The sequence below is a fragment of the Paenibacillus rhizoplanae genome (assembly GCF_042684125.1).
Classification (GTDB): domain Bacteria; phylum Bacillota; class Bacilli; order Paenibacillales; family Paenibacillaceae; genus Paenibacillus_AQ; species Paenibacillus_AQ rhizoplanae.
In genome coordinates this window covers 1-57,671 of sequence record NZ_JBHUKY010000003.1, presented here as the reverse complement: position 1 = coordinate 57,671, position 57,671 = coordinate 1, and the positions used below count along the sequence as shown (strand labels likewise).

The 57,671-nt window shown below is 45.2% G+C and carries 33 protein-coding genes, 2 pseudogenes and 1 riboswitch (1 of these 36 running past the window's edge); of the genes and pseudogenes, 3 read left to right on the top strand and 32 right to left on the bottom strand.

Going from position 1 to position 57,671, the window contains the following annotated elements; translation table 11 throughout:
* From ACFSX3_RS00530 to ACFSX3_RS00460, 15 genes are all read right to left on the bottom strand, one after another.
* On the bottom strand, positions 1–302 hold the 5' end (the start) of the coding sequence (locus ACFSX3_RS00530; RefSeq protein ID WP_209992469.1) for a thiamine pyrophosphate-dependent dehydrogenase E1 component subunit alpha. The gene continues 652 nt to the left of window position 1, outside the view; 302 of the gene's 954 nt are visible here — the first part of the coding sequence; its start codon is at positions 300–302; its stop codon lies beyond the left edge, outside the window.
* Positions 286–528 carry an acyl carrier protein gene (locus tag ACFSX3_RS00525; RefSeq protein WP_076073529.1) on the bottom strand — a complete coding sequence of 81 codons (243 nt, stop codon included), beginning with the start codon at positions 526–528 and terminating at the stop codon, positions 286–288. Before ACFSX3_RS00525 ends, ACFSX3_RS00530 begins: the two co-directional genes overlap by 17 nt.
* A gap of 22 nt (positions 529–550) precedes the next feature.
* Positions 551–2,581 (bottom strand): condensation domain-containing protein, encoded by a 2,031-nt coding sequence (locus tag ACFSX3_RS00520; RefSeq protein WP_209992470.1) that lies wholly within the window; start codon positions 2,579–2,581, stop codon positions 551–553.
* Positions 2,582–2,596: 15 nt separating this feature from the next.
* Positions 2,597–12,796, bottom strand: coding sequence for a non-ribosomal peptide synthetase (locus tag ACFSX3_RS00515; protein WP_209992471.1), 10,200 nt, complete (start codon positions 12,794–12,796; stop codon positions 2,597–2,599).
* Between the two features lie 31 nt (positions 12,797–12,827).
* Positions 12,828–17,462, bottom strand: a complete 4,635-nt coding sequence (locus tag ACFSX3_RS00510; RefSeq protein ID WP_379312493.1) for an amino acid adenylation domain-containing protein — start codon at positions 17,460–17,462, stop codon at positions 12,828–12,830.
* A 26-nt stretch (positions 17,463–17,488) separates the two neighbouring features.
* The gene (locus tag ACFSX3_RS00505) at positions 17,489–20,524 is read right to left on the bottom strand and encodes a type I polyketide synthase (protein WP_209992473.1); all 3,036 of its coding nucleotides are present in this window, start codon (positions 20,522–20,524) and stop codon (positions 17,489–17,491) included.
* Between the two features lie 24 nt (positions 20,525–20,548).
* Entirely contained in the window at positions 20,549–26,023 is a 5,475-nt protein-coding gene (locus ACFSX3_RS00500; protein WP_209992474.1) for a type I polyketide synthase, read from the bottom strand.
* 352 nt (positions 26,024–26,375) lie between these two features.
* Positions 26,376–28,097 carry a thiol reductant ABC exporter subunit CydC gene (cydC, locus tag ACFSX3_RS00495; RefSeq protein WP_209992475.1) on the bottom strand — a complete coding sequence of 574 codons (1,722 nt, stop codon included), beginning with the start codon at positions 28,095–28,097 and terminating at the stop codon, positions 26,376–26,378.
* On the bottom strand, positions 28,094–29,848 hold the full coding sequence (gene cydD, locus ACFSX3_RS00490; protein ID WP_209992476.1) for a thiol reductant ABC exporter subunit CydD: 1,755 nt from the start codon (positions 29,846–29,848) through the stop codon (positions 28,094–28,096). The genes cydC and cydD overlap by 4 nt, the downstream gene beginning before the upstream one ends.
* Complete coding sequence (locus tag ACFSX3_RS00485; RefSeq protein ID WP_076073513.1) at positions 29,849–30,862, bottom strand: cytochrome d ubiquinol oxidase subunit II; 1,014 nt, start codon at positions 30,860–30,862, stop codon at positions 29,849–29,851.
* The gene (locus tag ACFSX3_RS00480) at positions 30,859–32,226 is read right to left on the bottom strand and encodes a cytochrome ubiquinol oxidase subunit I (RefSeq protein WP_209992477.1); all 1,368 of its coding nucleotides are present in this window, start codon (positions 32,224–32,226) and stop codon (positions 30,859–30,861) included. The genes ACFSX3_RS00485 and ACFSX3_RS00480 overlap by 4 nt, the downstream gene beginning before the upstream one ends.
* 318 nt (positions 32,227–32,544) lie before the next feature.
* A complete protein-coding gene (locus ACFSX3_RS00475) occupies positions 32,545–34,092 on the bottom strand; it encodes an ABC transporter ATP-binding protein (protein ID WP_209992478.1) in 1,548 nt (515 codons plus the stop codon).
* 211 nt (positions 34,093–34,303) lie between these two features.
* Positions 34,304–36,103 (bottom strand): ABC transporter ATP-binding protein, encoded by a 1,800-nt coding sequence (locus tag ACFSX3_RS00470; RefSeq protein WP_209992479.1) that lies wholly within the window; start codon positions 36,101–36,103, stop codon positions 34,304–34,306.
* Between the two features lie 129 nt (positions 36,104–36,232).
* Positions 36,233–36,994: an ATP-binding cassette domain-containing protein gene (locus tag ACFSX3_RS00465; RefSeq protein ID WP_209992480.1), complete on the bottom strand. Its 762-nt coding sequence runs from the start codon at positions 36,992–36,994 to the stop codon at positions 36,233–36,235.
* Between the two features lie 2 nt (positions 36,995–36,996).
* Entirely contained in the window at positions 36,997–37,125 is a 129-nt protein-coding gene (locus ACFSX3_RS00460) for a hypothetical protein (RefSeq protein ID WP_379256806.1), read from the bottom strand.
* 273 nt (positions 37,126–37,398) lie between these two features.
* On the opposite strand from ACFSX3_RS00460, the pseudogene ACFSX3_RS00455 reads away from it, so the two are divergent.
* Positions 37,399–37,644, top strand: a pseudogene (locus tag ACFSX3_RS00455) (helix-turn-helix domain-containing protein); the annotation flags it as partial.
* A gap of 121 nt (positions 37,645–37,765) precedes the next feature.
* On the opposite strand, the gene ACFSX3_RS00450 reads toward ACFSX3_RS00455, so the two are convergent.
* The 9 genes from ACFSX3_RS00450 to ACFSX3_RS00410 all read right to left on the bottom strand — a co-directional run bounded on the left by ACFSX3_RS00450 (position 37,766) and on the right by ACFSX3_RS00410 (position 46,561).
* Positions 37,766–39,124 carry a TrkH family potassium uptake protein gene (locus tag ACFSX3_RS00450; protein WP_209992481.1) on the bottom strand — a complete coding sequence of 453 codons (1,359 nt, stop codon included), beginning with the start codon at positions 39,122–39,124 and terminating at the stop codon, positions 37,766–37,768.
* A gap of 26 nt (positions 39,125–39,150) precedes the next feature.
* The gene (locus ACFSX3_RS00445) at positions 39,151–39,966 is read right to left on the bottom strand and encodes an alpha/beta fold hydrolase (protein WP_209992482.1); all 816 of its coding nucleotides are present in this window, start codon (positions 39,964–39,966) and stop codon (positions 39,151–39,153) included.
* Positions 39,967–39,973: 7 nt separating this feature from the next.
* Positions 39,974–40,107, bottom strand: a riboswitch (cyclic di-AMP (ydaO/yuaA leader).
* Positions 40,106–40,465: a monovalent cation/H(+) antiporter subunit G gene (mnhG, locus tag ACFSX3_RS00440; RefSeq protein ID WP_209992483.1), complete on the bottom strand. Its 360-nt coding sequence runs from the start codon at positions 40,463–40,465 to the stop codon at positions 40,106–40,108. (Overlaps the previous riboswitch by 2 nt.)
* Positions 40,455–40,748, bottom strand: a complete 294-nt coding sequence (locus ACFSX3_RS00435) for a Na(+)/H(+) antiporter subunit F1 (RefSeq protein ID WP_209992484.1) — start codon at positions 40,746–40,748, stop codon at positions 40,455–40,457. The genes mnhG and ACFSX3_RS00435 overlap by 11 nt, the downstream gene beginning before the upstream one ends.
* Complete coding sequence (locus ACFSX3_RS00430; RefSeq protein ID WP_209992485.1) at positions 40,748–41,230, bottom strand: Na+/H+ antiporter subunit E; 483 nt, start codon at positions 41,228–41,230, stop codon at positions 40,748–40,750. The genes ACFSX3_RS00435 and ACFSX3_RS00430 overlap by 1 nt, the downstream gene beginning before the upstream one ends.
* 5 nt (positions 41,231–41,235) lie before the next feature.
* Positions 41,236–42,711, bottom strand: coding sequence for a Na+/H+ antiporter subunit D (locus ACFSX3_RS00425; protein ID WP_209992486.1), 1,476 nt, complete (start codon positions 42,709–42,711; stop codon positions 41,236–41,238).
* Positions 42,708–43,040, bottom strand: coding sequence for a Na(+)/H(+) antiporter subunit C (locus tag ACFSX3_RS00420; protein WP_173128094.1), 333 nt, complete (start codon positions 43,038–43,040; stop codon positions 42,708–42,710). The genes ACFSX3_RS00425 and ACFSX3_RS00420 overlap by 4 nt, the downstream gene beginning before the upstream one ends.
* The gene (locus ACFSX3_RS00415) at positions 43,028–45,883 is read right to left on the bottom strand and encodes a Na+/H+ antiporter subunit A (RefSeq protein WP_209992509.1); all 2,856 of its coding nucleotides are present in this window, start codon (positions 45,881–45,883) and stop codon (positions 43,028–43,030) included. Before ACFSX3_RS00415 ends, ACFSX3_RS00420 begins: the two co-directional genes overlap by 13 nt.
* 45 nt (positions 45,884–45,928) lie before the next feature.
* The gene (locus tag ACFSX3_RS00410) at positions 45,929–46,561 is read right to left on the bottom strand and encodes a universal stress protein (RefSeq protein WP_209992487.1); all 633 of its coding nucleotides are present in this window, start codon (positions 46,559–46,561) and stop codon (positions 45,929–45,931) included.
* 909 nt (positions 46,562–47,470) lie between these two features.
* Here ACFSX3_RS00410 and ACFSX3_RS00405 point away from each other — a divergent pair.
* Positions 47,471–48,674, top strand: a pseudogene (locus tag ACFSX3_RS00405) (IS701 family transposase).
* A 37-nt stretch (positions 48,675–48,711) separates the two neighbouring features.
* On the opposite strand, the gene ACFSX3_RS00400 reads toward ACFSX3_RS00405, so the two are convergent.
* The 5 genes from ACFSX3_RS00400 to ACFSX3_RS00380 form a co-directional block, all read right to left on the bottom strand.
* A complete protein-coding gene (locus tag ACFSX3_RS00400) occupies positions 48,712–49,281 on the bottom strand; it encodes a hypothetical protein (RefSeq protein ID WP_379256810.1) in 570 nt (189 codons plus the stop codon).
* Between the two features lie 216 nt (positions 49,282–49,497).
* Entirely contained in the window at positions 49,498–50,310 is an 813-nt protein-coding gene (locus tag ACFSX3_RS00395) for a hypothetical protein (protein ID WP_209992489.1), read from the bottom strand.
* A 24-nt stretch (positions 50,311–50,334) separates the two neighbouring features.
* Positions 50,335–51,492, bottom strand: a complete 1,158-nt coding sequence (locus tag ACFSX3_RS00390) for a hypothetical protein (protein ID WP_209992490.1) — start codon at positions 51,490–51,492, stop codon at positions 50,335–50,337.
* A 43-nt stretch (positions 51,493–51,535) separates the two neighbouring features.
* A complete protein-coding gene (locus ACFSX3_RS00385) occupies positions 51,536–52,639 on the bottom strand; it encodes a hypothetical protein (protein WP_209992491.1) in 1,104 nt (367 codons plus the stop codon).
* Between the two features lie 74 nt (positions 52,640–52,713).
* The gene (locus tag ACFSX3_RS00380; protein WP_209992492.1) at positions 52,714–53,646 is read right to left on the bottom strand and encodes an AlbA family DNA-binding domain-containing protein; all 933 of its coding nucleotides are present in this window, start codon (positions 53,644–53,646) and stop codon (positions 52,714–52,716) included.
* Between the two features lie 527 nt (positions 53,647–54,173).
* Between ACFSX3_RS00380 and ACFSX3_RS00375 the strand changes: the two genes are divergently transcribed.
* Entirely contained in the window at positions 54,174–54,602 is a 429-nt protein-coding gene (locus ACFSX3_RS00375; RefSeq protein WP_209992493.1) for a hypothetical protein, read from the top strand.
* Between the two features lie 434 nt (positions 54,603–55,036).
* On the opposite strand, the gene ACFSX3_RS00370 is transcribed toward ACFSX3_RS00375, so the two are convergent.
* The 3 genes from ACFSX3_RS00370 to ACFSX3_RS00360 form a co-directional block, all read right to left on the bottom strand.
* Positions 55,037–55,813, bottom strand: coding sequence for a DUF3800 domain-containing protein (locus tag ACFSX3_RS00370; RefSeq protein WP_209992494.1), 777 nt, complete (start codon positions 55,811–55,813; stop codon positions 55,037–55,039).
* A 257-nt stretch (positions 55,814–56,070) separates the two neighbouring features.
* Positions 56,071–56,487, bottom strand: a complete 417-nt coding sequence (locus tag ACFSX3_RS00365; RefSeq protein ID WP_209992495.1) for a hypothetical protein — start codon at positions 56,485–56,487, stop codon at positions 56,071–56,073.
* 284 nt (positions 56,488–56,771) lie between these two features.
* The gene (locus ACFSX3_RS00360) at positions 56,772–57,311 is read right to left on the bottom strand and encodes a hypothetical protein (RefSeq protein WP_209992496.1); all 540 of its coding nucleotides are present in this window, start codon (positions 57,309–57,311) and stop codon (positions 56,772–56,774) included.
* Positions 57,312–57,671 lie beyond the last annotated feature (360 nt).

Below are 57,671 nucleotides of genomic sequence, written 5' to 3'. Positions count from 1 at the left end.
CCTTGTTTGCCCATGACCTCTGCCAGCAAGCCCTCAGCATCCCCATATCTGGCAATATAATGCCCATGCCCCCGGTGATTGCTGATCACAAAGTCTTCTTCTTCAATGAACGGATTCAAGGCTACCGGGATATATTCTTGTCCCATGCAGGTATGAGTGGTCCCTGTGACATGTCCGCTTGAAAAAAGCCCGAGGATCGATAGCTCATATTGACGGATCAACAGCATTCTTTCCAGATCATGATCACTAGTGCTTCCCGCCAGAACCGTCTGCCCGGCAATGGCATTATTCAAAGATTTCATTGCTTACTCCTTTGCTCTTTAAGACCGTTATAAAGGCGGCAAGATTTTTCAAGCTTTTCACTTCCTTGAAGGTGAACTTGACCTTATAGGTATCTTCAATGGTTGTAATTAACTTGATATGCTTCAGGCTTGTCCATTCCGGAGCATTCTGCGGTGACAAGTCTTCGTGAATCGTTTCTTGGTCCGGGATGGCCAGAATATCCGCAACAATCTCTTTTAATGTCATAACTTCAGCATCCTCTCATCATTCAGCCCGTTGACTGCATTGCTGTATTGTAAATACTCATGACCAGTTCTGTGCCCATCGCCGTGTAATACTCTCTTAAATAAGGAACATGCCCTTCTTCATCACCAAGACCGTCGTTAAACTCACTAAGCTTATATTTCACAGCGATTTCGTCTCCATGAAGTACAGAAATATTCCCGTTTTTCGCACATTCCGCAGCTATTTTTTGCTCCGACTGTTGAATAAGCCGCTTGGCTTCAGTCATCTGATTGACTTTATCCGATGCCGGACACAGGTACAGGATGACCTTGGACTGATGCTTGTTCACAAAGCTGGAGGCACATTGGATGAACCGGTTCGCATTGTCCGTCAGCACGGCTGCAAGCCTGGCATCCTTAGCATCCATGCCTTGAATCCAGTCTTCCAAACGGAGTAACAGGATTCCTATGCCCTGACTGCTTCTGCATAACAGTCCCGTATCATCAATCAATTGCTGGAACATCTGGCTATACGGTGCGAATTGCAGCTTATAGTCGATCCGGAGCTTGTCCAGCCAGAATTCCATCGGCTCTCCTACAGGCCCGGATTCGAAGGAGGAGACTACCGTCATCACTACTTTCTTACGCGATAGAGAGGAGACGAATTCCCCGATGGTCCGGTCAGGATTCTCAGTAATCAACTGGATTAATAGCTTGAAATCCTCAATCATCTGCAGAATGGTATCCTGGGCGAACAGATCCGTATTGTACTCGAACCCTGCAGATATTCCATTCTTCAGAATGGTTGCGTACAAGGACAAATCAAATTGTGCCGTTTCTACCGATACCGGGAGTACTTCAACCTCAATTCCCGGAATACTAACACTCAGCATCGACTCCTCGGTCTGAACATACAGCACCTGGAACACTGGTGAATGCTGCATCTGACGTTCAATATCAAGACCTGTGACCACTTGTTCAAACGGAATCTCCGCATGATTAAAGGCTTCCATGCAATGGTCTCTAACCTGGGTGAATAACTCTGCAAAGGTCATGCTGCCGGCTATTTCACTTTGGATAACTACCGTATTAATGAACAGGCCGATTAATTTCTCCAATTCAAGCTGGTTTCTGTTGGCAACCGGTGTTCCAATACAGAGCTTATTATCCAGACTGTAGCCATGCATCAGAAGGGTTAGCGCGGACATCATCATATGGTACATCGAGCCATTCATTTGCATACATCTGTCGCTCATTGCCTTCACTGCTTCTTTTTCAATGAGAAAGTACTCCGTCCTTCCCCGGTAAGTCTGTGTGCTGCCTCTTTTATAATCGTAGGGTAAATGAATGGCCTTTGGTGCATCTTTAAGCTTGCCAATCCAATACTCCAGCTGATCATCCAGCTGGCCGCCTTCAATTCTTTTACGATGCCATTCCGAATAATCGACATATTGTACCTGGAGCAGTGAACGGGCAACTTGTCCATGAAGCCTGTCCCGGTAGCCCCCGGCAATTTCATTCATAATTACACCGAAAGACCAGCCATCACAGATAATATGATGAAGGGAGAGGGTTAAGACGATTTCTTCTGCAGACAATCTCAACACATAGAACCGCCACAAAGGGCCTACAGTCAAATCAAAGGGCCGTCTTGCAATTTCACTGTTAACCTCCCGGATCTTTGCATCCCTCATCGCACCGTCGTATTCTTCCAAATGAATAATATCCAGCCGGAATCTTTCATACGGTTTGATAATCTGTGACGGTATATAATCTATGGTGTTGAACACTGTCCTAAGACTTTCATGCTTCTCAACGACTGCATTCAATACATCTTCCAGAATATCAAGCTTTATATCGCCTTTGAGCAGATAGGACTGCGGGACATTAAATACGCCTCCGTTCATGAACTGCTCCATAAACCATTGTCTTTGCTGTGAAAAGGACTGGCTGAACGCATTCGAGGTTCTGGCAACCCTCTCAATATCCCTTTTTTTGCTGTCCTTGGACTTCGTAATCAGTCCTGCGAGCTGTTCCCTTGATAAGGATTTGAGTTTATCCTTCTTAGTCTCCATATAAGTACTCCTTACTTATCTTTTCAAAAGCTCCTTAAGGCGCTTCCTCTTTACCTTCATGGCTTCCTTCTCTGTCTCCATCACTTCACTTGCAGAAGCGACTTCGGCAAAGCTGTTCGTTGTCTCCTCCAGATATTCACAAAGACTGCGGATGGTTGGGTATTTGAACATATCCACCACCGTAATATTTGTATCAAAGCTCTCCTTGATCTTGTAATAGACCTGAACCACAAGCAGCGAATGGCCGCCAATATCAAAGAAATTATCATTGACGCCAATGTTCCGGGCATTCAGGACGGCTTCCCATATTCGCTTGACCTTGGCTTCGTTGTCATTGGCTGCTTCTACAAATTCATTCCTTACGCTTCTTCTTATACTTCCAGGCTCCGGAAGCATCTTCTTATTCAGCTTGCCATTTGGCAATAACGGCATCTCCGGCAAGACAATAAAGAACGATGGAATCATATAATCCTGCAACTGACTTCTGATATGTTCTCTGATGACAGGAATATACTTGTGGTTATCTTTCCACTCCAAAGGATTGGTGAAGTATACACTTTGGTCCTCATTGTAGCGGATGAAATTCGGCACTTCATAATCATAGGCACAGGTGTCCGCTCCATATTTATTCTTATGGAACAAGATCAGTTGATAATCTCCGCTCTCGCCATGACCATTCCACAAAGCGCGAAGCCGGTAATTCCCGACATCCTGCAAGAGCAAATCATATAAGCGTGGAGCATACAGTTGAAGCTCCCTAACGTCTTCTCTCAGCTCACGGACAGTTGCAGCTTGCACCGCCTGGTCGTTCAGCAGCGACTCAAGCTTGTTCTCATGAACCAGCTTATCCATCAGGACATCTTGGATTACAATAACCTCATCCTGCCGCCCGGTGAGTATATCCTGGAGCCCCTGCTCTGATTGTATATTCCGCCAGCTGAACTGAACGATATTCTCCAGTTGCTCCGCTGCTTTCGTCCGGATCACTACCTGATAACGGAATTTACTCATCTCATTCTCGAACTTTGTTACTTTAGGCAGAATGGAGACATTTTGAACCTGCTCCAGGGAATCCTTAAGACTCAAGAAATATTTGGAGTCTACCAGCAGCTCATTCTCCACAGTAATGGAATTCTTAATTCGGTCGTTTAATTCTTGCACGGTAGTTTCCGCAGGAGCCTTATACCATTCCACCGAAGTATGATAGCTTTTTAGCAGCGGCAGGGACCGTACATCACCGATAAAGAGGGTTCCCTCTTTGTTCAGCATGCCTAAAAGAGTAGTAATCACCTCATTCAGATACGCTCCGCTCGGGAAGTACTGAATGACAGAGTTGATAATAATGGTGTCGAACGTCTCATTCTGCAGCTCGCCAAGCTCATCAGCTGATTTCTGATATAGTCTGACATTCATGGAGCTGTCCAAATTCCGTTCGATATAATCGAGGCCTATCCTTGATAGATCAATACCCACGTACTCTTCGCATAACGGGGCGATTTTGAACAGAATCATACCTGTACCGCAACCGACCTCCAGTACTCTCCGCGGCTTAAAGCTCTTAATCAGATCTACGGAATCGGTAAGCCACTCTTCCATTTCCGGGATACCAAGCTTCTCCCCGGTGTAGCTGCTGTTCCAGCTGATTGTATTTAAACTGAAATCTTGAATCGTTTCTTCTTTGTTGTAGGCATTATCGAATATCGACTCCCACTGGGTGACCTGTTCCTTGCTCTCCTCCATGACATCCTGTTCCCTATAATTCACATCACGGACAATATAGGACACGATTCTTACATCATTTCCATCCTCTAGGTTAATGACTACGTTATCCTTAACGGAAGGGTGTGACTGAATCACCTTTTCGATTTCCCCTAATTCAATGCGCAGTCCTCTTACTTTGACCTGATTGTCAGCGCGTCCTATGAAGTTGATGTTGCCGTCCGGCAGCAATTTGACAATGTCACCGGTCCGGTACATCCGTGCAGCCACATATTTACTGAACGGATTCGGAATGAATTTCTCGGCTGTCAGGTCATCACGTTTGTAGTATCCTCTGGCCAAGTTCACACCGGCAATGAATAGCTCTCCGCTCACATTGTAAGGAACGGGATTCATGTACTCGTCCAGTACATACAACTGTACATTGGAAATAGGCTTGCCGATCGGCACAATCTCTTTATCCAGCTGCTCGCTGCAATCGTAGTAAGATACTTCAACGGAGGCTTCGGTAGGGCCATACAAGTTGTATAGACCTGCATCGAAGGTCTGGAAGAACTGTTCCTTTAACCGGTACGGCAATGCCTCCCCGCTGCAGAACACTTGTCTCAGGCTGCTTCCTGCCTGCTTAGCTCCGGGATGCTCCAGAAACAGCTTCAGGATCGAAGGAACAAAATGAGAGATGGTAATCTGTTCATCCCTGATCAGCTGAGCGAGATACTCCACGTCTTTATGCCCTTCCGGCTTCGCTATAACCAGACAGGCGCCTACCGTTAGTGCCCAAAAAATCTCGCTGCAGGATACATCGAAGCTGAAGGGCGTCTTCTGCACCTGTCTATCTCCCGGCTGCATCCCAAAATCTTTTTGACCCCATACAATACGGTTTCGGATGCCGCTGTGAATATTAATCGTTCCCTTAGGCTTTCCTGTCGAACCTGAGGTATAAATCATGTACGCCGCGTGGGCACCTTTAACCTTTACTCCCGGATTATCCGTACTCATCGGCAGGAACAGTTCCTTGTCCCGCAAATCCACCTTCCGGATTCCCGCAAGCGCATCGGTCTCGTCCATGCAGTGCAGCACCAGCTTAACCTCAGAATCCTGAAGCATATAATCTACCCGGTCCCGGGGATATGTTGGATCAATAGGGATATAGGCCGCGCCTGCTTTTAGAATCCCATAGACGGCTACCATCATTTCAATGGACCGGTCTGCGTACACACCAATGAAATCCTCGGTCCCTATTTCCTGCGCAATCAGATAATGGGCGACTTGATTCACCCGCATATTAAATTCCTGATAAGTAAGCGTGTCTCCCTGGAATTTCAGCGCCGGTGCATCCGGTCTTAAGAGCGCCTGTTCTTCAAATAATTCATGGATAAATAATTCTTTCTCAAAGGTATAATCCGTTTTATTGTGCTCATAGAGGATTTCATTGATTTCTTCTTTATCCATGAAATTGAACTGCTTGATTTTTTGATAAGGATCTTCGCACAGGCTGTTGATGATGTTCTCCAGATGCCGCATCATCTTCCGTATGGTGCCTGTTTTATAGATATCCGTATTGTATTCACATAAGGTGTGTACTCCGTCTTCCAGCTCTCGCATAGAAATCCAGAAATCGAACATTGCTGATTTATTGTCTGTTTCCACTCTTGTAATCGCAAGATTCGGCAGCTTGAAATCTGGCAGTGCTTCATTTTGAAGGGAGAACATCACTTGGAACAACGGGTTTCTGCTTAAATCGCGTTCCAGCTCCAATTCGTCCACCAGCATCTCGAACGGCATATCCTGCGCATCATAGGACTCCAGCGCACTTGTCTTTACCCGTTCAATCAATTCCATGAAGGAAATATCGCCTGACAAATCATTGCGGAGCACCAAGGTGTTCACAAAGAATCCGATCGTATTCTCTGTTTCCATCCGCGTACGGTTGGCAATCGGAGTTCCAATGGCGATATCCTCCTGTCCGGTATATCTTGCGAACAAGACATCGACCGCCGCCAGATAAATCATAAAGGGTGTAGCGCCCGTAGTTTCTGCCAGTTCATTCACCCGGTCCATCATCCTCTTGTTATATACAAAGAAGTCCTTTTTCCCATTAAATGTTTGTACTTTGGGTCTGTCGTAATCCGACGGGATATCCAGGGTAGCAACATCCTTGAGCTTGTTCTTCCAATATACGAACTGGTCTTCTTTAACCTTTCCGGTGAACCAGTCTCTCTGCCACTGGGTATAATCCGCATACTGCCATTCAATTGCGGGTAATTCGGCCGGCTTTTGATTCACTAAGGCATCATATAGCAGGGCGAATTCATGTACAAAGACGCCCATAGACCAGCCGTCGGAAATAATATGATGCATGGTGAGGAAAATAACATGCTCATCTGAGGCAAATTTAAGCAGCTTACATCTGATTAACGGTCCGTTTTTGAAATCAAATTCCTGATGGACTTCTTCATCTGCCAGTTTGGTAATTACCTGCTCTCTTGCCTCTTCTTCCACATGCATTAGATTCTGCAGAGGGACCTCGAAGGCATCCACATCATGCAGAACCTGCATAATTTGCCCTTCAATGTTGTCGAAGGTCGTTCTGAGTCCTTCATGGCGCTTGACGATTTCTGTAACAGCCTGCTGCAGACAAGAGACATTTAACTCGCCTTTAAGCCTGATAGACTCCAGGATATTGTAAAACGCGCTTTCTTCATCATATTGCTTTAAGAACCATAGTCTTTGCTGGGCATACGAAACCGGTATGCCCTGTTTCTTCTCTTCATCAGATAATTTTGGAAGGTGACCTTCTCCCTTGGAATCCGTAGCCGGGCGAACTCTCTCTTCCACAAGCTTAGCCAGCGCTCCAACGGTCGGATGATAGAATAAGTCATTGATGGCAAATTCGATCCCGTATTCTTTTTTAATTCTGGAGACGACCTGGGTTGCCTTTAAGGAATGTCCTCCAAGCTCAAAGAAGTTATCATTCATCCCTATCTTCCCGGCGCCTAATACTTCGGACCAAATGTTGCTTATGATTCTCTCAGCATCTGTAGACGCTTCTACATATTGCTCTGCTTCTTCCTCTTCGATCACTTCGCCATCCCTATTGACCGTGAGCATCTTCAGTGTGCTTACCGCGCCATAATCATCTAGGACCTTGGCGTTCTCAGGCTGGAGAAGAGCCTCTTGATCTTCCTGCCTGCAGACAGCAAGATATTCTTTGGCATACACTTTCTCATCGATTCTGTGGCTGATATGCACATTATTCTCGTCAATTCCTACATAGACCATGTCGTCACCAAGGTTCAGCAGGGCTTCAAAGAATAACAGGCCATCCTGCTCACTGATAACGTGCTGCCCAATGGATTCACTGAGACTGTTAATGGATTGCAGGCTTCCCGCAGTCATTCCGATCTTATCCCACATCGTCCAAGAGATACATTTCACTGCATACCCTAATTGGCCGGCTGCATATTGGCAGAACATTTCCAGGAAGCTATTTCCTGCCGCATAGGCACTGAAGGTCGCACTTCCGAGCAGCGAGGTCACTGAAGAGAAAGTGATCAACAGCGCATCTTTTCTGCTTTTCAAGAGTTCAAACAGATTTAGCACGCCATAGACCTTGGCACTGAATTCTTCGGCAAAAGTCTGTTGTCCGATTTCCGTAATCAGGTATGAATCCCGGTTGTCAAAATGCCGTTGGTAGCTTGAATTCCCGGCAAGATGTATAATTCCGTCTATCTGAATTCCCTTCGACTGCTCATAATCCTCAACTGCCTGAATGATGGAATCCAGATCACACACATCCGCCTGCCGGTAAGTAATGGAAGGTTCAAGTGCAGTCCTGATATCACTTCTTCCCAGGATCAGAAGATTAGCTTGATAGTTTTCAATGAGCTGACTGCAGATTTTTGTGCCGATGCCCCCAAGGCCTCCGGTTACCACATAATGTCCGCCTTGTTTGATCTTTGTCTTGGGCTCTGCTTTCCGTAAAGGCACATTCCGGAGCTTCCAGGTTAATCTCCTGCCGTCACGGTAACTGATTTCCTTCACAGCAGTCTCTCCGTGCATAATCTCAGCGCGTAAAAAGCGGGCATCCTGCTTGATATCCCTTCCTTCCAAATCGATCAGCAGCGATCGTAAACCCGTATTCTCCGTATCCAGAGTAGCCATGAAGCCGATTAATGCGGCATTATCATAACGGGTTTCCAGACCGCCTGCATCCTGGAACACATTGCTGCTACCCACATACAGGCTTGTAGAAGCGCATAGGTCATTGTTCGCCAATGCCTGCAGTAAGTGGATTAGACTAAAGACACCGAGTTGGTTACTGCTTGTGATATCTGTATCTCCGCTAGCGTTTATTTGATAAGTGGGAAGATAGATAATATGATCGGCCTTCCACCCGATTTGCTTAAAATAGTCAAACAGCTCTTTGCAGCCCTCATAACGGGTATAATCACAGCCATAATGATTCCGGTCATATACCTGGAAGCGGTCCTCTTGCTTGACCGATATGACCCTGGTTTCGTCCAGGCCCATACCTTCTATGAATTCACCCGCCAATCCGTGGCGGTCCTCAAACACCAGGATATTGACGCAGGGGATGGTGCCCTCTTCAACCTTAAAGCTCAGCGGCTTCCATACTTTCTTGAATATCCATGGCTTTACGGTGTTCTTATTTCTGACGATTTCCAGCTTTTTCAGGACAGCATCGTATTTGCCGGCAAGCAGGGAATCTCTTAACAGAATCCGTTGAATTTTACCAATACCTGTCTTTGGAATCTCTTTTTTAGCCAGAGGAATGATGTATTCAATAACAATCCCGATTTTTGAAGTGATTACCTTTTGCATCTCTTTGATGATCCCTTTGAGCCTCACGGCATCCATAGATACCGGATGGAAGAATATCGCTAATTCTTCCTCTTGTGAACCGCTTGCTTTGACTGATACCGCAGCTGTATAAGATACTTCAACCCCGTCAATCTCCTCAAGGATGGCCTCAATTTCCGAATTATTATAATTGACACCATTGATGATAATGATGTCTTTGGCCCTGCCTGTAATGGTAAGTCCCCGGTCGGTTATAATCCCCAGATCCCCCGTATCGAACCAGCCGTCTGACGTAAATGCTTCGGCGTTTGCTTTGGGGTTATTGTAATATCCCGGTGTGATACACACCCCGGTCATCTGAAAGCGTCCCTCTGTATAGAGAGGCACTAATTCATTCTGAGCATCGACAACACGGATGCTGTTCCCTGGAAGAGGTCTGCCTACACTTACACTGCTATCCTCCTGCTTCACTACATCTTGACCGAAATCCGTGGAATATATGGAACCCGCACAAGTCTCGGACATCCCGAAGCACGGCATCATTGCCGACTTATCCAGATGATATGGCTTAAGGATTTCAATAAACTTCAGTGCGGTCCGCGCCACCACCACTTCTCCGCCGTTGGTTATAAATCGCAGGGCAGACAGGTCAATATTCAGTGCTTTGATTCCACTCTCAAGGCTGTTAATCAAATTAAAGGCGAAGTTGGGTGCCCAGGTATTCGTAGCTCTAAAATCACTCATCAGCGTAAGCCACCGGAGCGGAGCTTCCAGAATATAATTAACAGGTGCCAGAATCTCCTGGCAATGCAGGTAAATGTCTCTTACATTACACATTACAATTCCGCCCACATGGTCCATAGGCATCCAGTTAAAGGTTACTTCTTCTGGACCAAACCCGTTATTTTGGCAGGCAGCAATCGTGCGTCTCAGAATATTTCTGTGGGTCTGCATAACTCCTTTCGGCATTCCTGTGCTTCCTGAGGTAAGCAGCAGCAGCGCTACATCATCTGGCTTCACCTCGTAGGTGATTTCTAGTTCCCGGCTGTTCATCAATTGTTCAGCGGAATAGACGGTGAACTCTTCTTCGCCGCCAAGAACTCCGGGAACACTGCGAATACTCTCAGCCAGAGCTTCATCCGTCACAATCACAGGCTGTTCAAGCATTTTCCAAGCATTCAACAGTTTGCGGATCACTGCATTATCTTCTTTATAAGAAGCAGCTACCGTGGCCGGAATCCCGATAAAGCCGCCTAACATACAAGCCCAGAACGTATTTACATAATTCCGGTTGTTATCCATCTGATAGATGACCTTGTCCCCAGGCTGCAATCCTCTTTCGATAAGACCGCAGCAGATAGCCTTGGCTTCACTGTAGACCTGTTTATAGTTAGCAAACTCAATGCTGCCATCATAATTAACAAACCGGATTCCATAATCATCAGGAGCTTGATCGGCAGCCCGTTTGATGTAATAACCCAGATCAAAGACGGTATTCTCAGGAATGATCACTTCTTCTCCAACAATGAGTGATAGCTGTGTGTCAGCGCTGCTCTCTTCCTTGCGGGTTTCAACCACTTCAACGTTATCCGTTTTGCCGGAGCTCTTCTTCTTAATAAAAGAATAATCATCGGCCAAATCGGAGATATGCACGTTATCCCGGCTGATTCTTACAGGTTTGCGTACGAACTTCACAGGAGATTCATTCAGAGCGCTCTGCTCTTCCGGGATAACTAAGTTACTCCAGCGCTGAATGAGGTTGTCATTAATAATTTCCAGTTCGAGCAGATCATTGATTTTGACAACGCCATCTCTGTAATAAGGAATGTTTGACACAGGAACGAACTCTGCTGCCGCCAGACAATTCTTCTTATTTAAGTCAAGCAAGATGCACAATCTGTCGATGATTGCACTTCTTATGGCTCCGTTTCTCTCCTCCTCGGATGCGGCTTGTTCCACGACAACATCCGTTACCGGTTCCACATAATAGACAACAAGCCTGGATTCACCCTTCCTGTTATAACGGTGAAGCATCTTCACGTCTTCTACTAATGAGTCAGCCTTTAGGGCACGCTCCAGCGCAGGCAAATCACGTTTGATTCCGCCAATTACCATGCTGGTGCTTAAAGACTCATTAATCATTAACGTTCCATCTGCATAATAACGGCCCATATACCCGGAAGCGGTCTGATCCGGTATACATACACTGCCCTCGAATCCATCCGGAAGCGGGTGCCCATAGGGATCAACGATCAGAACGCGCGGTATATCGGAAGTTGAGATCTGAGGGATAGGCTGGTTATGTAAGTTCACAACGGCGGATACTGCCTTCCCTGCTTTGAAATCTGTATTCCGCTCAGATGGAAGCAGTTGAATAGTGCAGATAGCTTCATTTATTTTAAGGACCATTTCATCCAAAATCGTTATGAAGCTCCTTTGAAATTCTTCAATGATCCTGTCGCTGAAATAAGCGGAATTATAAATCGTCTCCACAAGGATTCCGTGATCCGGCTTAACCACCCAGGCCAGCGGATAATTGATTTCTTCTCTTAATTGCAGCTCTGTTATGGAGAACTCCGTGATATCCTTATAAGCCTGCGCGTTGGCATAATTCTCATATACAAAAATACTCTGGAATAATTGAGGCAGATTATGGGCGCTGCTGATCTCAGCCAAAGACATATATTCATGGGGACTGCGGCTGATTTGATCCTGTGTGAGGTTCTCCAGGCACTCCAGTAAGGTAAGGTTACCGTCTAACTGAACACGAACCGGAATGGTATTGATAAAGATGCCTACGGTTTGATCGATACCTTTTAATTCCGCAGGTCTTCCCGATACAGTCGTCCCATAGACGACATCTTCTTTTCCACTGTATTTACTCAACAGGATGGCAAAGGCAAGATTATACAGTTGATAGGCGCTGAACCCGTTACTTTTAGTGATCTGCTCAATAGAATTATGTATATCCTCTGGAAGCCGTAAGGAGAGTTTACGGGTCTCACCCTTCTGCTCTTCCACTGAAGCTTCAGTATACAGAGGCAAAGCTTCCTCAAAGCCCTTCAGCTTTTCTTTCCAGTACTGTCTGGAGACCCCGGCATCCTGTTTATGCAACCAATGGATATAGTCCTTAAATGATGCGGATTTGTTCTTCGCCGGTGCTTCCCCTGTCTTGAACGCTTTATAATTCCCGAACATTTCCTCCAGCACCAGAGGCAGTGACCAGCCATCCATTATGATGTGATGAAAGCTCCAGACAAAATAATAGCTGTCTTCTGTAATTTGAATTAGAGCAAACCTCATCAGCGGTGCCTTGTCCAGTTCAAAACCCATCATTCGATCATTCTCAAGAAACGTGCTATAATCATGCTCGATTTCTTCCTGCGGCAGATTGCTCCAGTCATACTGAATGTAGCTGCAATCGCATTGCTTCAGAACTACCTGAACAGGTTTTTTCACACCTTCCCAGACAAAGGCGGTTCTTAGAGCGGAATGATCGTTAATGACCTTTTGCCAGGAATCCCAGAAATATTCGAAATTAATCTGCCCGTGTAATTTGCACGAGAATTGCTCCAAATACATGCTGCCGCTGCCACTTTTCAAGCTGTGGAACAGCATGCCTTCCTGCATGGTGGATAATCCATAGATATCTGCAACGTTCCTCTTGTTCATGTATTCTCCTCTTTCTTGTCCCTGAGTGACCTTAATTGAACTTTGCCAGTATGAAATCTAAATCTTCCATATCCACATCGTCAAAATCTGCAGCGGAAACTCCATCATCCTCAGATTCAATACAGTAGCTGATCATCCCCTTAAGCGTATCCATGAAAGCATTTGCCTGCTGCACGATGTTCTCCCCGGAATGGATATTCGGGTTATATCCCCATTCGAATGTTAAGCGGTCTTGCTGGATATACCCGTTGACTTCAAGCAGACTGACTCTTGTATTCTTCAATCCCCGGGTATACAGCGGTTCTCCGGTAATCAGCCGGAAGTGTTCATGCTCGGAGGTCTTGTTATCCAAATGCCCCATGTAATTAAAAACAATATCCATAGCTTCACGGGGGCAATCACTAAGCATGAACTCGAACTTACGCTTCTGCACGGCAGCTAATCTGTCTTTCACTTTTTTCAACGTAGCTCCAGTATTTGAAATATCATCTGCGGAGAAGTACAAAGGGTACAGGTTGGTAAACCAGCCTACCGTTCTTGAGAGATCCACCTGATCGGCAAGCATATCTCTTCCGTGACTTTCCAGATATATGCTGTGGTCTGCTCCATCCCTTTCATGCAGCATCGTTTCCAGGGCAGCAATCATGACCTCAATAGGCTGAATGCTGTAATTCTTAGACACTTCAGTCATTAGCTTGGCGGTATCTTCTTCCGATAAGGAGAACAGGCATTGCTCTGCATCTCCTTCAAGATTGTCTGCGCTGGACCGGCCTTTTTTGGTATTTCTTGAATGAGCCGCAATTTCTTTTGTCCACTCGTTTTTTTTGCTAACTGCTTCATGGCGTCCGGCATAGGCTTCTACTGCGTTGCTCCATCTTATAAAGGATGAGGTTTTCTGCGGAAGTCTAATTTCCCGCTTGTCAATTAAGGCCTGATAGCTGTTCAATAAGTCCTGAGCGATGAACCTGAAAGACACTGCGTCGCATACCAGATGATGTGCCGTCAATACCAGTCTGCTGCTTGACCACGTATCGGACACAATAAGCAGCCCTTTAAATACTTCTCCAGATTGCAAATTGAGAGATTGCTGAAAAGCCGTCAATTCCTGCTGCATCCTTTGTTCGTAGTCATCATGAGCTGGGATCTCTACTGTCTTCAAGCGTTCGGTATAGGCAAACGGCAGAATATCCGCATATCTTGGAGCCTTTCCGGGAAGTACACGGGTTCTTAACAAATCATGCTGCCGGCACACTTCATTGAGTGCTTCATTCAATCGCCCAGCATCTACAGTCTGCTTCAATTCAAAGCTTATAGACTGATTCCAATGGTTATTTTCCGGGAAATTATTGGTGAAGAACCATTGCTGGATAGGTGTCAACAGGTACGAACCTGTAACCTCTCCCTGATCACAATGGATATGTTCAACTGCCGTAGCCTTTAATGCCATTTGTTCAATACATTTATCATCGTAAAAAGACTTTAATTCGAGCTTAATTCCTGCCTCTGCCGCCTTAGCAATAACCTGCATGCTGATAATCGAGTCTCCGCCAATTTCGAAGAAATGATCGCGGATACTAATCCGCTCAGCCCCTAAGAGCTCACACCAGATTCGTTCCAGCGTTCTTTCAATCTCTGTGGACGGTTCGGCGAATTCGTTCTCCGCTTCCATAGGCTGACCTAAGGACGCCAATCTGCTGTTGTCCGGCTTGCCGTTCGTATTGAGCGGAATGGCCTCAAGTGTATAAAATGCTGCTGGAATCATATACGAAGGTAATCTATCGTTCAAAAAGCTTCTGATTTCTGTCAAAGTTACTACTGCATCCACAACTAAATAAGCTGCCAGATAAAGATTGCTCTTGTGGTCAATCTCCGGGACAACAACCGCCTCATTCACTCTGTTATGAGAAGAGAGCTTATCCTCAATCTCTCCGATCTCGATGCGGTGTCCCCTGATCTTGACCTGATTATCTATTCTTCCGGTAAAAGCAATATTTCCGTCGTCCAGCCAGCTTGCGTAATCCCCCGTCCGGTACAATTTACCGGGACCATAGGGATTATCTATGAATTTCTCCGCTGTCAGCTCCGGCTTATTCAGATACCCCCGGGCAATGCCTGCACCTGCTATACATAACTCTCCAATAATCCCTTTTCCACATAAGGAAGTATAATTCATAATATAGATTTGCATATTGGAAATCGGCTTGCCAACCGGAATTCTATTCGGGATTTGAACAGTCCTTTCGTATTGCCAGTCCGACGCACAAACCGTAGTCTCGGTAGGTCCATACGCATTGAAATATTCAATCGGCTCAGCCAAATTCTCCACCAGATTGACGCTTGATGCTGATCCCGCTGTGATCAACAACCGGATTCCGATAGGCCTATCCGATATCACATTCCAGTACGGCGGAGGCAAGGTGGCAACAGTTACGTTATGCCTTTTTAGCTCCTGTTCCAGCAGATTCACATCCAGTGCAGTTTCTTTGGTAATGATGCATAGTTTTGCGCCGGTGAGAATTCCCATAATCATTTCCCAGACAGAGGCATCAAAAACCAGATTGGCAAATTGCAGGATCGTATCATCCGCGGTCACTTTGTATTTATTCCAAAAATAATCTCTCAAGTTAACCATGCCGCTGTGTTCCACCATAACGCCTTTGGGCTGACCTGTAGTTCCCGAGGTATAGATTACATAAGCAAGATTATCCGGATTACTGTGGTCCGTAAGATTGTCCGTAGACTCGGTCTCTATGTGCTTATCATCTATTGAAATCTGCTCAATGCCTGCATAATCCAGCTGGATGCCGGAAGTTATCATATACCGGACTTGGCTGTCTTCCAAAATATACTCCATCCGCTCCCGGGGATAAGTCAAATCCACCGGCATATAAGCTCCGCCAGCCTTGGTTACCCCCAGTATGGCAATGATGGCCTCAATAGATTTATCCAGCATAATGGCCACCAGACTCTCGCAGCCCACACCGTATTTCCGCAGATGATGCGCCAGTTGGTTGCTGCGGTTATTCAGTTCTTTATAGGTAATCCTCTCATTGCCGCATACTACGGCTACTGCCTCTTCCCGGAGCGCCGCCTGGGTCTCGAATAACTGCTTGATGGTCTGTGGCTTATAGTCCGTAACCTTTTCGTTAAAAGAGTAGAGTATCTCAGCCTTTTCTTCTTCCGAGATCATTTCAATATTTTTAATAGGCTGATTTTCATATTCAGCAATGAATTGCAGAATATTCAGATAATAGTCTTTGATTTTTGTAATCCGCTCCCGGGAGAATTTATCTGATTTATACTCAAACCAGGCACTTAAGCCATCCTTTTCATCATTGACTTCCAGCGCCAGATCAACCTTGGCCGTTTTTAAATCCAGTTCTTCGAACTCTATGTAGAAATCCTTTGTTGTAATATTCTTTAGCGCATTGGTCTCATAACTGAACACCACCTGATAGATCGGGGTGGACAGCAAATCTCTTTCTACTGCCAAATCCTCTACTATGAAATCAAACGGCAAATCCTGATGCTTCAAGGCCTGCATCACCTGGGCATTCTCGGCCTGGATATAATCGAATAATTGTTGCTCTTCACCAATATTACTGCGGATCGGCAGCATGTTCAGGAAGCACCCGATGATGCTCTGGCATTCCTCTTCATTTCTGCCGGTAACCGGGACCCCGACAATAATATCGTTTTGGTGTACATACTTATGCAGCATGATTTTGAGTGCGCTCATTAACAATACAAACAGTGTAACCCCGTGTTTTTTTGCAGCAGCCTCCAGTTTGATTTTCATCTCCTTGCGGATTGAAAAAGCTACCCGTTCGCCATGATAGGTAAGCCCATGACCGGCCGTGTAATCCGTTGGAAGCATACAGCTCATGCTGCTGCCTGACAAGTGTTCCCTCCAGAACTTAAGCTGATGATCGAACTCGCCTTTGGCAATCCGGTCATTCATGTGGATGACATAATCATAATATTGCACAGCGGGTTCCTGTACAGGTGCCATGCTTGCGTCTGCATAGGCTTCATACAGTTGAAGTAATTCTCTAATAAAAATGCCGCTTGAATAGCCGTCCGATACAATATGATGCCATACAATTTGTCCAATCCATTCCGTCTCACTAAGCTTGTAACAGATCAGTCGAATAAGCTTGCCCTCTGCTAACCGGAACGGCTGTATTCCTTCTGTGTACATCCTTTGCCTGATATCATCAGGCGATATTTCCATCCCCGCCTGGGAGCAATCATACCTTTTGAAGACCGGCTCTTCGCTATCTTCGCTGAGCTCAACCTCAAGCTGTCCTTGTCCTCCCTTGAATTTGGAACGCAGCACCTCCTGCTGCTTAACCACCGTTCTGAAGGCCTTGTGCAAAAGCTCCACCTGTAGTTTTCCATGGAATTTCACATAACCCGAAACGTTATACGTAATCGAATCATTGAAGAGTTGTTCGACATACCAAATTTTCTTTTGCATATAGTTGGAAGGCAACACGGTCAACTCCGGTGCTCTCTTGATGACTCTATGCAGCCCTTTGTCTTGCAGGATGATCTGCCTTTTCTTTTTTCTTTGTTCCTCCAAGAGACTCTCCAGCAGCAGTCTCTTGGCGTCCGATAAGGCATTCACTCTGTTTTTCACACTTCCACTTTCGTTGTTCTGCATCTCTCCACACCTCTATCTGTCCATATTTAGACTGCATCCAAATCGAGGCTTTCTGACAACTCTTCCAATACAAGGTCAGCTACATTCTTGACAGTCGGTGCTTCGATAAACAGTTTCAACTGCAATTCAATTCCATAGAGTTCCTTTATTCTCAGGACGACTTGTGTGATCATCAGCGAATGTCCGCCAAGCTCAAAGAAGTTATCGTTGATTCCAATCGGCGTAATCCCCATAATATCCTGGAGGATTTCCACTATACTCTCTTCAATCGCATTGTCAGGCTGTTCATATTCCACCGATAAATCCGGCCGGTTATACTCTATCGCGTCCGCTTCTACAGCACTGTCTGCTGAAAGCTCCCTATCCCAGTCATTGCTTCCAGCCGCTTCATAAGCCTTCTGCTTGCCAGCTTCAATCCAATGTCTTTTCCTTTCAAAAGGATACGTCGGCAAAGGGGTTCTGAATAAGATTTCTTCTTCGTAATATTTTGCAAAATCAATGGTTAGGCCGCTGATCCAGGCCTTCTTTACGAACTCCGCCAGAAATTTATTATCATTCATCGTATTCTTAACGCCGCGGACCGTTTGGAACAATAGGCACTCCGCGTAGTCTTTCAAATTATCCTGCATAAAAACAGAGAGAGTTTTTCCCGGACCCACTTCGATGAAGTATTTATAATTATTCTGTGCCAAATGAAGTGAAGCATCTTTAAATCTGACGGTGCCCAGCATATGCTGTATCCAATAGTCAGCACTCATCGCCTCTTCCGGCTTCAGCCACTCTCCCGTGACATTGGACATGATCGGGATCATCGGCTTGTTGAACGTCACCGTCTGGAGCACCTTCAGCATGTCCTCAACTGCACCCTGCATCATATAGGAATGAAAAGCATGGGAGGTGTGAAGAATTCTGTACTCTCGATGCTCTGTAATCTGTTCGACCACTTCCTGCAGCGCTGCGCTATCCCCGGCCAATACCACCCGGTTCTCGGAATTAATCAAGGCCAGTGAGACCTTCCCGCTAATATAGGCCTGCGCTTCCTGCTCATTCATATTCACATACAGCATTTCGCCCGCCGGCAGACTTTGGATGATCCGGCCCCGCATGACCATTAATCTAAGCCCATCCTGGAGTGAGAACACCCCGGCCAGACAAGCAGCCACGTACTCTCCGACACTATGCCCCAGCAAAGCTTTGGGAGTGATTCCCCAATGCATCAAAGTCTTGGCCAAGCAGTACTCAATGGCAAATAGAGCAACCTGCGTATTCCGGGTTTCTGTGAGCGTCTCCTCACCCTTAGCATCCGCTTGATCTGCAAAGACAAGCTGTCTTAAATCATAGTTACACTGCTTCTGAAGGATCTCGAAGCACTTATCCAGCTCATGCCGGAATATAGGCTTCGTATCGTACAGTTGTTTTGTCATATTCACATACTGCACGCCTTGTCCCGGGAACAGGAACACAATTTCCTTTTCGTTCTCATTCGGAGATTTCACCGCAGGAAGGCTACCGCCCAATTTATGAATCAGATCTTCTCTGCTGTTACAGACCAGACCGCCTCGATAGGGCAGTCTCTTTCTTCCGATATTCATCGTATACAGGATATTCCGGTAATCAATGTCTTCATTATTTTGCACAAAGTCCAGCAGTTGTCCGGCCACCTCTTCATAGGCGGTCTTTGTCTTTGCGGATAGCAGCAGCAATTGGAATTGCTCATGGCTCTCGACTTTGCGGGTGTCGATCGCTTCCTCCAAGACTACATGAACATTGGTACCGCCAATGCCAAACGAGCTGACGCCTGCTCTTCTTACCCGGCAATCCGGGTTCCAGTCACTGAGACGGGTGTTTACATAGAAAGGGGAGTTCTTCAAATCAATGTTGGGATTCGTTTCTTTATAATTAATGCAGGGCACAAGCTTCTGCTTCTGCAGCATCAGACTGGTTTTGATTAACCCGGCCGTACCTGCTGCAGAATCCAGATGTCCAATATTGGCTTTCACTGCACCCAGGGCGCAGAAATTCCGCTTGTCCGTGGCTTCTGAGAAAGCTTCTGTAAGTGCTTGTACCTCTATGGGGTCCCCCATGGGAGTCGCTGTTCCATGAGTCTCAATATAAGTAATCGTTTCTTCATCTATCTCGCTTAGGATCTGGGCGCTCTTAATCGCATTGCGTTCACCTTCAATGCTTGGTGCCGAATAACCAACCTTTGCTGAACCGTCATTGTTAAAGGCGGCTCCCTTAATGACAGCGATGATATGATCCCGGTCGTTTACAGCATCTTCTAATCTTTTCAGCAGCACGGTTCCTACTCCGCTGCCGCTTAATGAACCGCTGCAATCTTTATCAAACGGCCGGCAATGTCCGTCCTCCGCAAGAACCTCTCCTTTAATGTAGAGATAACCGCTATCCTGAGGAAGTGACAGGGAGCTCCCACCGGCAATGGCCATATCGCATTGATAATTCAGCAGAGCCTGACAGCCCAGAACTACGGCGGTCAGGGAAGTGGAACATGCAGTCTGCACATTCACGCTCGGTCCCTTCAGATTCAGCTTGTAGGAAATCATGGTCGAAGCATAATGAACATCGTTCCCAATCCATATTTGTCTGATCTCGGGAGTGGAATCCAGATCCATACTGGACATAATATTCTTCAATAAATACTTGCTGGTTCCCGTCCCGACAAATACGCCAACCTTCCCTGCATATTGGTCCGATTGGTACCCGGCACTTTCCATCAGCCGCCATGAGCTCTCAAGCAGAATTCTTTGCTGCGGGTCCATCAGGGCTGCTTCCCTGGGCGTGAAGCCAAAGAACGCCGCGTCAAATTGCTCAATATCATTTATTTTGAAGCCGCACTTTCTGTACTCCGGATGGGTGAGCAGCTCTTCCGGTATCCCTGCTGCCCGAAGCTCCTCATCGGTGAAGAAGGTAAGCGACTCCGTCCCGTTGCACAGATTCTCCCAATACTGCATTACGTTATCTGCTCCCGGAACCTGGCAGTCCATCCCGATAATAGCAATATCGAGGTCTCTAAGATCATCATTCTGGGCGGATATTTCCATGCTTCTGTATCCTCCTTTCCGTTTTTATTTAGATAGTAGAAGTGCAGCCTCTTCTTCTGTCAGATTCTCTAACTGGTTCAATAAAGCCTCCAGGTCTGCTTCGGATTCGTCTTCAATAATCAGGTCATTGATGTCATTGAAGTGTTTTCCGGCCAGGTCAGCAATGCTGATTCCGCCCAGAAGGTCAACAATGGAAATGTTAATACTGCATTTCTTATTTATTTTATTTCTGATCTCTGCAGCTATAATGGAGTCCACTCCAACCGAACTGATCGGCTCATCAAGAACAAGTGCTTCCTTCTTCGCATGAATGGTCTCGGCGATGATCTCAGCGAAGAAATCCATGATAACCGCACATTTTTCTTCCGTGCTGGAGGCTTTGGCCAGAATGCTGAACAAGTCGGTCTCCTGCATGTCCCCGGCAGCATCTTCGTTTTGCACGGCGAGGTGATTGTACAATGCAGGCTTGCCCGGATAATTATTAAGCGCAAGCGGCCAGTCCGCTTCACCGATTACCGCATGGCATAGCTGTTGTCCGAACACTCTTTCCAGCGCCTGCATGCCATTCACCGCGTAGATCGGGTTCATGCCTCTTTGATATTTATAATGATCAATCAAATTCTTTTCTTTAACCATCCCTACCCCCCATGGTCCCCAGCCCAGACTCAAGGCAGATTTGCCTTTACTGCGGCGATAGTAGGCCAGTGAATCCATAAAGGAGTTCGCTGCGGCATAATTCACTTGTCCAACCGCCGTAACGACCGATCCTGTGGAAGAGTACATGATGAAAAAGTCCAGTTCAACCTCTTCAAGATATTTATTCAATAACCATGCGCCTTTAACTTTGGTGTCATAGACCTCATCGAACTCATGTTGCTCCATTTGCATCATTAATTTGTCTTTGACTACACCGGCAATATGGACCACACCGCCGATCGGCATGGTTTCTTCGTGAATCAATCTATGTGTAAGCTCCCGGACTGCTGCTTCATCCGCGATGTCCAGCGCGGCTACTTCAACGGTACAGCCTTTCCGTTCAAGCTCATTGATAAATTGCACCTGGCTGTACAGCTTATGGGATGAAGCCATCCCTTTTCTTTCTTTTTTGCCAGGGAACGGAGTACGGCCCACCAATACAAAATGTCTGGCTCCCTTCTCGTACATCCAATTCACAGTGATTTGCCCGAGTGAGCCCATTGCACCCGTGACCAGATAAATCTTATTGTCCGCCATAGTTACCGGGATGTTCCCGTCCAGATCGTAGATATGCTCCAGTCTGGCAACATAACGGACACCGTTTCTATACGCCAGTTGATCTTCACGTGTATAGTTCTCCAGATCATTGATCAAAAGTTCGACAGAGGCGGGGTGATGATCGATATCTATACTTGCTCCCCAGCTTCCAATACACTCGGAGTGGCTGATTACTCTGCACATACCGATAGCCGCTCCCTGCAGGACATCAACTGACTCTTTGCCGTCAACACTGACAGCCCCTTGGGTAACTGCCCAAGTACGATATTTCATGGAGTGCTCATTCAAAGTATTCATAACATGGCGGATACTGTTGACAGCCTTCTGCTTGGAAGCCTCAATAGCATCCGTATCCATCTGATCATGACTTGTAATGTCCAGACCCCACAGGTGGATAATGCCGTATTCCTGCTCTTGATCCATGTGCTGAATCAGCTTGATATAATCCTCTTGATTATTGCTGACAATAACACTGCCTGCATCCTGGTTGCCGGAATTCTGATAATCCGCGTAGAACCGTTTGCAGTTATAGCCTCTGCCGCTTAAGTTCTCGGCAATCCTGTCACCCATGCCGGAAGCATCACACAGCACAACCCAGTTCGTATACGAATTACGAGCGGTGATCAGCTGTTCATCGTTCTCTATCTCCTGAGCCTTCCATTCTATGGCATAGAACCATTCTTTCAGATTCTTCTCGCTAAGCACGGCATCTTCCGGACTTTTTTCTACTGATCTGGCAACAAAGTTGTCTACCATGACAACAATGTTTCCTTGCTCATCATAGATTTCAATATCCCCGGCAATGAACTCCTTATTGGATTCCTTCACTATAGAACGGACCCGCAATGGACCGGATGTGTTACCGTATACGACTACAGAATCCACCGTATCCGGCAGCTTAATATCAACTTGTCCGTGATCTCTCAGCTCATCAAATTGATTAACGAGCAGCGACTGAAAGGCAGCATCCAGAATAGCCGGATGCAGGATATTATCCATGTCCTGGATGCCTAACTCCTCCAGCATGCAGATCTCAGCCAGGACTTCATTATGATTAATCCATACCTTCTTAAGCCCCTGGAACATAGGGCCGTAGGTGAAATTCATTTTCTCCAGCAACCCGTAGCATTCCGCCTGATTCAGAATTTCCTTGGCACTGTGCTTAAGAGCCTCCAGATCGGCTGTCCGGTTGACTCGCAAGGTCTGTTTTCTGACAAATTCCCCGCGGAAATTCTCGGTAGTTCTGGATACATCGCCATCTGCCAGGCTTCCGATCTTCACCACACCATGCTGCGGATCATAGTTAATAGACATGTGGCCGGCATTGTTCTCATCAAGGAACAGCGCTCTTTTAAAGTGGATATGATATAAACCATACACCTCATCAATGCTTAATTTGCTGTAATCACGGAGCATTTGGAACGAGGCTTCAATGAAATGGGCCCCGGCCAGCAGTACACTGCCATTTACACAATGGTCTGAGACGAACGGCATAATATAATCATTGATTTCCGCTTCCCATACAGGAACCACGCTGTTCTTGCGGTATCCGATAAAAGGATGCTCTTTCTGTCCAAGGCGTCTCTTCATATGCTCTTTGGATTCTTTCCAGAACCTCTCATGCTCCCATTGATAATGCGGCAGCTTCACATACTTAAAGGTTCCTCTGTAGATCCGGGACCAGTCAATTTCATAGCCTGCACAGAATAGCTCAGACAAGGTTCTAAGCATTCTTGATATTTCCGGATCATTTCTGCGGAGGGAGGGCGAGATCAGGACTTCTATATCCATCTCACTCGCAAGCTCACTTACTGAATTCGCCAGTACCGGATGAGGGCCAACCTCAACAAAACAGGTATAGCCTTCCTCCAAAATCTGTTCCATGGCCTTGGCAAAGTACACGGAACCGGATACATTCAGCCACCAGTATTCATTATCCAGCTCCGGCCCTTCCGCCAGCTGGCCATTTCCGGTGGTATACGTTCTGATTTTGGTTGGTTGCGGATGAATATCGCGCAGGGCTTCCAGCAGCTCCGACTTAATCTCGTTCATAAACACGCTATGATAAGGTACCGTTACTCTTAAGAACTTGTTAAACACGCCGTCCGCTTCAAGCTTGCTGCTGATCTCTGTAAGGCAGCCCATATCTCCGGACAGGGTTAAGCTTGTATTGCTGTTGATTGCCGCAATGGATACTTTGTCGTTATTGTCAGCAATCAGCTCTGTGGCCTGCGCTTCATTCAAAGCAACCGCAAGCATCCCGCCTTTACCCGTCAGCCGCTGCTGGAGCATACTGCGGTAATACGAAATCCGGACCGCATCTTCAAAACTGTAGACACCGGCAGCATACAATCCTGCCACTTCACCCACACTGTGTCCGATAATCAGATCCGGGACGACCCCCATGCTCTTCCACATCTCAACCAAGGCCACCTGCACCGTAAAATTCAACGGCTGGGAGACTTCGGTGAACTGCATGCTGGATTGTTCCTCATTAATCAGGAATTCATCCATCAATGACCAGGACAAGTATCGGGAGAACTCAGCGTGGCACTTCTCGACCGTATTGCGGAATACCGTATTCACATGATAGAGCTCGCGTCCCATCGCGTACCATTGAGGACCCATGCCGGTAAAAATAAACACCAGTCTCTTGTCTTTGCCCTCATTCCCCACAACCACATTCTGCGGTAAAGTATCCTGCTGATAATCTGTCAGACCCTGAATGATCTCCTGTGTATTCCCTCCGAATAACACAAGGGATTTCGGGAATTTCTCACGTTTGGTAAGTGCGGAATAACAAATATCCGGTAAGCTTTCGGCGGTTTGATTCAAAAATTCAGTGTATTCTGCGGCAAGAGCCTTTAAGGATTGTTCTGTTTTTGCGGAGATGGTTAATACTTGAGGCAGTTCTTCGTTGACTGTTCCATCGTACTTTCTGTCACTCGCTATTCCCTGTAAAATCACGTGCGCATTGGTTCCGCCAAACCCGAACGAATTGACACCGACGATGGCGTCTTTGCCATCCTGCGGCCAGCTCTCATTGGTTAAAGGAATTCTTAGCCTCAGCTTGTCCAGATCAAGCTCAGGATTAAGCTCTTTCATCCCGATATGCGGTACAATCTGTCTACGATCAAGAATGCACGCCGCCTTGATTACCGATGCTACGCCGGAGGCTGCCTCCAAATGCCCAATGTTAGGTTTGACCGAGGCCATGATGCATCTGTTATCCTCGGTTCTGTGCTCTCCAAAGAACTCACCGACCGCATTGACTTCAATGGGATCACCCAGTGCTGTTCCTGTTCCATGCAATTCAACATACTGAACTTGGTCGGAGGCAATCCCTGCTCTTGCATATACATCCTGCAGCAGCATCTTTTGGGATTCGCCGTTAGGAACCGTAATGCCATTCGTTTTTCCGTCCTGGTTCACAAGGCTCTCTCTGATCACGGCATATATATAGTCGCCGTCTTCGAGCGCTTTTTCCAGACTTTTAAGGACAAGGATTCCGCCCCCTTCTCCCCTGACATAACCGTTCGCAGCAGCGTCGAAGGTCTTGCAGCTTCCGTCCACCGATAAGAATCCGCCTTTGGATTCAGCTATGAAATACTCCGGGGCATAGATCAGTTCCATGCCGCCTGCCAAGGCCAGCTCGCATTCACCGTTGTGCAGACTTTTGCAGGCCTCATGAACAGAAACCACGGAGGACGAGCAGGCTGTGTCTATGGATAGAGAGGGACCCATTAAATTGTATATGTACGAGATTCTATTCGATAACATCGTCATCATGCTTCCTACTGCAGCATGGGTTCCAATTTGTGCAGCGTCAGCAAATTGCAGGATTTTATAATCGAGAGTAAATCCGCCGATAAATACACCGGTGCGGGAACCGCTCAGACTTCCGGGCTTAATTCCTGCGTCTTCTAACGCCTCCCAGACAATCTCCAGCATTTGTCTCTGTTGCGGATCGATCTGATCTGCCTCCCGGGCATTAATCCCAAAGAACTTTGCATCAAATTGATCAAACTTATCGATAAATCCTCCGCGCCTGGCGTGGCTTTTTCCTTTTACCTGTTTGTTAGGATGATAATATTCTTCAATACTCCATCTATCCTCGGGAATATCTGTAATTGTATCCTTGCCTGACTTCAAGATATCCCAGAACTGTTCTACATTATTTGCGCTCCCTGGGAATCTGCAGCCCATCCCCACAATCGCCACTAGCTTGTCTGTCTGCTTATTCATACCTTTCGCTCCTTTTACTATGCTTATCATTCACAACTGTAAATAACAAAAAAATTCCATTAAACTATATGTATTTTTTTGAATAAACATGCATTTTACAAGGGATTGGTAGACTTCAGAGTGGTTAAAATTAACTATTACCATTAAAGGGGATGAATAGGAATAAAGTAGGGCGAATTAGTATATGAGGTAATATTTACATTTTACAAGATAAAAATAGCATATATCCCAAAATTAAAATGTGACTTTCTTCACCAAAAAAAGCTCACCTCGAGGTGAGCAGCATAACCCTATTGATGGTCGCATTGTGAATCATTTCATGAATAATCGCCTCGCGATAGAGACCTTCTGCCTACAGCTCTCCAATCATTTGCAGCTCAATTTGCTTCATACGGTACAAGTAGCCCTTTTGTTCCATTAGCTCCGCATATGAACCTGTTTCGATGACCCTGCCTTGCTCCATGACGATAATCCTGTCCATACCTTCCAGGCCGGTAAGCCGGTGGCAAATGAGCAGTAAAGTATCTCCGGCGGACTGTTCGTAGAGATGGGTTAACACGCGCTCTTCCGTTACATAATCCAGCGAAGATGTCGGTTCATCCAGCAGCCATAACCGCCCTTTGCGGAGCATGACCCGGGCCAGAGCCAAACGCTGCTTCTCGCCGTCGGACAGGTTCTCTCCTTTTTCGAATACAACATCGGTTAATGCCACATCCTGCAGTTGGGCTTTCGCGAGAGCTTCTAATAATACTTCGTCAGACTGTTCTTCTCCATTCAGCAGCAGGTTGTCTCGGACCGTTCCACGGAAAAAATGACTTTGCTGTAATACGACATTAGAGGCTTCCCAAATGCCTGTCTCATCCAGCTCTTGTACCGAAACACCGTTTAGAAGTATGTCACCGGATACAGGTGTGCGCAGCTTGAGCAGCAAATCGATCAGGGTTGATTTGCCGGACCCGCTCGGTCCGACCACGGCCGTTCTGGAGCCTGCCGGGAGCTGCAGCGACACCTCTGTCAGCGCGGGCCGCCACTCATCGATATATTGGAACGTAACGCCGGACAGCTCCACCGAAACAGCATCTCCTGCCGCCAGAGTGCGGCCCGGCTGCACAGGTAAGTCACCGGCAGGCATTACGGTTTCAGTCAGCCTTTTGGCCGCGTGCTCGCTGTCTTGCTTATATGCAGGTAAAGTAGCCATGGCCGCAGCTTCTTCGAACACCGTCTGTGAGGCCATGACAAGCATAGCTAGAAATACTCCGGCCAGCGCACCTTCCATAATTAGATAGGCACCTAACGTCAGTACACCCCACGAAATAAAGAAGGTTACAAAAGTATGCATTGCCTGTCCGCGCAGCAGATGGCCTGCTGCACGCTGCTGCTCTGCTGTCAGTGCTGCCGAAGCCGCCTGGAGCTGCTGTTCCCGCTGGGGCAATTGCCCGTACACCTTCAGATCGCGGAAGCCATACAACACCTCGGTTACCTCCGTTGACAGCAGCGCCCGCTGCTTACGGACGCGGCCGTGTATTGACCGCTGGCCCAGCAATACGATTCCCGGTACAACCAATGCGGTCAGCAGCATTCCTGTTATAAACAAGCAGGCCATCCAGAATGAATAAGAAGCACTGAACACCATAGTTGCCAGAAACACCGTGATGACGATAACCGGCGGATAAGCGACACGCAAAAAATAATTCTGCAGGCTCTCTACATCGCCGACAATCCGCGCAAGCAGATCTCCACTGCGGTTCTTGTTCAATATACCGGGCGTTAACGGGATCAGCCGGGCAAAAAAGCCTGTGCGCAAACGGCTAAGCATGGAAAAGGTTGCTCTGTGCGAATACAGGCGTTCCCCGTAACGGCTTGCCGCCCGGAGCAGACCCAGCAGCTTGACCAGCGCGGTAAGTACGATAAGGGTGTAGAGCGGCGGCATAAAGACCGTCTGTGAAATCAGATACCCGCTTGCGGAGAAGAGGGCCACACCGGCTGCGCCGGCAATAAACCCTCCCAGAATCGAAAGCAGAATATCCTTACGCTCTGCTATCATGGCCTTGGACAAAATCGCCAGCTCGTTCATGCTGACCCTCCTTTTCGCTGAATATCAACCATCTCGGCATATTGAGACACATGTTCAAGGAGCTCCTCGTGAGGTCCTGCCGCCGCCAATACTCCATGGTCCATAAACAAAATGTGATCCGCTTGCCGGATCGTATATAACCGGTGTGCGACTGTGATCATCGTTGCATTTCGAGCCAGCGCGGTTATGGAGCTTTGCAGGATTTGTTCGGTCTGTAAGTCGAGGCCCACCGTAGGCTCATCGAACAGGATCAGAGCCGGACGTTTCAAAAAGGCCCGCGCTAAAGCAAGACGCTGCTTTTCCCCTCCCGACAGTCCCCTGCCGCCTTCCCCGACGTAAGTGTCCAAACCCTGCTCCAGCCCGGCAACAAGCGTTGAAAGTCCCGCTTCCTCTGCGGCCTGCTTGATTTCATCCCTGGAGACCGTACGTCCGGCGCCGATGGCGATATTATCAGCGAATGTGCCGGCAAAAATATAGGGGTGCTGCGTAATGTAGCTGACCTGCTCAAACCATGAGTCTTCCTCCCACTCTGTCAGCGGGCTTCCGTTCACCATCACTGTCCCTGATACCGGCTTCAGAAGCCCGGCAAAGAGATGGAGCAACGTTGTTTTGCCCGAGCCGCTTTTACCGACTATGGCAATATGCTCTCCCGGTCCTATGGAGACGGGTCCGGCCTTAAGCTCAAATGAATCGGGTGCATAATGGAAATGTACATCATCCAGCGCAATGGATGGCGGCATCCGGAGCAGCTTGGCTGAGGACTGCTGGCCCTCTTCCGGCTGTGTGCCGCCGCCTATTTCCGCAAGCATTTGCTCCACCTTACGGACCGCCCCCATACTGGTCCGCCCGCTGTGAAAAGCAGTGCCTGTATTCTTGAGCAGGTTAAAAAACTCGGGAACAAGCAGCAGAACCAGAAAGGCCGTGTGGAACGGCATCGATTTGAATACGAGCAGTTGAATAGCCAATTCAAGGGCAACAATCCCGATGCTAAGCATGACGATGGATTCCAGCATAAAAGTATTCGTAAAGGCAACCTTCAAAATATCCATGGTCGCGTCACGGTAACCCAGGCTGCTGCGCTCAATCTGCTGCTGCTGGCGGCGGGATTGTCCAAATATTTTCAACGTCACCAGCCCTTGAAGCGAATCCAGGAACGTACCGGAGAACTCTGCAAGCTGTGCATATTTCTCTTCGGATTTGTTCTTCGTTTGCAGTCCCACCAGAATCATAAACAGCGGGATGAAGGGTGCCGTAAACAGCAGAATGAAGCCGGTATTCGCATGTAAGATAAACGTAAACACCAGAATCAGAACCGGGATGATCGCTGCTTCGGCCATCCGCGGCATGTAGTGACTGAAATAGCTGTCAGCCTCGTCCACTGCATCAAGAGCCACACTGACCTTTCCTCCCGTCTGCCCCCGCAGCGTTGAAGGCATGGAAGCATGGGTAAGCTTCTGCAGCACGGCTGAACGCATATTTGCCTTTGCTTCGGCAGCCATAGACAAGCCTACCCTTCCGTTTGCGTATAACAGCAAAGTGCGGATAGCCATCACTGACAGCAGAAGAGCGAGCAGCAATGCAACCGAAGATAAGGAAGCCTTCTCCACGAACACCCGCTGGACTGCTTCAGCCAACAACCCGGCCTGGCTTACAATCGCAATGCCAAGCATGAGCGACAGGAGGGTCAGCAAAACCAGCCGTTTTCGTTGCCCAGACATTTGCTCAGCGATCAGGCTTTTTTTGTTGTCCATTTACTTCTTTCCTTTCACATAATCTGCGTCAAAGAGGAACAGCTTGAACACCAGAATCAGGGAAGGAATGAGCAAGCACATGCCGCCGATGAACACGATAACCAGCGCCAGGCCCATGGCCGGTGAGGTGATGCTGTTCTCAAGCGTAATGAACGGGTCCAGAATATAAGGATACTGCCCGATTCCGTAAGCGAAGAAGGCGCATAGAAATTGCAGCATGATGCTTATGAACGCCAAGCCGTAACGGCGTCCGCTGTACAGCAGCCACATGGCAAGCATGAAGAAAGCAACGGACAGCGCAAGCAGCCACCATAAATCCATCATATTTTGAAAATGCCGCTCATTGTGCTGTCCTAGATAAATAAAGGCCGTCAGTGCGATAACAATGGTCGGGGTGCTCCAGAACAGCGCATAGGTGCGCATAAGCTTCAGCGCGGGCTGATCCTCAGCCCTGGAAGCATAGAAGGCCAAGAAGGAGGCGCTGATGAACAGTACGGATACAATCGCCAAGCCTACAATGCTCCAGGATAACGGGTTGGTGAACAATGCCCAGTAATCCAGAGACACGGTCTCTCCCTGCTTAAAGATAAAGCCGCCTTCCGACAGGGTGAGCGCCACTGACAAGGATGCGGGAATCAGCAGGCCCGAAGCGCCGTACAGGAACAGATATACGATGTTATTCTTGGAGCCGTAATTCTCGAACGCATAGAACGAACCGCGGATCGCGATTAGTATAACGGCAATGCTTCCCGGAACTAGCAGCGCCGAGCCGTAATAATAAGCGGTATCCGGGAAGAATCCAACAAGTCCAATGTAAAAAAAGACGAAAAAGACATTGGTAATCTCCCAGACAGGCGATAAGTAGCGGGAGATCAAACGGTTAATCAGATGATCCTGCTTGGTCAGCCGGGCATAAAAGGCAAAGAAGCCGGCTCCAAAATCAATAGAGGCTACTATTAAATATCCGTATAAAAACAGCCAGAGCACTGAAATCCCAATCAGTTCGTAACTCATTTTGCGTGCTCACCCTTTACTTTTGATTTGTCGCCGGGAGGCTGATGCCACTTCTCCATCTCGGTTTCTGCCGGATTGTCCTTGAACATGCGGCGCAGCACAAGAACACATACAGTGCCTAACAGGATGTACAGCAACAAGAAAACAAAAAACAGGATTCTTACGCTCGGTGATGTCGTAGCCCCCTCTTCTACACGCATGTATCCCCTTAAGATCCAGGGCTGCCGACCGATTTCAGCGTAAAACCAGCCTAGCTCGACTCCCAGAAAAGCAAGCGGTGCGCCTAACGCGATCGCGCGAAGCAGCCATTTGTTATGCTCATTGCGTTTTTTCCAGAAGACAAACAGGAAATACAGGAATGAAATGCCTAGTAGTGCGAACCCTACACCGACCATCAGATCAAACAAATAATGGACCAGGAGCAGTGGCTGCTCATCCGCAGGAAATTCATTCAGACCTGTCACTTCTGCATTAAAATCGCCAAAGGCAAGGAAGCTGAGAAATTTGGGAATGTGAAGTGCGCCCAGAACCTCATGCTCTGCGTTAAGCCACCCCAACAGAATCAAATCTGCACCGCTTTCCGTTTCAAAATGCCACTCTGCCGCTGCCAGCTTCTCCGGCTGATGCTCAGCCAAAAATTTTGCAGACGCATCTCCAGCCAGTGAGTTCAGCAGTCCAAACACCATCACCACGGCCATCATCAGCTTCAGCGCTTTTTTATGGTATTCCGAGGCGCCCTTTTTGAGGAGTGCAAACGCGGCAATGCCTGCCAGCATTGCGGCAACGGCCAGATAGGCTGAGCTTAAGACATGGAACACCTTGGAGAACGTCGCTGTATTCAGCATCGCCTCCACCGGATTCACAGCTATGAATTGCCCTCCCGCCATGGCAAAGCCCTCAGGCTGATTCATGAACCCGTTTACGGTCGTGATAAAAACAGCAGACATCCCTGCACCGGCAACAATCGGGATCGTAAGAAGCCAGTGAATATACGGCTTTTTGAACCGGTCCCAGGTATAGAGGTAAATGCCCAGGAAGATGGCCTCAAAAAAGAAAGCAAACACTTCCATAAATAACGGGAGCGCAATCACGTTACCGGCAAGCTTCATGAAATTGGGCCAGATCAAGGCCAGCTGCAGCGAAATCGCTGTACCTGTCACCACGCCCACGGCAACAGAAATGACAAACCCGCGGGCCCATCTCTTTGCCATCAGCGTATAGTGAGGGTCTTTTTTGCGTATGCCCATGAATTCAGCAATGGCGATCATCAGCGGAACCCCGACGCCAATTGTTGCGAAAATAACGTGGAACCCCAGTGTCAAGCCTGTCACCAGTCTGCTCCACAGCACGGTATCGATGCCCATTATGTTAGTGCCTCCTTATAAAAGCTGATAGATATTTTAAATTATTATATCTTTAATTTTAAGCGAATCGGTTCCGGTCACCTTTTTGCCTTCAAACGTTCATGAAAGCATCAACTCTTTCTTACATCTTGGTGAATACGGCCGAAACTACTCTTTCGGGCTATTGTTTGATAGGGCATAACATGGTACGGGACTGTTCATTAATAAAAATAGCGGCAGTCTAAGACTTGATTAATAAAGTCTTAGACTGCCGCTGTTTGTTAAATTATCACAAAAAAACATATACTCAATTCTTCACCGGCTATACCCCAATTCTTACTATACATACCACTGCTCCTGCGTTGTATACAACCTTGTATACTCGCCCTCTCTCTGAATCAGTTCGCTGTGGCTGCCGACTTCGACGATCTCACCAGCCTTCATCACTACAATTCTGTCTACATACCGGCATAAGCCGGTCCGGTGAGAGACGATGACCGCAGTCTTGCCCTGTGCCACTGTAAGGAAATTCATCAGGATCTGATTTTCGATCAGCGGGTCCAATGCGCTCGTCGGCTCATCCATCACGATAAGCTCACTATTCCTGAAAAGTCCCCTGGCGATAGAGAGCTTCTGCCATTGTCCGCCCGATAGCTCTAACCCGTCGAATTCCCTGCCTAACATACGATCGAGCTGGGCGGGGTCCATATCCAGATCAACCATTGCCAGCACACCCAAGATATCACGGTCAGCATCAGCTCGTTCCAGATCCGAGATAGAGACATTCTCTCTTAGCGTAAGTGAATATCTCATGAAATCCTGTGAAATGATAGAGACCATTTGGAAGAACGTCTCCTGATTCAGCCCCTCCAAGGCTTCTCCATCATAGGTAATTCGTCCTTGCTGAACAGGGTACAGCCCCAATATCAACTTCGAGAGCGTTGTTTTCCCGCTGCCATTTTCTCCTATGATCGCTATCTTCTCACCTTTAAGAATTTCCAGATTAACTCCTGTAATCGTTTTGGCACCTGCATTGGGATAAGTAAATTCAAGCTGCTCCAGCCTTATGCTTTCGGTGAGACTTTCTTTTTGCACTGATCCTTTACGCTCTTCAGGTAAGTCCAAAAAAGCATAATAATCCTTGGCAAAGGATATTTTCTCAGGAAGACTGCCTAAATCCATTAAGAACTTCTTCGTTTCATTCTGGACAGCCAGAAAAGCCCCAATGCTTGCTCCGAACAAGCCTATGTTAATCTCGCCAGATATGGTTAGGACCAGTGCGAGAACGACACTCGCTGTATAACCAATGACACGAATCGTATCACAGAAGAGTAAGGATAATGCATCCTTTTTACTGAATTCCCATAACTCCTTATCAATCTCAACTCTCGTTTCTTTGAATTCCTCTCTTAAGTACTGGTCGAACCCCATGGTTCGCATTTCTTTCACTGCTGTCTTATCATTGAACAACTCCCATAAATAATCCCTGTAACGGACTCGCTTGGTTTGTCTCTGCTTCAGCGCATAGAAATCCTTGCCACGCAGCCTTCTGGCGATAAAGTAGGGCATGACTGTCAATAAGGACAACAGAATGAACAGCAGATTGTAGCTGGCCAGTACAGACACCAATGAAATAATGCTGATAGCGCTTGTAGCAAATACGGCGGAGGACATATAAATTTGACTAAGAACCTCACGATTCACACAATCCATGGCTCTGGTCTTGATATTCATAGTCTCAGAGTCCTCATACAGAATTAGCGGTAATCGGGAACTCTTCTGGGCAATGGCCTGTTTGTGATAATCTGTGCATCGCTCATAAACTCCGGCATTGATCGTGATATTAGAGATGAACTGAAGAATCTGCTTCAATACATAGCCTGCCAACAGAACTCCTCCGTAGAGAAAAAGAGGCTCCGCCTCCGCACTGCCCTGCGTATAAGAATAAATCTCGTTAAAAAGCCCAGCCGAAATTATCGTTATAAATACGGGGAAAATACCCTCGAGCAAATAATAAAACGGAGACAATATCCCTGACCAGGGAGCCGCTTTCAATGTTTGCTTGTATACTCTGAGTACAATCACCAGCGGTGTGTATTTATCCTTCATAGTCATCACTGTCCCTATACCAAGAGCTTTGCTTGCTCCATAGATTTGCATACATACCCTTCTGACTGATTAAGTGTTCGTGAGTTCCGTCTTCCGTAATAGCGCCGTCTTGCAGCACTAAGATACGGTCAGAAAATCTGGCGCTCGCCAAACGATGAGAGATAAATAAGCAACCCTTCTCACCCATCATGTCTCTAAAGGTTGCGTACAATTCACTTTCAGCCACCGGATCTAATGCCGCTGTCGGTTCATCCATAATCATGAAAGGGCAATCTGCCAAATAGGCACGGGCCATGGCAATCTTCTGCCATTGTCCTCCGGACAGATCTATACCGTTCTCCGAAATCTTTCCTAAAGCCGTTTCCAAATCAGACAGAAACCCATCCGGTGCTGCCTTGGTCAGAGCGTCTCTAAGATCATTGTCATTTCCTATTTTATCTATGTTACCAAAAGCAATATTCTCACGAAGAGTCAATGAATACTTGCCGTAATCCTGAAAGATAATCCCCATGCTGTTTCTAAGGTTTTCTTGACTGATCTGGTTCAAGGGTACACCATGTATCCATATTTCTCCGCAATCTGGAACATATAGCTTCACTAGCAGCTTAACAATTGTCGATTTACCGGCCCCATTCCCTCCAACCAGAGCAATATGTTCATTCTGATTAATGGTGAAGGAGACCTTCTTCAGCACCTGTTCTGCAGTCCCCGGATAGGTAAAACAGACATCTCTAAATTCAATGAATGGATGAGCTGTAGAGTCGAGCGCCGCAGAATGTTCGGATAAAGCGGTATTGTATCGCTCTGGAAGCTGCATGAACTTTTCATAATGCATAATCTCCATACAACGATGAGACAACCGGGAGAACAGCAATGACAGATCATCTGCAATTCCCAGAATACTGCCGGATGCCCCAATCAAAGAAACGAACAACCCGACTGAAACCCGCCGCTCCATGACCCCATGAATCAGCTCAAAAATCACCAATCCTATCCACATCAGAAGCAAGAAGCTGCTGGCAGCAAAATAGCGATGAGACTTTATCGTAGTCATCAACCGCTCTTTTAGCACCTTTTCCGATTTTTGCTTCCATTTACTCTGTATGTATCCAACCGCACCAAATACCTTGAGTTCAAGCAGGGATCTTTTATCACTGAGCAGTCCCCCCAGATAGGATAATTCACGCTCATCCCGGGATTGGCTGGTGAACAGTCCGTTCATCATTTCCATGGCTTTGAAGTTCAGTACCACCATTAGAGTGAAAATCACCAGGAAGGCCACAGTGAACCAGCCCGATACCTGTAAAAAGATAGCCATCAAGCTTACTAAGCTGACCAGCTGCGATATCATCGTTAAGGTCTGGATCAATACCTCCAGAATCTTTTCATCCGGGTGATTTCCCATTTTGTTCAAATGATCCTGTACCTTCGAATCCTCGTAACAGGAGTATTCCATCCGGTTAAATTTCTCCACAATCTCTTCCATAAAATCCTGGTTCAGCTGACTCCTTAAGCGTAGGGTAATCATGCTATCCATGAAGGTGCTATTCGCTGTGAAGAGCAAGGTAGCTACTAAGGCTGCTCCCCATTGGATAAGCTGATTAAGCGGAACACCATTATTGATATAACCTTGTAAAGAATCAATCAGATGCTGTGTTATGTATAGCGTCAGCGGAGTGGCCAGAGCAAGCAGCAGGATCTGTAAGAACTTCAAGATGATCAGATAGGGGGCATATTTGTATAAAATAGTAATGGATTTTATAGCTTGCTTGAGCATAATCTCATTCATTCTCTCCTTCATCCCTACCCAACAACACAAAACGCCCGGTACGCTTCAGAGCTGGATAAGAGATCGTAATGATCTGCATGTTCACACGAATACTTGCGGTGCGTAATCAATATGACGATCTGCTGTCGTTCATGGACGCGTTGCTGTAATGTCTGTACAATGTTCTCCTTGCATGACTAAGCACGGCTCTCGCCAATGCAATTTTTTGCTTCTGCCCTCTTCCGCAGGAGCCGTTTCTTTTTGCAGTACAGGGGTGCCCTTCAACAATGCGCGGGCGATGGATATCCGCTGCCGTTGCCCTCCAGATAGCTCCTCGCCCGAGACTACAGTATCATAACCGTCCGGCCATTCACTAACACACCTATGTACACCTGCTGCCGTGGCTGCTGCAATAACTTCCTCACGCGTGGCATTTAGCCTTCCGTAGCCAATATTGTCCAGAATCGAGACGGGAAAGATATAGGGCTCTTGCGGAACGAACGAAACTAGCGGGGCAATTGAATGGAAGCCTGGCTGAGCAAGATCATGTCCGAATAGCGTAATGGAGCCTTCTGACGGTCTATCATAACCACAGATCAGCTTGACTAACGTACTCTTTCCGCTACCGCTTCTCCCCGCAATTATAGTGATTCCAGGGGAGTCCAACTTGAAGCTAATATTAGATAAGGCTGTTTTTTCTTTATAGACGTAGGAGACCTTGTCACAGGATAGTGTTCCTTCCCGGCCCTGAAGCTCCGCATATTCTCCTTCCGCCTCACTCTCTTCATACAACTCTGTGATCCGGGATAGCACTCCTCCGAGACGTCTTGCACTCGACACCATCCCCGGCAACAGGGATAGCGGACGGACCAGATAACTCAGGAGCTGAAGAAAGCTAACTAATTCGCCCACATTCATCTGCTGCTTCTGCGTGAAGTACCCGCCGCTGCTTTATCTTTCGAGGCGTTATAGGGATGGCCGATCAACCGGCCGAATCCATCCACACGCAGATCACGGGCAATCAGCAGACTCGACTGGTTCACGGTATTTTGATTCCAACATTAGATATGGCTTACAAAAGCTAATAAGAACCTTCATTCCCTATCTCCTTCATGCATTTCCCAAAATATAACTATATTTCGGTAAATCTACAACCTGTTGGATTATAGGGAAAGGTTCAAGGGAAAAAACAAACCCGATATGTTTAGGGGATGGATAAGCGTTCATTACTATTTTTCACCCGATTAGGCAGTTCTCAATATTACGAGTAGTATAAAATGCCTCCTTACTCTCCGACTATCTTAATATAGAATCAAGGATATTCATTTAGTGATATTGTAAAGCACTTAGTTGAGTTCCAAAGCGATGTAATTAGTGAAAAAACTAAACGGGGACTCTTTGAGGCGAAGCAAAAAGGGAATATTCCTGGAAGACCTAGAAAAGCAGATGAAAACGTTGAGAAGGCCATCCTCATGTATCAGTCTAAAAACTATACACTTGATGAGATTAAAGAACAAACAGGAATCAGCAAATCGACTTTGTACAGGTATTTAGAGAATTAATAATTTTTGTGATGTAAACAAAAAGGCTCCTGCCAGAGAATATTCATCACTGGCAGGAGCCTTTTAAAACATATTCCACTCTACTTTGCTGTTTCAGTTTTCAATATCTGTTCAGTAAACTTTAGCCAATAAGCAGCTTATCTTCCGGATACCGATATTTTTGCTTCACATTTTTTTGTGCCAGTGCTAAAGCTAAAGTCAAGGGCCCTAGTCTCCCTATGTACATTGTAATTATGATGATGCATTTTCCCAGTGGCGAAAGCTCTGGCGTTACTCCCATAGACATTCCTACGGTTCCAAATGCAGAGGTTGCTTCAAAGAGAAGCGCCAGGAAGTCTTTAGGATGAGCATATTCTGTAATGGATAGAAGAAAGGTGGCTGTAAGAACTACACCCAGGGATATGGTCATTACTGCCAGTGCCCTGAATATGATATCCTGAGAGATGCGTTTTTTAAGCAGTTGCACATCTGTCTTCCCCTTAATCGTTGAGACGATACTTAACATGAGTACAGCAAAAGTGGTCGTTTTTATACCTCCTCCAGTCGATCCGGACGAAGCCCCTACAAACATCAGGAAAATCATGAAAAATTGTGAAGCCGGGAGCATTGCTCCAATATCGATGGAATTAAAGCCGGCTGTCCGGGTAACAACACCCTGAAAATATGCCGCCCAAGTTCTTTCACTCCATGAGAGAGTACTGAATGTTTTCGTGTTAAAGAGTTCAATCGCAAAAATCACCAAAAACCCTGCCATACAAAGGAGCCCAGAGGTAATTAAAACTATTTTTGTATGAAAGGAGAGAGCTCTCCATCTTCTTTTCCGGTACAGATCCAGAATCACCGTGAATCCAATCCCGCCGATGATAAACAAAAAAGAGATAACAATATTAACTAACGGGTCACCCACATAGCGGCTCAGACTGTCTGGCCATAATCCAAATCCGGCGTTATTGAAGGCAGACACTGAATGGAATATTCCATAATAAATGGACCTTGTTGTTCCTAGTTCATGGGCCCATCGAAGGGCCAACACTATAGCTCCAGTTGTCTCCACGATAAATGAAATGAGAAAGATATTGAGTGATAACCGCACGACTCCTTGTGTTGTTACAGAATTAGATGATTGCTGGATAAGCAGACGTTCTTTTAGTCCAATCTTTTTCCCCATGATCACGGCAATCAAAACACTGAATGTCATAAATCCCAATCCGCCAATTTGAATCAGAAGTAAGATGATCATCTGTCCAAAATGAGAAAAGTCGGTACCGGTATCAAGTACAACGAGTCCCGTTACACATACGGCTGAAGTCGAAGTAAACAGTGCTGCCAGCCATCCTATACTAAGTCCGCTGGACGAAGATATCGGCAAGGCCAGCAGCACTGTACCAAGAAGTATAGGGACTGCAAAACCGAGTAAAATGATTCTGGATGAGGTCAGTTTGAGTTTTGTGATGAAGGATGAGATTTTGTTAAAGAACATATCATTGGCTCCCATTATAATTCAAGTTAGTTGCCAGCTGCCGCCCGCTGAAAACTATGCTGTTCCCTAAGATAATCCAGTAATATACGGTTGAAGAGCTGGGGTTGACACAGATGAGTCGGATACATCGCATCCTCAAGGATCGCCAGACGGGCAGACGGATACTTGCCGGCTGTTCTTATCACCTGCTCCAGCGCCCATTCATTCTGATTCCCGGATACAACAAGAACAGGAATCTGCAGCCGTAATGCGAACCCGTAGCTGTCCGTTTGTCTAAGTGCCAGCCGCTGCTTAATTAATTCCGTTGTCCGTTCATGCACAAGCTCTTTCCTGAGAATATGATAAGCCGAGAGCCATTTATTGTAGGTGATGCGCAAGGAACGGATGAACATTTCGGCAGGAAGATAATGAGCCGCCCATGCGCAGACCTCAAAGATTCCTTTCATTTTACTGCCTCTCGCCGTGTAATCCTCCTGAAAATAACTGTCCACCAATACCATATTCATTACCCGTTCAGGGTACAGATAGGCGAATTTCTGGGCGAGCACAGCACCACTGGAACAAGCTACGATAACAGCCTTCTCTACAGATAAAGCATCCAATAACAGCTTCAAATCTTCACATTGTGTGTCTACGATCCGGCTGATCTCCACATCCATTTTACCCGATTGTCCGTTCCCTCTCAAATCGAATACGATCACTTTGACACGCTTGCTGAAATAATCCGCTTGCGGCTCAAACAGATGATGAGAGGTCGAATAATCATGAATAAAAACAATGGGCAGACCGCTGCCCGACATCTCATAATACAGCGATGTTCCATTCAATTCAATATACGGCATATATAGTGCATCCTCTCATGAACGCTTGCGGGGTTAGCTGCCGGATTCGGGCCTGAAAGTAGCCCTACTCGTTTTTTCCGAGATTCACCCCATGTAACCTGGTTCCCCCGCTTCCTATAAGGAATTCAGCGATTAACTATTATTTCACAGACGTTTCCTTACTTTCTTCCTTCAGTGACTTCAGGTCATCCTGAACGCTTCCCTTCCATAGGGGCACTCCGGAACGGTAGGCAGCCCGGCCATTTAAATGACCTGCTACCGGTGAAGTGATGAATACAAATACAATCGCCAGCAGAAGCTTGACGTTAACCGTTCCGTCTTTGAACCAAAAGTACAGGAAGCCTCCTGTCAGCAAACAGAGTACCCCGAAGGTTGCACTTTTGGTAGCAGCATGTGAACGCAGATACACATCGGGCAGCCGTACTAAGCCGAAGGCACTTAAGCCGCAGAAGACTGCGCCCATTACCACAAGAATAGAGCTAATCAGTTCACCTGTCATTGGGGTTCCCTCCATCCTCTATAACGGCTCCCCGTTCAATATATCTGGCCAGTGCCGTAGTACCAATAAACGTCAGAATCCCGATAACCAGGATGACTTCTATAAAATCCTGGGTATCCAGCAGCATACTAAAGACGGTTATCATAGCAAGTACATGAATGCCTATCGAATCGAGTGCGGCAACCCTGTCGGAGCGGGTTGGCCCTTTCAGGAGACGGAACAGGCAGGCCAGCATCGCCAGAGCCAGAATGATCATGGCCACGGTTAGCATAACTGGGATCATTAACGGGTCACCTCCCTAATCGCTCGTTCGAAAGTGCCTCTAATCTGCGTGACCAGCAGCTCTGCATCTTTAATATCAATTGCATGAATGTACAGCGTCTTGCCATCCTTGGAAACATCCAGGGTCAGGGTTCCCGGTGTCAGACAAATCAGGCACGAGAGCAGTGTAACTTCCCAGGGCGTGGTCAAAGCAGTCTCATAAGCAAAGATACCGGGACGTATAGCCAGTTTTGGACGGATAATATGACCTATGACCACGAAATTCGAAACCGTAAGTTCACGGGCAAAGATCAGCAGGAGCTTAAGTACAGCCCATATACGTATGAGATAGAATGGCCGGGACTGGGACCTGGATTTCCTAAATAACAGTAAAAGCCCGATGCCCAGCAGATAACCTACAACGAAGGTTGAACCGGAGTTATTATTATTTATCGCCATCCACAGAAAGGCAATCAACAGATTAAACAGGAATTGTAAGGCCATCTCCTCTACTCCTTCATTATGGCTTCTATATATAGCGCAGGTGAAGCCAGAACGTCACCAGCCTGCGATACATAAGTATACACAACCTCCGCCCCGATCCCCATTGCAATCACAAGCAGCAGCAAGCCGGCAGCCACAGCCGAAGCAGCCTTCAAGCTCACCTTAGGCTGCTCTTCCTTGGGTTCATTTCCCCAGAATGCCAGCCGGAACACCTTCATCAGGGAGAACAGCACCATAAAACTTGACCCCAGACCAATTAGAGACAACGTAAGCATCCCCTCTGACAACGCTCCGCGGAGGATCATAATTTTGCCGGCAAAACCGCTAAGCGGCGGAATCCCCACCAGGGCGAGTGCCAGAATGAAAAACATCCAGCCGAGAAGCGGATACTTTCTGATCATCCCGCCCATACTTCCAAGCCGGTCCGTTCCGGCTGCGGATATAATCATCCCGCCCAGAATAAACATAAGTCCCTTGGCCAGCATATCGTGCAACAGATAGAAGACTGCCCCATTCATTGAATCTGCAGTCCCTGCAGCGATTCCAAAGGCTACAAATCCAACGCTGATAATGATGTTATAATTCAGAATCCGCGGGATATCCTTATAAGCCACTGCCCCCAGGCTGCCCAGGATCATGGTAGCAGCAGCCATCCAGGCGATCCAGTCATGGGTGAAGCCGGGATCGTTCACGAACAGCAACGTGAAGGTGCGGATGATTGCATAGAGTCCTACTTTGGTCAGCAGGGCACCGAACAACGCTCTGACAGCCGCCGGAGGTGCACTGTAGGACCCTGGAAGCCAGAAGAACAGGAACAGCCCGGCCTTCAGGGAGAATACAATCAAGAACAAAATAGCAATCACATTAAGCACGCCGCCTTGTCCCGCTTCAGCGATACGCTGGGACAGATGCGCCATGTTGAGTGTTCCTACCGCTGCATAGAGATAAGCTACCGCAGCTACGAACAGTGTTGAGGATACAATATTGATGAGCAGGTATTTCGACGTTTCTCTTAGCTGAAGCTTGGTCCCTCCGAGTGAGATGAGCGCATAAGAAGAAATCAGCATGACCTCAAAAAAGACAAACAGGTTGAATATATCCCCGGTAAGAAACGAACCGTATACCCCGACAAGCAAAAACTGAAAGAACGTATAATAATAGAACCGCTCCCGCTGCTCTCCAATACTGCTGAAGGAGTAGCACAGAATCGCAAAACTGACGATCGAAGCCATCATTACCAGCAATACAGCAAACATATCCCCCACAAATACAATGCCATACGGAGGGAGCCAGCCCCCCATCTGCAGGGTCTGTATGCCCTCTGAATGGACACGTGTAACCAGCAGCACCGCAATCAGAATATTCAATAGACCGCTGAGCGCACTAATCACGCGCTGAAGCCGGATCTTCTCTTTGAGAAAAATCAGGATGACAGCCGTAGCCAGCGGAATGAGAATCGGGAGCACCAATAGATTGCTCATTCGTTGTCCTCCTTAATGCTGTCCATTTCATCAGTACCCCGCGTCTGATAAGACCGGTATGCGAGTACGAAAAAGAAGGCTGTGACCCCAAAGCTGATGACGATGGAGGTTAGAATCAGCGCCTGCGGCAGCGGATCAACATAGGTATCCGCCTTGCCTAGTACAGGGGCTGCACCCTTTTTGAGCCCGGCCATCGTGAGCAGCAGCAGATGGACTCCATGCGTCAGCAAGGAGGTTCCCAGCACAATGCGCAGCAGGCTTTTGGAGAGAATCAGATAAACACCGATCATGAAGAGAATTCCGACCGCTACCGCCATTACGAGTTCCATTTCTTCTCCCCTCCGATCGATAAAATGATGGTCATCGTCACACCGACTACGGCCAGGAATACGCCAAGATCAAACAGGACGGCAGTCGCCAGCTCCGTATCCCCGAGTACAGGCAGATAGAAGTGGCCGAACGTATGACTTAGAAAAGGAGCATCAAACAGGAATGAACCTGACGCTGTCAGAATAGCCAGCATGAGCCCGGAAGCAGTAAGCAGCCGGTAATTCACAGGGAGCACCTTACGTACCTGATCCATGCCAAATGCAATTGCAATGAGCATAAGCGCAGCAGAAGCCATCAAAGCCCCGATAAAGCCTCCCCCGGGATGATTATGTCCGGCAAAGAACAGATAAAGGGAGAATATCAGAATGACAAGAACAATCCCCTTGGAGACCGTCTGTAGAATCACATCATTGCTGCGTAGCGGCAATAGTTCTTTCTTGGCAGGCTCCAGCGGCGGCAATTCCGTCTCCATTCTCAGATGTATCAGACCATAAATGGCCAGTGAGGCGATGCCAAGCACCATGATTTCAAACAAAGTATCAAACCCGCGGAAATCTACCAGGATGACGTTGACAACATTCTTGCCGCCAGCCTGGTTGTAGCTTTCCTTCAAGAAAAACTCGGAGATAGGTTCAAACGGACTGGTACCCATCGCCGCCAGAGCAATCAACGTCATCGTGATCCCGGCTCCAGCCGCTATCACCAGATTGGGCAGCTTAAAACGCAGCGGCTCCTTCTGCTTCTTCAGCTTCGGTAAATACCGGAAACAAAGAAGGAACAGAATGACCGATACGGTCTCTATAATCATCTGTGTGAGTGCAAGATCCGGTGCCCGGAAAAGAACGAAGAGCAGCGTCACCATGTACCCCACACCACCGGTGAACAGAATCGCGCTCACACGTGACTTGGCAAATGGAACTGCAAAGGCAGCCAGCAGCATTGCTGCTACAACCGCTAGTTCATAAAAAGACAATGAGGCATATTGATCCATACCAAAGCTAATGCCTGGCTGCCGGAGCAGAACTGTGAGCAAGGAAATGATGAAAAAGCTAAAAATATAGATCAGGTAATGGCGACCCGAGCCAGTCATATAGGCATCGGTTAAGCGTCTTGAACCCTGCTCGAGCAGTCTTAACGAGAAGTCATACATACGGCTCAGTGCATTGGTGCCGCCGGCTTCACGGTCTAGTACACGTAACCGGGTATAGATTCTAAACAACAGCGTACCTGCTGCTATAACGCCGAGGGTCATGAAGATTTCCGGTGTCCAGCCATGCCAGAAATGAATAGAAACCTCAAAGGCTTCTTCCGGTGCGAGTAATCCCGTATGGATGGAAGACATTGCCGGTTCAATCAGCGTAGCAGAGACCAGGTCAGGGAAGAAAGCAAACACTACAGCCAGTGAAATTAGAATCACCGGTGACAGCAAGAGACCCAGTGGAGCTTCATGAGGCACTTTATCCAGTTTGTCTTCCCTCAGCTTGCCGCGGAAGGTCTTGAAGACAAAGATCATGCTGTATACAAAGGTAAATACACTGGCAATCCAGGCAATCACCGGAAAGAGCTGGGTCCAGTATCCTGAGCTCAGGATGTCAAACTCCCGGATATTGAGTACAGAAGTGAAGAACATTTCTTTACTGAGGAATCCGCTGAACGGCGGCAATCCGGCCATGGAGAATGTCCCGATCAATGCGATAGAGAAGGTGACCGGCATGAGAGACATAAGCCCTCCAAGCTTGCGCAGATCACGGGTACCCGTCTCATGGTCAATGATGCCCACAACCATAAACAGACTGCCTTTAAATACAGCATGGTTAATAAGATGAAAGAGCGCTGCTGTAGTAGCCATCGTATAGAAAACCGCATCCCCCGTACCGGTAAAGAAGGCTGCCGCCGACCCCAGTCCAAGCAAAGACATGATCAAGCCAAGTTGACTGATCGTGGAGTATGCGAGTAAGGCCTTGAGATCGGTTTGCCGGATGGCTTTGAACGACCCGTAGATCAGAGTTACCAGTCCTGTGACTGAAACCAGCCAGAACCACTCGGATTGTCCGGCATACAGCGGGGTGAGCCGCGCTACCAGATAGATCCCCGCCTTAACCATGGTAGCCGAGTGAAGATACGCACTGACCGGAGTCGGCGCTTCCATGGCATCAGGCAGCCAGATATGGAACGGAAATTGGGCGGATTTCGTAAAGGCTCCCAAGAGAATAAGCAGCATGGACGGGATAAACATTCCACTTTCAGTTAAGGTCCCAGCCTGTGCAATAATCTCACGTATACTATAAGTGCCGGTCATTACATATAGCAGATTGAATCCGGCAAGCATCGCCAGACCGCCGAACACCGTGATCAGCATGGACTTCATTGCTCCATAGGAGGATCTTTCCCGGCGGTGCCAGAAGGCAATGAGCAGGAACGAGGATATGCTCGTCAGTTCCCAGAATCCGTACAGCACCATCAGATTATCTGACAGCACCACTCCTAACATGGCTCCCATGAACATGAGCAGGTATATATAGAACTGGCGGATTCCCTCCATGAGCTTATCGAGATAATAAATCGAATAGAGCACAACCAGGGCACCCATTCCGGTAATCAGCAGGACAAAGAGCAAGCTGAGCCCATCCAGTACCAGCGAGATATTCACCCCAAAGGACGGCATCCAGGTGATACTGTTCTCAATAGGCTCTCCCGCCCGGATGGATGGAATTCTCATCAGGAAATAAATGAAGAGAGCCGCAGGAAGGGGCAGAACGATCCAGCCCAGGTGTAACCGGGTGTTCTTCTGCTTCATCAGCAGCATTAGCGCAGCCAGCAAAAACGGAAGCAGGATAATCATATGCAGCAAGGCTTAATCCCCCTTTCTAGTATTGGTATAATCCTCTTAACGGGGCTTCACCCATTCGTTCTGTACAATTCTCAAATATTGCGCTTCACCGTTTCTGACGATTTTGAACAGGCCGGTATTGAAATCTGTATCGAGCTCACGAAAGAAAACCCCCTTCATGGCTTCATTCCCATCCGGTTCATCCATAAGGATATGGCGGTCGCCCTCTTTGACCAGATAAGCAGAGAATCCTTGCTCATGGGACTGCTCAAGCAGCTCCGGATACCGCTGTACCGCAACGATATGAAGATCAATCGGACCCATCCGCTCCAGCAGATCATTGATAAAGCTTCCCCGTGTAATCTCCTGCCACAGCGTTTGACTTGATTGTCCGAGTACAATTTGTGTAATTTTGTTATCCTTTGCAGTCTCCACAATCACATCAACCGTTTTTTTGCCATTACATTTGCGGATCACAAATTGTCCGCCAGCCTCCTTGGTCTGATTCTCCCAGCCAGACAGGTACTGCTGCTTCTCCCTGTTATATTCATTGTCTCCGGATGCATCTACAGTGAGTACCATCAGCGGGGCATTGAGCAATCTGGCCAATTGTCCTCCCCGCTGTATTAACCGCTGCCCGTGCGGCCCATAATGCACACACACCATGATGCTCTCATTGTTCATTTCCATTTCAAACCCTCCACAGCAGTAAATTTATTCCAGTAAAAAAACACAAAAAGAGCCCGCTGTTGGCAGGCTCCTCCGGTTAAATCCGTATACAATTATTGCAATTATATAGTCACCAAAGGAGAATGTAAAGGCATTTTGCGGTGAATAATCATGGAAGCATCAGGGGAGCCTGTGTGAAAAGGAGGAATTCCTCATTAGCTACTGCTTCATTTTTATTTCTTCCCTTTCATTATCCCCGGTATAAATTCGCAATATGCCCCCCTAGCACGAATGGGTGCAGCACATAAGGAAATAACTATGAAAAGGGGATCTTTTCGGTTCAAGAATTTGATCGAGGGGGACTTATGATTATAAATATTTACTTTTATATTTTGATTGCATTCATATTACCTTGGATTATTAGCATCCATTATCTAAAAAGAAAACCTTCTCTTTTTATCACTTATGTACCCGTTGTATCTAGCATTGCGATGTTAATGAATATAATCGGTTTTCACTTCGATTTTTGGAAAATCGAACCTTACGATATCGCTTCCCTTCCGTTTGATTTTGGAATTTATCCTGTATTGAGCTGTTTTATGATAAATAGTATCGATTCAAAAAAGTATTCAACACTAACTTTTTTAGCCTTCTATAGCCTATTGACTACAATAATGGAGTACGGGGCTTTTTCAGTAGGGATCGTCGATTATGGAAACGGATGGAACATTGCTTGGAGTCACGTTTCTTATTTGGCGGCTTATACAATAGTAATCATCTATAGAAAATTGATAAGCGCATTTGTTTAAATCTATAAATGAGCAAATTCACTTCCAGTAAACTGTAAAATCAAAAAGAATAGAGACAAAGTGCTTTCCTTGTGTTAAAAAGTAGTCACCACAACCAACTTTTAACAAAGGGGAAATCACAATGTCTCATACCGCCATCGTACCTGAACCTACTGCGATCCGCAACTATTTGTTGCAGCATCGGCTGCCCTTGTATTATTCCAAGCCTGTTTTAGCCCATCTGGAAACTTACATGACGGCAGCAACCGCTAAAGGATTTCGTGACCGATTTGGCGGAATACAGCGACTGCCATCGGACCACACTCGGCCATTTTCTCGACCAAGGAGTATGGGACGACGAAGTGCTACAACACAAAGTCAAAACGGAATCCCTCCGCCAGATCCTAGAGACTTCCCAACGCACGGGGGAGCCGCTGTTTGTCATTCACGACGATACGATTGCTCAGAAAACAAAGCCTTCGTCACAGGCCCGTTCTCCCATCGAGCAAGCCGGTTTTCATCACTCTCATCTGCTGGGCAAGGTTGTCTGGGGACATCAGGTGCAGGCTACCGTTTTAGGGTGTTCCGACCTGTCCTTGATTCATTCGATTGACCTCTACGACAAGTCAATCACTCACCCGGACGGCTCCGTCTATTCCAAAATCGACCGGGTCTGCGACCTGGCTCAGACCTTGCCTCTCCCGCCTCATGGCGGCTATTGTCTGGTCGATTCATGGTTTACCTGTCCCCGTGTCATGGATGCGTACGCAGCGGCAGGCTATCATGTCATCGGTGCATTGAAAACCAATCGGATTCTCTACCCTCAAGGCATCCGGGTCTCCATCCAAGACTTCGCCCAGCACATCCGCAAAGAAGACGTTCGCCTCGTCACCGTGAACGGTTCGTCGTACTGGATGTATCGCTACGAAGGGGCATTGAATGGAATCCACAACGCCGTGGTTTTACTTTGCTGGCCGAAGCAGGCTTTTGGGCAGCCGAAGGTATTGCGCGCGTTTTGTTGTACCGATCTTTCATTGGAAACAGAAACCATTGCATCCTACTATGCCAAACGCTGGCCTATTGAGATTTTCTTTCGGCAATCCAAAAACAATTTAGGCTTCGACACGTATCAGGTTGGCTCAGCTAAAGCTTTTATTCGATTGTGGATACTCTTGACTTGGACTCATCTGTACTGCACAGTCGGGCTGGGAGACCCTTGCCCTTTTGGCGATGGCCTACGCTTCGTACGCAAGAAAGTCCAGCGAGACCGCCTCCGATCTGTCTATGAATCTGCCCAAAAGGGCATTTCATTTCAGGCCGTCTGCGAGCGATTCAAAATCGCTTAGTTCTATTTTGCTATTTTCTGTATCCGTTTTTGCTCATTTATAGATCATAGTATATGTATCCTTGTTTAATGCATGACGAAATCCCGTTTTGCTCTCCAGAACGAAAAAATTGGTAAGTATCTTTATAATGATTGACCAAACGAGCAAGTATTGAATGTGTAAAATAATCCTGACGAATTTTATCGATTTCGAGCAGAAACATTTCAGCTTTTTGAGTATGAGCCTCGATTAATTGATTCTGCTTTTGAATAGCTTTTTCGAAATTAGCGTAGGAAGTCCAATATCTTAATTTTTGATTCTGAAAGATGCCTACTAGTTGGATATACATTGGGAATGTAGCAAACTCAATTTTGGCAGTCTCAAAATACGTTTCAAGAACGGAATTAATTTTATAAGGGGATTCCTCAGAGTAAAACCCATGCACGTGAGGATTTAGGAACGTAGCTATTTGCTCATCTGAAATAAGATATCGTTGCAACATTAATTTTTCTTGATGATGAATAAAGTTCGGCTCAGAATTTGGAAGAAGAATCATTTCGGAGGACAATTGTTGAAGCATTTTAATTAATTTTCGTTTCCGAAAATATATCTTGATCCATTGAATCATGTGTATCACATTACCCTTAATGCTTATTGAAACTAAGCGTAATTATTTTCTATAGATAATAGTACCAAATTATAAGGGATAGTACACTCATGAATAGTATTACAAAAGCTACCACTCGAAAATAGATACTATATCCCGGTCATATGAAAATAAAAAAAGCGAACTTTTTATGAGTTCGCTTTTTTATTTTCGGTTCTAGAGTACTTGTCCATATATTCATCCCAAATATTCATCCCAATAATTTTCATCATCATTCACAATACTGTGAAGCCAAAAATACATCATCAAGTTTTCTAAATACTGCTTCTTCCCTTTTATAAAAGGTTTCCCTGAAATACGCGGATAAAGCGTGTTTAAATTAAACAAATTGTTCTTCTGCTTAAAATCATAATTATACTTAATCCATTGTTCATTACTTTCTATTTTATGCGATCGCGGCCAATACTCATCATGATCAAAAAAGTGTTCAACCCAATGAGAACAGAAAGCATACAGGTTAACCTTGTACTTTTTCCACGTCTCTTCTATCCAGAAATCCACTTCATCAGAAATCTTTATCTGAAACTCTGTACCCCTGGGTTGGCTTTGAATCTGATAGAAGTCCTTAATGAATCTATATAGCATTTCAGTCTGATCCTTTAAAAAAGGATTTTTTTTAATAACAAGCGCATAAATTTCATAGGAGGAACTCCTAAATTCATTATCGGTATTATATAGAAAAAATAAATCATCTTTTTTCAGTGAGCGTCCTATCGAACGATCGATTTGCTTGTTATGATCATCATAAATTTGTACTAACCAATCTTGAACCTCAATTTCATATAAAGATATACTCTTTCTGTACTTGTCCAGACGCTCATCATTTAATATGGTTTGTTCATCCATTTTCGTGATGTCGAGGTACTGATTAAAATACTCAAATACATAATCGACACATATTTTCATGTTAGCGGTTCGATCCTTTAAACTGAATTCGTTTATCTGATCTTCTTTCTTCCTACGAGCCATATACTCTTCAATCGTAAGCACGCTTCACCCTCCAATTTATCCTAGCTATTCATCCTCCACAGCCACTAAACCATCAACATAGTCCGTCATCTCTTGTAGCAAGTTTTTTGCTTTTTCATCATACACACTAGCTGATTTCTTTTTTTCCAGTAAAGTGGATTCTACCTCAGTCAGTTCTTGTTCTAAATTCTCCATATACCCATTCACCTCAACCTCTGTGTATTTAGGTAGCGGAGTCCCTGAGCTATTTTGGGCTGCTGCTGTTTGAAGCTGCTCCCAACCCAACCTAATTCCCTCTCCTTGGCTCTTCAAAGCATCCAAATAATTACTAAAGTCATATTCAACATTTCCAATTTGATAAGCATCGTTCTGGATTTGATATTCATCATTTCCAAGGATGTAGAGCTTGTCCTGAACAATATAAAGCTGATCAAAATTAAACGGTCTCACTTTAGCTGCGTTGAGGAGATCCTGCTTATGCTTCTTCATTTCTCCCCAGTGCTGTTCATAACTCTGAAATACGGCCTCAAATTCCTTAGCAATATTCTTATTGGATTCCATATTTTTAATTAATAGTTGAATGGCTTCGGATAAGCGTTGATTCGCATGTTCCACAGCACTTTGTTGTTTTTTATTAGCAAGTTCTTGCTCTTCAACTTCCTTCTGCTTTGCCGCCAAGGCTTTACTCTGCTCTATTTCGTTTCGTAGGATACTCACTGCCTGATTATAGTCATCGACAGTTGCAACAGTGAACGAAGCAGGCAACAAACTTCCATCTTTTTGATTTGGGAAGTACAGAGTTAACGAACCCTTGTCAAAAGTGCCCGTTATCGTTATCCCGTTTAGACCGCTGAAAATCCCACCTTGAAAATTAAGACTGATGTTTTTGTCACTAACTCCCCCTGTAAAGGGATAAGATTCCGTTTCGATTTTCTCTTTACTTTTTGATGTCCGCTGCATCGTACCATTTAACTCTTGCTGCTGTTCGGTCCAACTAATAAAAAGCAAGCCTGTCTCTTCTGTAAATAAATAACCCTTTAGAGCATTTTCTTGTGGTATAGGCGTAGGTACAGGTGTTACTATGGCGATTGCTCCAGAGGGGACTATCGGTGCTGCTGAGTTTGAAATTTCTTCAGGTTTGTTAGACTTACAACCAGTCAGTGTAATCGAAAGGACAACAATCAATAACATTTTTTTTAACATCTTGTTCTCCCCCAAAATCCCGTTCAACTTTAGAGTAATGCCCCTACTCCATAGGAACGAAATAAAAATTATGTATTTCTTCGTTGATGTTCACCTCGACTTTTGTTACTTGTTTTGTCTGATAAAATGATATCCACTCGACATCTTCATTTGTTGTTGGATGTGATTCCACCACTTCACCGTTAAGCTTAAAAACAGGGTCAATATCTGAAGTTATTTCAAAATCAATAACAACCTTCTCATTTTCCATTAGTTCAATTGTATAACCGTCATAAATTTCGAATATACCATTTCCATTTGATTCAGGGAGGAAATATGATGCTGAAATTAAATGATTTCTTATTGGACCTACTTGAACTTTTTGTGTTTGTGTTTTGACATTCTGATTCGCGGATTGTGTATCGGATTTTTTTGATGAAGTCTCGCTATTCTCTGATGATTGTTTCGTGGGCGCGTTTGAATTCTTGGAGCTCGGTGCATCATGACTACTATCGCCAGGATTGCCATATCCCGCTTCATTTGAAGCATCTATGATTTGAGGTGTATCTTCTACAGTCTTAGAATTAGTATTACCGTTTAATATGCCTCCACTATGAAAAGTGTCCTTGTTATTACTTGACTTGTCTAAACCAGTTAATGAGGAATCATCGCTATCTGAAAATATAGAAATCAAGATTACAATTATCCAAAAAGCTACCCACCCCCAGGAAATAAGCAATTCTAGAACTCCACCCAATTTATTAAAGACGCTTTCCCTGCGACTAGGTGTAGGTAAAGCTTGGTCCAGAAAATGCGCTTTCCGTTTATAATCCACATGAGTGTAGTCGTTATATATGGATTTCTCTGCTTTTACCTTGATGGCTAAGGGATAACGCATAGCTCGATGTTTATTCATAAGTTCTACATACTCTTGACTTGGCGACTTTGTTTCTCGTAAAGCCTGTATTGTTTGTTCACTCTCAGTTAGGCTAAGGAAGGTATGAATTACATGGTTACGAGCCATTGTATAAAACGTAATCTCTTTAATATATCGCGGGGTTGTATGTTTAATAAACTGCTTGGAGAGAAACAGTTCATTCTCTATATATTCTTTTCGCATGGCTGCTTTGATATCGACCGTAGCAAGTTCTTTTATCTCCGCGTTCATCTTGAACTCCGTTTCGTCATTATCTCACCAAAATTTATTTTACAAGTAGACAAGTGTATTTATTATAAATCATTCTAAGTTGAAACAATCTCAACTTTTTCACGATTCCAAAGGTCAACAATTTGCTTATTGCTTAATCGGGGAAATAAAATTCTTAAAAAGAAAATATGATTTTTTATCTCTTTGTCAGTCGGATCAGTACTTTCTCCATCATATTTTTTCAAGAAATGTTTTGTCATTTCCTTCGCAATTTGTTCCTGTTGATCTATATTTTCTGGCTCAGTATTTTTTGTACTTATTATAGGCAACAAATACAGTGAATGTTTAAGTATTTCCCAAATATCATTTACGGTATCTTCCATTTTATCAACGGTATACTCTACATTACTTGAATTTGACTCAGCACTGTCAGCAGCACTTTCAATAGTATCTAACGTATTTTGGACGGAAAATTCAAAATCTTTTAATGTATCTAGCATCTTGTCTGTTTCATTAATAATCGCCTCTCTAGTTAACGTAAGCTGATGTTCTAAATTATTTGTGACATCTTTAAAATTCGTAATAAATTTATCCCGTTCGCTTTCCATAAATAATGTTAGTAATTCATTAGGAAACAACGCCCGCTTCTTACCGTCATCACGAATTTTATAAGTCCCGCTTTCTGTGCAATAGGGCTTATATTCACCGCTTGGAATCACAACTACGTATACATCCTTACCTTCAATGTTTGCAGAGCTGATCTCAATATTTACCGCAGGTCGACAATTTTGGGCTTTGCTTAATATAGTTAGCCTATTCGAATCACTAATTTGACATCCAATTATTGTTCCCTTCTGCCTTCCAGTAGCTGAAGCATCATCTTTAATGCCAATTATTATGAAGCCCCCTTTCTGTGAATTAGCAAAAGCAACGATGTCATCGGATTTCAAGCCTGAAATATTTTCTTTAAATTCAGTTGTCAAATTCTCTTCATTTTGAATTATTTTTAGCAATTCTCTTTTTCTCAAACTTGATTCTCCTTTTGTAAATTAAGCTATTTATTTTATAACGCAGATTTGTTGTGTAACCATAATATTATAATCTCAATTTTCAATATGGTATATATCAACATTTATGGAGAAACACTATTTTTTAAATTAATAACCTATCGATGCTGAAATCTAGATACAGTTAAAATTTCAGATACGACGGATATTTATCCTGAAGAGTACCATTTGTAATGATAGCGATAAAATTGAGGATAACCATATAGGTAGTTCAATATCTCCAAATGTGGAAAATGTAGAGGAATTAAAAGAAACATTAAAATTCAGGTTACTCTTTATAGAGTCTACAATCAGCGTAATTGATATAAAAGCATGCTGCATAAGTTATTGTAGGAAAAGAAGAGGAACAAAACTTGCATTCATCCACGGAAGTGAACAAATAAATATATAATACGCAAAGTTTATGAAACTTATTGACAAAAACCAATCAATGCTGTATTCTCTTAATAAGAACAAGGTTTACGCCAAATTATAACGGAGGAATTTAATTGAAAACAAAAACTCCAAGCGGACAAACTAAGGCTCTGATCCTCGAACTTTTAAGCAGCGATCCGTCGAAAGCATATGCCTGGGCTGAAATGAGAAAACATGTTGATTCCAAGATCACAATCACAGATGGAGTTTTTGCAGGTTCCATACAAGCCCTTAATCACGGCGGAAAAATGGAGAAAGTCGGTAGAGGCATGTACCGAATTGCAGCGTTTGGCAATGAGCCTTCCGACACGCTTAGTCCAAGAATCCTCAAAATATTAAAGGACGCAGAGGATAATATTCGCGCGGAAGTTAACGGAATAGAAGTGCTCGAAATCGAAGAAGATGATTTCGAGACAATCCGTCACATCAAAAAACTCGTTGTGGACCTGGCAAAGCTACGCGCCACGTTCGAAATAGCCGTACCAGCCGCCTCAGCACAATAAAGTTCGTTTAACTTAACAAATATCGAATTTTGTTACGAATACCAGGAAGGATCAATGCCTAACTTTCCTTTTCCACCTCACGAAAATGAGCATAAAGAAACGGTCCCCTTACGGGGACCGTTAACAAGGATTGCATGTGAGCGACAGCATGAAATTAATCATGTGCAATTAAGCAACGCTCCCCAATCCTTTGTATAGTAATATGTAAACATGAAGAGAATTATACAAACAAAAACAAAAAAATAAAAAGAGTTTGCGTGTGAACTTCGGATTAAAAACTCACTTTTCTCAAAGAAAGCCGTAAGTTATAATCTCCATGAAATTAATCATGTGCCTTAAGCAAAGTTCCCCAATCCCTTTTGAAGTTATTATAAGTCCAAAAAGGTAGTATGTCAATAAAGTAATTCAAAAATCAGCTTAAATCTTGGATTTAACTAAGGCATGACCTTAATACCGAAACGATCAAATTTCCCGATACTTCCATCATACCTTAATCCCCTCAAATTTTGATATAAATTATGCTTATTTTGCTTTATTCCCAAAGTATTTCTAGCGAATGGATTAGGAATAAAATCGGCAACTTGTAGCCCAACATTATTTTCTGTTTTCGGTGGAAAGGAAATATCTCTTAATAATTTTTGCATCGCATGAGGACTGACAAAGAGGCTTCCCATGGCTTTAATATGATGGAAATGCATCCTCACTTCAGTGTCTTGAGCCTCTCTAGATTCAACAAATACATGCCCTACACCATTTTTAGTTTTCAAAAATTGACAATAGTTTTCAAGTACAATCTGCATTGCAGTTAAATAGCTTGTCGTTTGTATATCACAATTAAAGTAGCTGTTCAGAGTATTAAAATGAATTGCAGCCCCAAGAACATGACATGGGACCGTATCAAGAATATTCTTCAATCCACTAAATAGTGGGGTCAATGATTGAGAATTTCGAAACCTTCTAAAATGAGGTTTAATATCTGCTCTCGGTTTTCGATTAAATTGTGCCTCTCTCACTTCTTTTTCGTGCAAAACCAAATCAGTAGGATTAGGTAAGTCACTCCATATACTATTCTTCAAATCATTCATTAACGGAATTAGACTATTTTCATAGTCCTCTTTCTTTAGTACAACACCCGCAACACAAAAAACTTGATCAAGGAAAGCCCCGTTATGAGTCACACTCTCGTCTAAGAATAAATAATATTCATCCACTTGATAAATCCTCCAAATAAACAAAAGTTTTTCTAATTATATCATTTCAATTGTATTGATAATAGCCGCCGACATTAAAAAACATGCGATGGTTATTGGTGGGATCGAAATCTTCAAATTAAACAAACGTAGAAAGGCAAAAATCATTAATATTATTCTAATACTGATTAACTATACATGGAGATCCCACCGTACCTCATCCCACGAAATTTAATCTTCTTTGTTAAAGAAAAACTATACACATTATTTATTCTATTCTAGCTTTCAGGCCTCTCTTTAATTCGAAACAACCCTCGTCCTAACTTTTCAACAAAAGAATTCTTGTTAAGTTGGTTCCAAACCGAATCCCCCTTACTTTTGTCGTCGATGCCACTGATTGAATGCGTCTTTTCAATCTCAGCTTTGACCTCCGTATAATGCGCCTCTCCACCCATAATGCGAAGAGCTTCAAGCGCTGCTACTCCAATCTCGGCCCCTTTAAGTGGAACTTCTTTAATTGGAATTGCTTTACCCGTTAATTTCGCAAGCTCAAGTTCGAATGCCTCTATTGCATTGTCGACCTGCTTTATCTGCATCATTATAAGATCACTTTGTTTTTTTAATTCTTCTTTTTCTGTTTCTTTGTCCTGAAGCAATTGCCGAATGACATTAATCTTCTGCTGTTGTTCTGTCATATTATCGCCTCCTGTATTTGTTGATTTTATGATAACACCCATCAAGAAAAACTTCAAGAAGAACTTCAAGTATTACTACAAGTATAACTTTAAGAATATATTTAATAATTAATATACATAAATTTATCATGTCACTCTGATGCTTCATGAGAACACTTTTATGTTCAGTTGCTTGAAATAGTATTATAGAACGATGAGCTTTTAAAAACGGCACACTATAACAATTATGACAATGATCAAACTAAAAATGCGACTACAATTGTAGCCGCATCCCTCACATCCTTTTAGATTAATTCAGGTAAATAATTTTTTCTTGAAATATAACATCCTTCTACGCTAATTATCTTCAAATATATCCTAATTAGCAAATCATAATATTCATTGAATATCTCAATTTTCTCCTCTATCGATTTAAAAGGGATACTACCTGTATGGAATAATGGATTTCTAACTCCAGCTCTAAATTCATCTCCTAATAAATTCTTAGGTATGAACTTAAGTTCCTTATTAACCCTTCCGAGTTTTTGCTGTATGTTTAAGTCTTCAACTTCATTTATCTCCATACCTTGTAAAACCAAATATTTGGATAAAAGGTTTTCAAATACTAAAATTAAGTTCGCCATTTTTAATTCGATAATTTTTTGATTTTGAAGCTCAGTCATTAGATGAATATATCTGTTCAAATCCAAAACAGCTTTAATATCTTTAAATTTTTGATATGATTTTTCAAATGCTTTTAAGAGTCCTGCTGTTATATGATGATTATCAATGATTACATTGTTGTGAATTTTAGAAATTATTGAATTAGAAACTTCAATTTTCACTAGAGAATCACTTGAGTAGTATTCAGTCAAATGTGCATAGTTTGTATTGAGTGTCAGCGAACTCAAGAATAATGTTAAATCAGTAAGTTCTTTAGAAAGTGTCTCAAAGGTTTCTTGAGTCTCAGAATAAATTGATACCGTAGATAATATACCAGATGAAATTTTTTCTGATTTTAAGAATTGTTTTATTTTGCTATAATTTTCAACATACTTGAATTGACATGTTTTTTCTCTAGGTTTAAAGAAAACTTATCTCGTTTTTTTTCTACGGTTGACTAATTTGCTAACATAATTTGTTTTCAATCTGTTTAAGGTAGGCCAATGGGTCTCGACGAAAACGTCTGCGTTTCGTAGTTTCGT

What these genes read in the sequence shown, in the direction of transcription:
- ACFSX3_RS00525 (WP_076073529.1), bottom strand. Translation starts at nt 528, where the DNA reads ATGACATTAAAAGAGATTGTTGCGGATATTCTGGCCATCCCGGACCAA.
- ACFSX3_RS00520 (WP_209992470.1), bottom strand. Translation starts at nt 2,581, where the DNA reads ATGGAGACTAAGAAGGATAAACTCAAATCCTTATCAAGGGAACAGCTC.
- ACFSX3_RS00515 (WP_209992471.1), bottom strand. Translation starts at nt 12,796, where the DNA reads ATGAACAAGAGGAACGTTGCAGATATCTATGGATTATCCACCATGCAG.
- ACFSX3_RS00510 (WP_379312493.1), bottom strand. Translation starts at nt 17,462, where the DNA reads ATGCAGAACAACGAAAGTGGAAGTGTGAAAAACAGAGTGAATGCCTTA.
- ACFSX3_RS00505 (WP_209992473.1), bottom strand. Translation starts at nt 20,524, where the DNA reads ATGGAAATATCCGCCCAGAATGATGATCTTAGAGACCTCGATATTGCT.
- ACFSX3_RS00500 (WP_209992474.1), bottom strand. Translation starts at nt 26,023, where the DNA reads ATGAATAAGCAGACAGACAAGCTAGTGGCGATTGTGGGGATGGGCTGC.
- cydC (WP_209992475.1), bottom strand. Translation starts at nt 28,097, where the DNA reads ATGAACGAGCTGGCGATTTTGTCCAAGGCCATGATAGCAGAGCGTAAG.
- cydD (WP_209992476.1), bottom strand. Translation starts at nt 29,848, where the DNA reads ATGGACAACAAAAAAAGCCTGATCGCTGAGCAAATGTCTGGGCAACGA.
- ACFSX3_RS00485 (WP_076073513.1), bottom strand. Translation starts at nt 30,862, where the DNA reads ATGAGTTACGAACTGATTGGGATTTCAGTGCTCTGGCTGTTTTTATAC.
- ACFSX3_RS00480 (WP_209992477.1), bottom strand. Translation starts at nt 32,226, where the DNA reads ATGGGCATCGATACCGTGCTGTGGAGCAGACTGGTGACAGGCTTGACA.
- ACFSX3_RS00470 (WP_209992479.1), bottom strand. Translation starts at nt 36,103, where the DNA reads ATGAATGAGATTATGCTCAAGCAAGCTATAAAATCCATTACTATTTTA.
- ACFSX3_RS00450 (WP_209992481.1), bottom strand. Translation starts at nt 39,124, where the DNA reads ATGTTCTTTAACAAAATCTCATCCTTCATCACAAAACTCAAACTGACC.
- ACFSX3_RS00445 (WP_209992482.1), bottom strand. Translation starts at nt 39,966, where the DNA reads ATGCCGTATATTGAATTGAATGGAACATCGCTGTATTATGAGATGTCG.
- mnhG (WP_209992483.1), bottom strand. Translation starts at nt 40,465, where the DNA reads ATGACAGGTGAACTGATTAGCTCTATTCTTGTGGTAATGGGCGCAGTC.
- ACFSX3_RS00435 (WP_209992484.1), bottom strand. Translation starts at nt 40,748, where the DNA reads ATGATCCCAGTTATGCTAACCGTGGCCATGATCATTCTGGCTCTGGCG.
- ACFSX3_RS00430 (WP_209992485.1), bottom strand. Translation starts at nt 41,230, where the DNA reads ATGGCCTTACAATTCCTGTTTAATCTGTTGATTGCCTTTCTGTGGATG.
- ACFSX3_RS00425 (WP_209992486.1), bottom strand. Translation starts at nt 42,711, where the DNA reads ATGAGCAATCTATTGGTGCTCCCGATTCTCATTCCGCTGGCTACGGCT.
- ACFSX3_RS00420 (WP_173128094.1), bottom strand. Translation starts at nt 43,040, where the DNA reads ATGGAACTCGTAATGGCGGTAGCGGTCGGAATTCTCTTCATGATCGGT.
- ACFSX3_RS00415 (WP_209992509.1), bottom strand. Translation starts at nt 45,883, where the DNA reads ATGATTATCCTGCTTCCGTTTTTGCTGGCTGCGCTAATGCTGCTGATG.
- ACFSX3_RS00410 (WP_209992487.1), bottom strand. Translation starts at nt 46,561, where the DNA reads ATGGAAATGAACAATGAGAGCATCATGGTGTGTGTGCATTATGGGCCG.
- ACFSX3_RS00400 (WP_379256810.1), bottom strand. Translation starts at nt 49,281, where the DNA reads ATGATTCAATGGATCAAGATATATTTTCGGAAACGAAAATTAATTAAA.
- ACFSX3_RS00390 (WP_209992490.1), bottom strand. Translation starts at nt 51,492, where the DNA reads ATGTTAAAAAAAATGTTATTGATTGTTGTCCTTTCGATTACACTGACT.
- ACFSX3_RS00385 (WP_209992491.1), bottom strand. Translation starts at nt 52,639, where the DNA reads ATGAACGCGGAGATAAAAGAACTTGCTACGGTCGATATCAAAGCAGCC.
- ACFSX3_RS00365 (WP_209992495.1), bottom strand. Translation starts at nt 56,487, where the DNA reads ATGACAGAACAACAGCAGAAGATTAATGTCATTCGGCAATTGCTTCAG.